This is a genomic window from Mesorhizobium sp. WSM4808, assembly GCF_055811675.1.
This window is the reverse complement of sequence record NZ_JBVVQX010000012.1, coordinates 123585-181255: the sequence shown is the minus strand read 5'-3', so window position 1 is coordinate 181255 and position 57671 is coordinate 123585. Positions and strand designations below refer to the sequence as shown.

Here is a 57671-nt window from a genome sequence, read left to right as displayed (position 1 = left end):
GACGAAGTTGGCAAGCGTCACCGGCGTGTGCGGACCCATCAGTATCTCGGCCGCCTCGGTGATGCGCCCGAGATGCGCGAACGGCTCCTTCGACAGGATCTCGAGATGTTCGGGCGCATAGTCGTTGATGAAGCGGTAGCTGTCTTCCAGCGACGCGGTCAGCACGATGCCGCCGCGCTTGCCGGTCAGCACGGCGCGCGAAAACTCGACACGCTGCTCGGTCATCCGCGACCAATGCTCGGGAAGTGCAGCGAGCGCTGCTTCTGCAACTTTGCGGCTGTGCGTCACCAGATAGGCCGAGGAATCCGGCCCGTGCTCGGCTTCGATCAACAGGTCGAGCGCGGCAAGGCCGCCGTCGACGCTGTCATCGGCAAAGATGATCGCTTCCGACGGGCCGGCCGGAAGGCCTGTGTTGATGACCGAGGACAGCACGCTCTTGGCCGCCACCACCCACGGGCTGCCGGGGCCGACGATCTTGAGCGCGGGCTTCACCGTCTCCGTGCCGTAGGCGACGGCGGCGACCGCTTGCGCGCCGCCGCATTTGTAGACGGTTCCCACGCCGGCGAGGCGCGCGGCGACCAGCGTTGCCGCGTCCACCGACCCATCCGGTGTCGGCGGCGTCACGATGGCGATCTGCGGCACACCGGCAATCACCGCCGGCACCGACGTCATCATCGTCACCGAAGGAAAGGCGCCCTTGCCGCGCGGAACGTAGAGCGCAACGGACGCGATCGGCGTGTACCGGTCGCCGGCATAGGCGCCCGGCCGGACTTCCTTGAGCCACATCGTCTCCGGCTTCTGCTCCTCATGGAAATGCCTGATGTTGTCGATGCCGAACTGGATGCTCTCGACCACATCCTTTTCCACCTTGTCGAACGCCGCTTCGAACTCGGCTTCCGACACCTGCAGTTCGCCCTCGGCGACATTGGCCTTGTCGAGTTCCCTGGCGAAGCGGATCAAGGCGGCGTCGCCTTCGTCCTTGACGGCCTGGATGATCGGCCGGACCTTCTCGACGAAGACCGTCAGATCGGCCTCGGCGCGCTTCAGCAGACTGGCGCGCTGGTCGGCATCGATGGATGACAAATCGTGGAAGCTGATGTCGGACATGGTTGCTCGTCTCCTGGAACTCTTGGAACGCAATGACGGTTGGCCCGTGGATGGCCATAGTTCTGCGGGTCGACAGGCCGACCGGGGCAAGGATCAAAGCCGTCGAGAGGCTTCACCCGGGCAAAAGTATATACATGTATGTATGACAGTCGCCAGCAGTTTTTCTATCGTCCTTCCCTTCGAAACTGCGGAGACAAACCTGCCTCCTCAGATCGAGGCGAGAAAGCCGCCATCGACCGGAATGGACTGGCCGGTTATGTAAGCCGCCGCATCCGAAGCGAGGAACACCGCGATGCCGTGCAAATCGGAGAGATCACCGAAACGCCGCTGCGGGATCTTGGCCAGCATGGAGTGCTGCCATGCCTCGTTGCTGTAGAAAACATCGGTCATCGCCGTCCTGAAATAGCCCGGCGCGATTGCATTGACCCTTATGCCGAGCTCCGCCCACTCCGCCGCAAGGGCGCGGGTCATGCCGAGCAGGCCCGACTTCGACGAGCCATACGGCACCGCGGTGGGGATTCCGACTTCGGATGTCAGCGAGCACAGATTGATGATGGCACCAGGACGGCCGGCATCGCGCATCTGCCGCGCGGCGGCCTGGGCGCAGAAGAACGCTCCCTTGAGATTCGTGTCGACGATCCTGTCCCACAGCGCCTCGTCGACGTCGAGCGAGGGCCGCACCTCCTCCATCCCGGCATTGTTTACGAGAATGTCGAGACCGCCAAGCAGGCCGGCAGCCTCGTTGGTGGCTGCGCGGCAGCGGCCGACATCGGTGACGTCGAGAGCGATGGCGTGCGCCACTCCGCCGGCGGCGCGGATGGCTGCCGTGGTGGCCTCCAGCGAGGCCAGGCTGCGCGCCGTGACCGCGACGTCGGCGCCGGCAGCACTCAGCGCCTCGGCGATGCTGCGCCCGATGCCCCGGCTTGCACCGGTGACAAGCGCCTTCCTGCCGGACAGATCGAAGAGAGAAGCGTTGCGCATGTGATCCTCCTGATCGGTGTTGGCCTCGGCGCCGGTATCAATGCTATCAGATCGCAGGTTACATATACAAGCATATACAAATCATTTCAGCTGCGGTACTGATGACGAAATCCGCTGCAAAGGAGCCCACCCGTGTCGAAAGCCTCGGATATGGTCCGCACCGAAGTCAACCGTTTGTCGCCCTACAATTCCGGGCTCACCATTGACGAGGTCATGGAGCGATACGCACCGGCCAGGATCGCCAAACTGGGCTCCAACGAAAACCCGCTCGGGCCCAGCCCGAAGCTAGCCACGACGATGCATGCCGGCTCCGAGATGTTCCGCCTCTATCCCGACCCCGCCGGGCGCAAGCTGCGCCAGGCGATCGGCGACAAATATGCCGTCGCCGAGGGCCAGATCATCCTCGGCAACGGTTCCGAAGACCTTCTCTCCGTCATCAGCCGTGCCGTGTTGCGGCCGGGCGACGCGGTCGTCACGCTCTATCCGTCGTTCCCGCTGCATGAGGACTACGCAACGCTGATGGGGGCGACCGTCAAACGCGTTGTCGTCAACGACGATCTCACCATCAATGTCGATGCGCTGGTCGAGGCGGTGCGCGAGCGGCCGCGCATGCTGCTGTTTTCGAACCCGATGAACCCGGTCGGCAGCTGGCTCTCCGGCGGCGATCTGTCGAGGGTTCTGGATGCGGTCGGCGACGAGACGCTGATCGTCATCGACGAAGCCTATGCCGAATATGCCAAGGGCGACGATTATGCATCGTCCCTGCCCTATCTCGAAAAGCTGGGCCGGCCCTGGATCGTGCTGCGGACCTTTTCCAAGGCGTTCGGTCTGGCCGGATTGCGGATCGGCTTCGGCATCGTCGGTGACCCGGAGCTGCGCGCGCTGCTCGATCGCGTCCGCACGCCTTTCAACGCCAACGCGATGGCCCAGGCGGCCGCACTCGCGGCACTGGCCGACGACGAACACCTTGCCAGGGTCGTCGCGCTGGCCAATGCAGAGAGAAAACGCGTCGAGACTTTCCTGGCGAGCAAGGGCCTCGATGTCGCTGCCTCCAGGGGCAACTTCCTGTTCTTCAACTGCCGGCAAGATGCTTCCGCCTTCGTCGAAGGCCTGCTGCGTCACGGCGTCATCGTCAAGCCGTGGAAGCAGCAGGGTTTTGACACCTATGTGCGAGTCAGCATCGGCTCGACAGCGGAGAACGACCATTTCATGGCCGTTCTGTCGGAGCTGTTGTGAATACACGCTTTGGTCGGGATTCGGACGGGCAAGTTGACCCGCGCCTTGCGGCTGCGATGTGCCAGTTCGGACACGATGTCACTCTGCGGTGCAGTTCGTTGAACGAAGGCAATAGATTTTTTGGGCTTCAAGCCGACAGCAGGCCTTAACTTTCGCGGCGTGGGTTTTTACATCTCGGGGGTCTGCAAACGATCGACGCTGAGGAGGCTCCCTTGCAGCAACCAGATGGCATCGCCGCCCGCCGATTGAGCATTCTCATCGAGCAATATGTGGAAGCGCGCAAAAAGCGCTACGACTATGTGTCGACCGAGCAGGCCTATCGGGCCATCCGGCAGGTCCTCAAACCCGCCATTCCCGATCGCGAACTCGACGACATGGTCGCCTCGCTTGCCGTGAAGAACGGCCTGGCGGTCGTTTTCGACCGCCAAACCAAATCGTCTGCCGATCATGTTCCTCGGGGCACAAGGCCCTAGATCAACGCAGGTCTGCAGGCGTCGAGCGCCACATCGATACGGGGCCAAACGGCCCCGTATCGATGTGCATCGCCGGAGCAACGAGCGATACACCCGCGCCGTAGGCCTGTGTGCCGCGAGCCGACGGGCGTGGCGGCTTCAGGCGGCAGTGCTGACCTTGCCCGGCTCAAGGATCGACTTGACCTTGTCGGCGACGGCGCGTCCCAGATCGGCGTTGTTTCCGGCAGTAAAATGGATGCCGTCAACACCATCCGTGGTGAGGTAATCGCCGGCATTGAGGAAATCGATCTTCATGAAATCCGCCATCGCCTTGTACTGCCTGGCCAGATCCCTGGATTTTTCGTGCCCGCCACCAAACATGCCCTCGAACCACGGATCGGGCATCGGGGTTAGCGGCGGCGGCGCAATGACCAGCGCCTTGGGAGCCGGATAAGGGGTGCCGATGCCGCCGGCACTGGTCAGGATCTGCCCGACCAGTTTCGCCATTCCATTGGCGATCTCATAAGGCGTCCGGCGGAAATAAGACTTGGTGTCGTTGGTGCCGAGCATGACGATGACCAGGTCGAGCGGCAGATGGCTGGCGATGGCCGAGGGCAGATAGTTCGCCCCGTTCAGGCGCGGATCGTTGGGGTCGTCGAGACAGGTCGTGCGCGCGCTCAGGCCTTCTTCGATGATGTGGTAGCCCGCCCCCAGCGCCGCCGCCATCACACCGGTCCAGCGCTGATCATAAGGGTAGCGGTAGGTCGGCGACCCTTCCTTGACCGGAACCCAGCCCCAGGTCAGCGAGTCGCCGTAGCACATGATGTTTTTTGGCGGTGACATCCATGTTTCTCCATCTGTTTGCAATTGTCTGAACGCCGGCGCACTTGCTCTTCGCCGTTTCAAATCAGGGGTTTCGCACGCGCACTCCGTAGAAGATCGCCGCGCCGAGGATGATGACGCCCTGCGCGATGAGCTTGCCGGGCTCGTCGATGCCGAGCACCGTCATCACCACGAACAGCAGCGCAAAACACAGCGCCCCGAAGAAAGGCCCCCAGACGCCGCCGTCGCCACGACCGAAGACGACGCCGCCGAGGATCGTTGCCGCGACCGCCAGGATCGGCAGGTCGAGGCCGATACGGACGCTGCCGACGGCGATGGAACCGGTCTGCACCAGGGCGGCGATCGCCGCTATCAGGCCGGCGAGCGTATGCGCCAGGATGACCGTGCGCTGGACCGGCACGCCGGAAAAATGCGCGGCTTCGGCATTCTCCCCGACCGAAGCGACGTAGCGGCCAAAGATGGTCCGCGACAGAAGCAGCCACACCGAAGCGGTCAGCAGGACCCAGAACAGCACCGGCGTCGGAACCGACAGGAATTTCGTGTTGTATAGGTCGTTGAACAGCTTCGGCACATCGCCGGGCGGATTGCCGCTCGACAGGAACTGCACCAGCCCGACCAGGATGATGCTGACCGCCAGCGTGACGATGACCGCCGACACCCGCCGGTTGCCGATCATGAAGCCGTTGAACAGGCCGATGACGAGGCCGGTGGCGAGCGCCAGCACGACGAAGAAAGGCATCGACGCGCCGGGGAAAGTGCCCGACGAGATGAAATAGTTGATGAGCAGGATGATGCCACCGCCAGAGAGGTCGATCGACTTCACCCGCATGACGACGAGCTGCCCCAGCACCAGGATGCCGAGCGGCACGATCTGCCTGACGAAGATGCCCATGATGTTGAGGTTGAGCATGTTCGGCCGCGCGATCCACAGCGTCGCCAGCAGCACGATGAAGACAAAATAGGACGGCGGGATGCGCAGCAGACGCCGGGCGATCGGATTTGCGAGAACGGCGGCCATCGCTCAGAGCCCCATTTTCTTGCGGGATTGCAACCCGACCACCGCCAGCAGGATGCCGCCCTTGATCGCTGTCTGAACAAAGGGCGAGACGTTGGCGAGGTTCATGCCGTTAGCCAGCAGCGCCATGACCAGCGCGCCGATCACTGTGCCGTGCAGGCTGCCGATGCCGCCGGAGAGCTGGGTGCCTCCGAGCGCCACGGCGGTGACGGTATCGAGTTCGAAAAGCAGACCGACATTCGGATCGCCCGACACGATGCGCCCGGCCAGGAAGACACCGGCAGCGGCCGCGAAACAGGAGCAGACCACATAGGCAAGGATAATGTTGCGGCGGTCGGAGACGCCGAAATTGCGGGCAGCGCTTTCGGCGCCGGACGCGATGCCGCCGCCGATCGCAAACAGATGCAGCCCGTACCGGGATCCGTAGAGCAGTTTCCACGCTGCCAGGATCACGATGATGCCCCAGAAAACCGGATAGGGAATGCCGAGGAAACTGCCCGAGACGGCATCGATGACGATCTCCGGCACGGTGCCGCCGGAGACGGGCCGCAGGATGCGCGTGATGCCGAGCACGATGTACTGCGTCGACAGCGTCGCGATGATCGGATGGACGTTGAAGCGGGTGATCGCCATGCCGTTGATCAGCCCGATGAGTGCCGCCAGCACGAAGACCGCCGGGATCAGCACGATCGCCGGCTGGTCGAGCGCCAGCACCGCGGTGGTGAAGCTGATGACCGAGCCGACCGACAGGTCGAGCCCGCCGATGAGCACGACGACGAGCTGTCCTATCGCCGCGATGATCAGCGGCATCGCCTGGGCAACCAGGTTGAAGAGGTTCTCGGCCGTGGCGAACTGCGTCGTCTCGACGGTCAGCCACAGCGAAATGAGCAAGGCGACCAGCAGTGGCAGGCCCCACAGGCCTTGCCGCGTGTTCCGGCCACTCAGGATGTTGAAAAGCGAACGATGCATGGAGGCCCCTAATGCTGGCGCGCGGAGCCGCCCGTCAGGGCCGCGTCGAGGATCTTGTGTTCTGTCGCCTGCGCTGCCGGCATTTCGGCAACGATGGTGTCGTCATGGACGACGTAGATGCGGTCGCAGAGCCCGATCAATTCGATCGTCTCGCGCGACAGCACCAGCACGGCGCCGCCCTTGGCGGTAAAGTCGCGCAGCAGGTGGTAGATCTCGGACTTGGCGCCGATGTCGACGCCGCGGGTCGGCTCCTCGACCAGCAGAAGATCGAGATCGGCGGCCAGGTAGCGGCCGAGCAGAACCTTTTGCTGGTTGCCGCCGGACAGGGAGCCGACCGGCGCGGACGGCCCTGCCGCCTTTATGTTCATGACCTCCATCATGCGAGCGATCACGTTTCGATACGGCCGCGCCGGCGCGAGCTCGGATCGCCTCGAATGCAATCCGATGGCGATGTTGTGGGCGATTGGCAAAGCGAGGAAGAGCCCCTCTTCCTTGCGGTCCTCGGGAACGAAGCCGACCCTCAGCTGCTGCAAATGGCGAACGCCTGATGATGGCGGGAGCGGCATTTTCAGCGCTTTGCCGTTGACGGAAATCGTCCCGGCGGAGGGATGATAGCGGCCGATCAGCGATCTCAGGAAGCGCTGCTGGCCCTGTCCCTCCAGGCCGGCCAGGGCGACGATCTCGCCCTTGTGCAATGTCAGCGACAGCGGCCGCGATGTCTCGGTGATCCTCAGGTTCTCGACGCGCAGGATCTCGTCGCCTTTGTTATCAGTACGATCGGGAAAAAGGTCCTGAAGCTCGCGTCCGACCATCATGGTGATGAGGTCGTCGGTGGTGATCTCGGACACCATTCTGGTGCCGACCAGTGCGCCGTCCTTCAGCACCGTCACCGTGTCGCACAGCTCGAAGATCTCCTCCATGCGATGCGAGATGTAGACGACAGCCTTCCCCTTATCGCGCAGCCGGCGGATGTTGCGGTTGAGCACATCGACATCGGTCGCGTTGAGCGCCGCCGTCGGTTCATCGAGGATGAGCACGCCGGCGTCGGCCTGGATGCAATGCGCGATCTCGACGAATTGCCGCTCGGCTATGGTCAGGTTTGAAACGAGTTGCGACGGGTCGAGCGTGAGGCCGAGTTCGCCAAGCGCCTTGGCGGTCTGGCTGCTCATCACCCGATAATCGATCGAGCCGAACCGGGTCGTCGGCTCCCGGCCCAGAAACATGTTTTCGGCGATCGACAGATTGGGCAGCAGCGAATGCTCCTGGAAAACGGTCGAAATGCCGGCATCGAGTGCGGCTCGCGGCGATTTCAGATCGAGCTTCTCGCCGTTCATGAAGATCTCGCCGGAATCGGGCTGATGCACGCCCGCCAGGATCTTCATCAACGTCGATTTGCCGGCGCCGTTCTCGCCCATCAGGGCGTGGACGCTGCCCGCCTTGAGATCGAGGGAAACGGAATGGAGCGCCTTGCTCCCTCCGAACGCCTTCGAAATGTGGGACATCTCGATAAGATTGGTCACGAAACCCTCGAACGAACCGGATTCGACAGATGGAATGGCCTGCGGGGAATGCTTGTCCACTCCCCGCCAGCCACGGCGCCGTCACTTCTTGCCGTAATATTCCTTGAGCTTGTCTTCTGGCAGTTCGCTCGGCCACCAGACATTGGCGGTGAGGTCGTCGCGATAGTATTTTTTGGCCTTGTCCTGGTCCCATCCGTCGGGATTATAGACATAGCGTTTGTAGAGCTGATTGCCTTCCAGAAGGGCAACGGCGGCGCGCACGCCGGCCGCACCTTGGGCGGGGCTGTATTCCGGCGAGATCGACTTGAACCCGTCCGTGATCCACTGGCCGAAATAGCCATTGTTGCCCTCGCCCGAAATCGGCGGAACGGGCGTGCCAAACTGCTTGAAGACATCGACGCAGGCGCGCGTCATGTCAGCGCCGGACGACCAGATGCCGTCAACCTGTGGGTTGTTCAGATAAAGCGTCTCGCACAGCTTCTTGGCCTTGTCGTACTGCCAGTCACCATGCTCCTCGGCGATGATCTGCACATGGGTGCCTTTAAGTGATTTCAGTAAGCCGTTGTAGCGGTTGGTGTCTTCCGGATGGCCGGCCAGGCCACGCAGGACCCAGATCTTGCCGTTGTCGCCGACGGTCTTGACCAGCCAGTCGCCCATCACCTTGCCGAAATGCTCGGCGCCGCCCTGGATTTCGGTGGTGTAGGCGTCGGAATCGATGCGGCCGGTGTGAAGGATGATCGGGATGCCGGCGGCGACCGCCTTGGCGATGCTGGCATTGGCCGATGTGCTGGTCACCGGCTGAACGATGATCGCGTCGACATGCTGCGCGATCAGGTCCTCGATGTCGGCCACCTGCTTTTTCTGGTCGAAGCCGGCATCGAGCAGGATGAATTTCGAGATGCGCTTGTCCTTGGCCGCGGCGTTCTCCGCCTCATGCGCCACCTGTACTGTCCAGGTGTTGGCGTTGACGCCGAAGTCGCTCATGCCGATGACCCAGGGCGGGTCCTTCTTGAACGCACCGGCCGCGGTCATGCGCGTGTCGTCGGGGCGCGGCGCCACGCCGTCCATCAGCTTGATGTCTTCCGCATGCGCCAGCGACGTCACGGCAAGCGTGGACGCAACGAGCATCCCCAAGCCGACGGTTTTCAGCAATCCTAACATTAAACTCTCCTCCTTGTGGTTGCCCCGGCCTACGAATTCGTATGGCCGGCCGTACGAATGCGTACGGCCATGAGACGCTCTCCCAATGCATGCTCGTTGTCGCAAACCGACCGATGCACGCAATTCTCCCGCCCCCGAACACATGCGTGCCGAAGCCCAATTCCTGCTGGACGATGATGACGGTCGAGAACTCCTCCGGGCACTTTAGAAGCACAGCGGATTCGCTCTGTCAATAGTTAGTCATGTTGAATGACTATTCCCTTGCTTGCCTTTCATCGCTCCTCTATCCATCATGATTGGCGCTCGCCGGCTTCGGCGCGCTGTCAGTCCCGGCGGGAAAAACATGCGATCAGTCTTGTGCTACGGCGACTCCAACACGCACGGCCAGATCCCCGGCAGGGGGCCGCTCGAGCGTTATGGGCCGGGTGAACGCTGGCCGGGCATATTGCGTTCTCAGCTAGGCCCCGACTGGTATGTCATCGAGGAAGGATTGAGCGGCCGCACCACCGTCCACGACGACCCGATCGAGGGCGCCCACAAAAACGGCAGAACCTATCTTCGCCCCTGCCTGCAGAGCCATGCGACGCTCGACCTCGTCATCATCATGCTCGGCACTAACGATTTGAAGATCCGCTTCAACAAGCCGCCGTCGGAAGTGGCGATGGGGATCGGCTGCCTCGTCTACGACATCAAGGAGCTGGCGCCTGGGCCAGGCGGCTCGACGCCCGAGATCATGATCGTGGCGCCGCCGCCGATGCAGGACGACGTCAAGGAAAGGAAGTCCATCTTCGCCGGTGCGCCGGAGAAATCGCGCCTGCTCGCGCTCGAGTTCGAGGTTCTAGCGGACTCGCTCGAACTCCACTTTTTCGATGCCGGCTCGGTGGTCTCGTGCAGCGAAGCGGACGGCTTTCACATCGATGCCCAGGCGCACAGATTGCTGGGCACCGCACTTGCCCGCGCGGTCGATGCCATCGGCTGGAGCCGCTCGACATGAGCAACACTACAGCCACCGGGCAACGAGCTCTAACCGACGGGGCGACCCTTGCCTGACATGAGGTTCGCACCACCCAATCCCTTGCGCATCGCCGATCGTGCGAGCGGGCTGAATGCATTGAGCGTGCGCAGCTACAATGAGCGGCTGGTGCTGTCGCTGCTGCTTCAGAACGAGGGCATTTCGCGGATGGAAATCGGCGAAAAGACCGGCCTGTCGGCGCAGACGGCCTCGGTCATCGTCCGCTCGCTCGAACAGGAAGGCCTGGTCTCGCAGGGCGAGGCGCAGCGCGGCCGCGTCGGTCCGCCCACCATCCCGCTTTCGCTCAACCCGGAGGGCGCCTATGCGGTTGGCGTCGGCTTCAGCCGCCGCAGGATCGACATCGCACTCATCGATTTCATCGGCACCGTGCGCTTCCACACGCAATTGCCGGCGGATGAAGCCAATCCCTTTCCCCAAAGCAGCGATCTGTTCGGCGCGATCAGGCAAGCCATGACCAGCCTGCCGGTCGAGGCGCGCAGCCGGGTTGCCGGCATCGGCCTGGCCGTTCCCGACGATGTCGACACGATGGCTGCAACCCGCAACGGATCGAGCACCTCGCTGAAAGCCTTGCAGGGGGAGATCGAGGAACAGATCAAGCTGCCGGTTTTCGTGCAGAACGACATCACCGCGGCGGCCGGCGGCGAGAGCATGTTCGGCGTCGCCAAGCCGCTCAACGACTATTTGTTCTTCTATCTGGGAGCACGGCTGCAGAGCAGGCTCATCCTCAACCACCAGATCTACAAGGGAAACTCCAGCGCCAGCTTCGATCATGGCCTTGTGCGCCTGGAGAGCGAACTGACCAAGCGCCGGCGCCCGTCCGAAATCATCTGGAGCAGCAGCCCCGAGTGGCCTGACCTTGGCGAGGCCTACAGCGAATGGCTAGGGGAATGCTCCAACCGCCTGAAAGCCTCTATTTCCGCACTGACCCAGTTTGTCGAATTCAGGACGGTCGTCCTGTCCAGCTACGCGCCGCAGAAGATCGCCAAGGCCTTGTGCGCCGACATCGGCCGGGAATTCCCCGGCATCGAAGCGCTGCCCGCGCGGGTCAGCATCAGCCCGAAGGCCGTCGGCGCGGCAAGCCTGCCATTCAGTTCGCGCTTCATGATCCAGTGATCGAGCCGAACCGGCGTTGCCGGTCGGCCGATTACGGGCTCTCTGCAGGTCCATCGATGATTTTCAAATGACAAGGCGATTCCGCTTGCCAGGACGCCTCACTTAATAGCATGTTAAGTGAACCCTGAGATCGCCATGAAAATCGCTGCGGATCACGCACTCAACGACAATGCCGCAACCAGCGCCGAAGCGCGCCGCTCGACGGTATTGGGCGATCGCATCAAGGCCTATCGCACCACGCGGCGCCTGACGCTGCGCCAGCTCGGCGACATGATCGGCACCACCGCCAGCTTCCTGAGCCAGCTCGAGCGCGGCCTTTCGGGTGCCAACACCAGCACGCTGATGCTGATCGCCAACGCGCTCGGCATCAGCCTCGCCGATCTTTTCGACGAACGCGAGGTGTCGCCGCACGCGGTGCTGACACGCGCCGAGCGGCCGGCGCTGCCGACCAGCGAGGGCTACCGCAAGACGCTGCTGTCGCGCCGGCCGATCCGCGAGATGGAAGTCTATTGCGGCGAGTTCGCCGTCGGCGGCTCCACCGGCGACGTGCCCTACACGCATGGCAACGCGAGCGAGATGTTCCTCGTGCTGCGCGGACGCGTGCAACTGACGCTCGGCGACGAGAGCTTCACCCTCGAAGAGGGGGACAGCATCGAATATTCGACCTCGACGCCGCACCGGACGATCAATGTCGGCGATGCGGTGGCCGAAGTGCTGTGGATCATCGCACCGCCGACAAGCGGCGCCGTCGACCTCGACCAATATGTATCCCGGAAAACGCTCGCGCCCGGTCTGCCAAAATCAAACAGCGAGCCATCGGAGGGTTAGAAAATGGGAAGCAGATCAAGATTGGCCGGGTTTTTCGGCGCCGCCGCACTGGCATTGCTTGCGGCCGCCGCTCACGCGCAGAACGCGCCGCCGGCCGGGACCGTGGTGGACGGGTCGCTGAAGGGCAAGACGCTGACCTTCGTCTCGTATGGCGGCATCTACCAGGACGGCCAGGTTGCCGCGCTTAAGGAATTCGTCGACAAGAGCGGCGTCAAGCTTTTGAACGACGGACCGACCGAAATCGCCAAGCTTCAGGCGCAGGTCGAATCAGGCAATGTGACCTGGGATGTCGTCGACACGGATGATTTTCCGCCCTTCGTGCATTGCGGAAAACTGTTCCAAAAACTCGATCTGACCAAGCTCGACATCTCGCACATCCCGCCCGGACAGGTCGGCGAGTGCAGCGTGCCGGCGATGAATTACGGCATGGTCCTGATGTACAAGAACGACACGTACAAGGACAATCCGCCAAAGGACTGGAAGGATTTCTTCGACACCGCGAAATTCCCCGGCACCCGCGCCATCGACGGCAGCGGCAGCCCGCTCGGCGGCCTGATCGAACAGGCCATCCTGGCCGACGGCGGCAAGGTCGACGCCATGACGCCTGCCGATATCGACAAGGGCATCGCCAAGATCAAGGCGATCGGCCCCGACACGATCTTCTGGAAGACCGGCGCAGAATCCCAGCAGCTTGCCGAATCCGGCGAGGCCGACATGATCATCATGTGGACCGGCCGCGCCATGACGGCGGTCAAGAATGGCGCTGCCTATACGCCGGTGTGGAAGGACTGGCTGGTCGTCATGGATCAGCTGACCATCCCGGTCGGCGCCAAGGACCCCGATGCCTCCTACGCGCTGATCAACGCCTATCTCGGCAAGAAGTCGCAGGAGATCCTGACCGAGCAGACCTCCTACTCGCCGATCAACAACGAGGCACAGCCAAAGGTCGACACGTCCGTCGCCGCCTTCCTGACCAACACGCCAGACCACGCCAAGCTCGGCTATCAGCAGAACATCAAGTTCTGGGTCGCCAACTTCGCCGCTGCGTCCGACAAGTGGACGGCGCTGATGGCCGGCAACTGAGCCGGCTACCACTGAGGTGACGGCGTGAGCCAGACATCGCATACGCCGACGGCCGGGGGTGATCATCCCCGGCCGTCAGGTGCCGTGCAGGGGCCGCAGCGGCGCCTGCGCCTTGCCGCCTATCCGTCGCTGCTGGCGATGCCGGCCCTGCTCCTGCTTATCGCGGCTATGGGCTATCCCTTGCTGACCGTCACGCTGCGCAGTTTTTCGGACCCGGCCTGGGGCCTGCAGAACTACGTCTGGTTCTTCTCCACGCCGGTGAACGTCACCGTCCTGTGGCGCACCTTTTCCATCGCCGCCTGGGTCACCATCGTCTGCGTCATCGCCGCCTATCCCTACGCCTATCTCATGACGGCGGTCGGGCCGCGCCTGCGGCTGGTCCTCATCCTGTGCGTGCTCGTACCGTTCTGGGTCAGCGGCGTGGTGCGTACCCTGGCCTGGGTCATCCTGCTGCAGGATTCCGGCATCATCAATTCGGTCATCAGGCTGCTCGGCTTTGACGGCGTGAAGCTGATCCGCACGCAGACCGGAGTCGTCATCGGCATGGCGCAGGTGTTGCTGCCGTTCATGATCCTGCCGCTCTATTCTGTCATGCGCGGCATCGATTTGCGCCTCGTGCAGGCGGCGCGCAGCCTCGGCGCGCGGCCCGCACGTGCCTTCCTGCAGATCTATCTGCCGCTGTCGCTGCCAGGCGTCTTCGCCGGCGCCATCATCGTCTTCATCCTGTCGCTCGGCTTCTACATCACCCCTGCCCTGCTCGGCGGCCCGCGCAGCACCATGCTGTCGACGCTGGTGCAGAGCCAGGTGCTCAGCCTGCTCAACTGGGGACGCGGCGGCGCCATGGGGGTCGTCCTGCTGGTCGCGACCTTCGTGCTTCTGGCACTCGCCGCCCCGCTGATACGCCAGCGCCACAAGCAGGCGTCCAGATCATGAGACAAACGCCGTTCCGCATTCTGCTCGGCCTGTTCTGCCTGCTGGTCGCCGTCTGGCTGGTGATGCCGACGCTGGTCATCATCCCGATGTCGTTCAACGAGAAGAAGTCGCTTGCCTTCCCGCCCTCCGGCTTCTCCTGGCAGTGGTACGCGAATTTCTTCACCAATCCCGATTGGCTGTCGAGCTTCTTCAATTCGCTGAGGGTCGCGGGCCTCGTCGCCGTTGCCGCCACGCTGATCGGCACGCTGGCGTCGCTTGGCCTCAGCCGCATGAAACATTCCGGCGCCGGCCTGCTGCGCGCTATCCTGATCACGCCGATGATCGTGCCCGGCGTGGTGCTGGCGATCGGCATCTATGCCGTTTACCTCGACTACCAGCTTGTCGGCACCACCACCGGCTTCGTCATCGCGCACACGATGCTGGCGATCCCCTTCGTCATCATCGCCGTATCGGCAAGCCTCGAAGTCTTCGACGTGCGGCTGGAAACGGCGGCGGCCAGCCTCGGCGCCAACCGCTTCACCACATTCCGCACCGTGACCTTGCCGCTGATCGCGCCCGGTATCCTGTCCGGGCTTTTGTTTGCCTTCGTCACCTCCTTCGATGAAATCATCGTCGCGCTGTTCATCACCAGTCCCTACCTCAAGACCTTGCCGGTGCAGATCTTCACCAGCATCACCCGCGACGCCGACCCGACGGTGACGGCCGTCGGAACCATCATCTTCATTGCCACGACGCTGATCATCAGCGCCGGGCTGATCATCAGCTCGAAATCGACGAGGAGTTGAGATGACTGCGAGGGAACGTGGCGCGGCCATCGACATCAAGGGCGCAACCAAGCGTTACGGCAATTTCACCGCGCTCGACGATGTCAGCCTGCATATCGAGCCGGGCGAGTTCATGACGCTGCTGGGGCCCAGCGGCTCCGGCAAGACGACCACGCTCAACGTCGTTGCGGGCTTCACCGACCTCACCGCAGGCGATCTTGCCGTCGGCGGCAAGAGCATCGTCGCCCTGCCGGCGCACAAGCGCAACATCGGCGTCGTCTTCCAGCACTACGCGCTGTTTCCGCACATGACGGTCGGCAAGAACGTCGCCTATCCCCTCACCTTGCGCGGCATGGACAAGCAGGCGCGCGACCGTCTCGTCGTACGAGCACTGGACATGGTCAAGATGGCCGATTTCGCGCATCGCTATCCCTCCGAACTTTCCGGCGGCCAGCAGCAGCGCGTGGCGCTGGCGCGTGCCATCGTCTTCGATCCGCCGCTGCTGTTGATGGACGAACCGCTCGGCGCGCTCGACAAGAAACTGCGCGAATGGCTGCAGCTGGAGATCAAGCGGATCCACCGCGAACTCGGCACCACCTTCGTCTATGTGACGCACGACCAGGAAGAAGCGCTGGTGCTCTCCGACCGCATCGCTGTGTTCAATCAGGGCCGCATCGAACAGGTCGGAACCGGCCGCCAGCTCTACGACGAGCCGACGACCTTGTTCGTGGCGAAGTTCATCGGCGAATCGACCAGTTTGCGCGGCGAGGCCCAGGCGTCCGGAGACCAGACCAGCCTGACGATCGCCGGCCAGAAGATCGTGGCCTACGGCAAGCTCGCCGGCGGCCGCAAACCGGTGGTCCTGCTGCGGCCGGAGAAGCTGTCGCTTGCCGGCACCAACACGCCTCCCGCCGCCGGGCAGAACAGCCTCACTGGTGAGGTCAGCGAAGCGATCTATCTGGGGTCGGGTTCGAAATACCAGGTGACGCTTCGCGACGGCTCGGTCGCCATCGTGCGCTCGTCGCTGGAAGCCACACCGTTCTCGATTGGTGACACGGTCGATCTGCGCTGGTCCGTCGTCGATGCAAAACTTCTTGCCGACGACGACCGCGCCGACATGACGATGACCTGACCGCTTTTCCCCGCAGGGTTTTTAGACATGGACGCCAAAGTCAACGGCAACGTCTCGTTCTGGTATGCCGACATCGGTCTGCCGGCCTACCGCGCGCCGCTTCCAGGTGATCTCGAAGCCGATGTCTGCATCGTCGGCGCCGGCTACACCGGCTTGTGGACGGCTTATTATCTGAAGAAGGCCGATCCTTCGATCCGCATCGCCATCGTCGAGAGGGAGTTCGCCGGCTTCGGCGCGTCGGGCCGAAATGGCGGCTGGCTGTCCGGCGGCTTCAGCTGGTCGCGCGAAAAATATCTGCAGACCTCGACGCGCGGCGCCGTCATCGACATGGAAACCGCCATGCATGGCACGGTCGACGAAGTGATCGCGGTGACCGAGACCGAAGGCATCGATGCCGACATCCGCCGGGTCGACAATCTGACGGTCGCCACCAACCCGCCGCAGCTCGAACGGATCAAGGCCGCCTATGCCGATGCGATCGGCTGGAGCGTGCCGAGCGAGCGTGTCAGCCTGATCGGTCAGGAAGAGGCCAGAGCCCGCATCAACATCAGAAATGTGCTTGGCGGCTATATCCACCACGGCACCGCGCGCGTGCAGCCGGCCAAGCTGGTGCGCGGCCTGTCCGAAGCCGTCGAACGCATTGGCGTGCCGATCTACGAGCAGACCACCGTGACCGGCATCGAGAAGGGCAAGGTCACGACGAGCCGCGGCACCGTGCGCGCGCCAATCATCATCCGTGCCACGGAAGGGTTCACGGCCGGCATACCAGGCAATGAGCGGCTCTGGCTGCCGCTCAACAGCGCGCAGATCATCACCGAGCCGCTGCCGCAATCGCTATGGGACGAGATCGGCTGGGAGGGCCATGAGCTTCTCGGCGACGCCGCGCACGCCTATTGCTATGCACAGCGCACCAGGGAAGGCCGCATCACCATGGGCGGACGCGGCGTGCCCTACCGCTACGGCTCGCAGACCGACGTGCGCGGCCAGACGCAGCAGGCGACGATCGAAAGCCTGCACGCGATCCTCATCCGCCTTCTGCCACAGACAGCCAAGCTTCGCATCGACCACGCCTGGTGCGGCGTGCTGGGCGTGCCTCGCGACTGGTGCACGACGGCCGGTCTCGACCCTGAGACCGGCATCGGCTGGGCCGGCGGCTATGTCGGGCTCGGCGTATCCAGTTCCAACCTGTCGGGCCGCACGCTGCGCGACCTCATCCTGCGGCGCGACACCGAACTGACCCGACTGCCCTGGGTCAACCGCCAGGTCAGCAAGTGGGAGCCCGAGCCGATGCGCTGGCTCGGAGTCCACTCAATGTATCAACTCTATCGCGTCGCCGACGAACGCGAGGAGGCCGGCCTCCAGCACACGTCGAAACTCGCCGCGATCGCCGACCGCATCACCGGGCATTGAGCCTCGGAGCGACTCCAAAACTTTCTGCTTTTTCAGTGCCTGCCCGGAGACTGCCATGACCGATTTCCAGACCTTCGCCCATCTCGCCTCGATCGATCTCGGCGAGCCCGAGCCCAAGCCGACCTCGATCAGCGGCAATCAGTTCGAAGCAGCGAAGACGCTGTGGACCTCGCCCGACGGCACGCTGGAAGTCGGCGTCTGGGAGTGCACGCCGGGCCGCTTCACCGCATCGCGCGACAGCAATTCCGAAACGTGCCACATCGTGTCAGGCCGGGCCTCGCTGCATGGTCCCGATGGCCGCAGCAAGGACGTCGGCGCCGGAGAGATGCTGGTGCTGCCGAAAGGCTGGAAAGGCGAATGGACGATCCACGAGAAGACGCGCAAGCTCTATATCCTGCACTTCGAGGCGTGAGCCGACGTCCGCTTTGGCCGAAGCCTCCCCAACTTCGTCATCCTAGGGCGAAGCAGGAGCGAAGCTCCGTCGCGGAGACCCTGGGATCCATTCCGTGACAGCCATCGAGGAATGCAGCGGAACAGAATTCTGCACCGCTGCAGCGCTTTGAGGTCGCGGCATGTATCCCTTGGGCTGCGGAGCAGCTCCAAGGGTCTGCGCCGCGTCGCTACGCTCCTTGCTCCGCCCGTGGATGACGAAGCGATGGGCGCTACTCGTCGTCCAAACCGCCGGCCGTCGGCTTGCCTTCTATCGCCTGCCGCAAGGCGTCGTTGATGCGGTCCTGCCAGCCCGGCCCATCCTCCTGGAAGTGGTCCAGCACGGCGCGGTCGATCCGGATCGAAACAAGCTCCCTGACGCCTGGAGCGGCCGGCGGCTCGCGCACCGGAGCGGCCGGCTTCTTCACCGGTTTGAAAGCCGCCTCGGCGGCCTCCATCGGATTTGTCGGTCGGCGCGGGGGATTTGCCATTGGGATGACCCTGACTGAGACGATTCGTGCGCAGCACGCTTGCGCCACCATAGCCCAACCAGCGCCGTCGCGCAGGCCCATTTGGTTGGGACAATCACTCGGCTGCTTGAAGACTCTGCGCCTCGATGATGACCCTGATCTCGGCGCGGCAGGAGCCGCAATTCGTGCCGGCATGCAGGGCAGCGCCGATTGCCGCGACGCTGCCGCAGCCGCGGCGCACCGCTTCGACGATCTGGTTGGCGCCGACGCCGAAACAGGAGCAGACAATGGCGCCGCGATCGACGTCGACCCCGCCCGGCCGTCCGGCCACGATCGCCAGCCTTCCGCGCCGGTCGACATGATCGGCACTTAACTGTTCCGCCGCCCAGCCGCGCGACACGGCGACCGGGCCGGGCGCGACGAACAAGGCGCCTGACAGTTGATCGCCGTCGAAGGCGGCGATGCGATGCTGGCCGGCGTCGCAGTCATGATAGGCGAGCATTTCCGCACCCGGTGACGCGCCGAACAGTGACCCGGCAAAGCCGGCCCAGTCGATGTCGTCTTCGGCAAAGGCAAGCTCGACCCGCCAGCCGCCCTTGCATTTGGCCACGGCCCAATAGGCCGCGGCATCGGGCGACGGCCTATGCCGCGTCACCGCAAAGCCGAAGGCTTTTGCGGCGAATTTCTCGATGCGGGCGGCGACATGTTTCAGCGCCGGCTGGCCGGAAATGGGATCGGTCAGCGGCGCGGTCAGCGTGTCGAGCCGGCCCTTTGCCGAGAACTGATCGGTCCAGTGCATCGGCGCAAACAGGCTGCCCTGGCGCTGGCGTATCGTCACCAGCGCGCGGACCAGCACGTCACCGCGCGGGCTGGAAACGCGCACGATGTCGGCGTCACCGATGCCGAAGCGCTGCGCATCCACCGGGTGGATCTCGACGAAGGGCTCGGCGATGTGCTGCGAAAGCCGCGGGCTTTTGCCGGTCCGCGTCATGGTGTGCCAATGGTCGCGGATACGGCCGGTGTTGAGGATCAGCGGATAGTCGGGACTGGTGCGGACTTCCGTGGTCGGGCGGATGGCGATGAAGCGCGCCTTGCGATCGGGTGTGTAGAAATTGCCGTCGGCGAAGAAGCGAACCTGGAGCCCAGTCGTGCCGACCCCTTCTGGCCTGCCGGCCATCTCCCCCTCGAGGGGGGAGACTAGCAGCTTTGTCACCGGCGCTTCTTCCGCAGCGTTGGCGATTGGCGAAAGCCGAGCGGCAGGCTGATCTCCCCCCTTGAGGGGGAGATGGCCGGCAGGCCAGAAGGGGTCGGCACGACCGGGCGCCGGCCACTGGAACGGCTCAAGCGTTGCGTAGGTCTCGCCATCAACTCCGCCGTAGACGCCAATATCGAAATCCCGCGCACCATCATTCTCGAACCCCGACAGCGCGGCATGCTCGGCAAAAACCTCCCCTGGCGACGCATACGAAAACGCCCCGCCAAACCCCATCCGCTTGCCCACCTCGGCGACAATCCACCAGTCGGGCCTTGCCTCGCCGGGCAGCTCCAAAAACGCGCGCTGGCGCGACACACGGCGTTCGGAATTGGTGACGGTGCCATCCTTCTCGCCCCAGGCGGCGGCGGGCAGCCGGACATGGGCATGGCGGACGGTGTCGGTCCGGGCCAGCACGTCCGACACCACGACGAAGGGGCACGCCTTGATCGCCGCTTCGACGGCATCGGCGTCCGGCATCGAATCGACCGGGTTGGTGGCCATGATCCACAGCGCCTTGATGCGCCCGTCAGCCAGCGCCTGGAACATCTCGACTGCCTTCAGGCCCGGCTTTTGCGCGATATCAGGCGCGCTCCAGAAGCGCTGCACGCGGTCGCGATGGTCGGGGTTTTCGATCTCCATATGGGCGGCGAGCATATTGGCCATGCCGCCGACCTCGCGGCCGCCCATGGCGTTGGGCTGGCCCGTCACCGAAAACGGCCCTGCTCCGGGTTTGCCGATGCGGCCGGTGGCGAGATGGCAGTTGATGATTGCGTTGACCTTGTCGGTGCCGGATGACGACTGGTTCACACCCTGGCTGTAAACCGTCACCGTTTTCGCCGTCGCCGCAAACAGGCTGTAGAAACGGCCAAGCTCGTCCTCGCTCAGGCCGGTGGCGGCGGCGACGCCGGCCAGGTCGAGCGCGGAGGCCGCGAAAAGCGCTTGCCCGAAGCCGGTCGTGTGCGTCGTGATGTAGGCGCGGTCGAGCGCATTGTGCTGGCCGAGATAAGCGAGCAGGCCCGTGAACAAAGCGACGTCGCCATCGGGCGCGATCGCCAGATGCATGTCGGCGATGTCAGCGGTCATGGTGCGACGCGGGTCGACCAGGACGATCTTCACCTCCGGCCGCTTTTCCCGGGCAGCCGCGATGCGCTGGTAGAGCACCGGATGGCACCAGGCGAGGTTGGAGCCGACCAGCACGATCAGGTCGGCCAGCTCCAGATCCTCATAGGTTCCCGGCACGGTGTCGGAGCCGAAAGCGCGGCGGTGGCCGGCGACCGAGGAGGCCATGCACAGGCGCGAATTGGTGTCGATGTTGGCCGAGCCGACAAAACCCTTCATCAGTTTGTTGGCGACATAATAGTCCTCGGTCAGCAACTGGCCGGAGACATAGAAGGCGACCGCATCGGGCCCATGCTCGGCGATGGTCTGCGAGAAGGTCGAAGCGACCAGGTCGAGCGCCTCGTCCCAGCCGGCGCGGCGGCCATGGATCTCCGGATGAAGCAGCCTGCCGTCGAGGTCGATGGTCTCGGCCAGTGCCGAGCCCTTGGAGCAGAGCCGGCCGAAATTGGCCGGGTGGTCGGGGTCGCCACGCACGGACACCTGCCCGTCCGCGGCGACCTTCGCCAGCACGCCGCAGCCCACCCCGCAATAGGGGCAGGTGGTCCTCACCTCGCGCGCTTCGTCGATCTCCATTGGTCAGGCCGCGCGGCTGGCCAGCGCTTCCAGCGCAATGAACAGATGCTCGCCTTCGACCCGCACCGGAATGGTGCGCACCGCGCCCTCGTCGGCGCCGAGCGCCTTGCCCGTCTCCAGCGAAATCACCCAATTGTGTAAGGGACAGGTCACCGACGTCCCGTGCACGATGCCCTGGCTGAGCGGCCCGCCTCTGTGCGGGCAATGGTCGTCGATGGCGTAGACCTGATCGTCGGCGGTGCGGAAGACGGCGATCTTGCCTTCCGGGGTGGCGACGCAGCGCGCGCCGCGGCGGGGGATGTCGGCGATGGAGCCGATGGCGATCCAGTTCATGATTGTCACTCCGCCGCCTGCGCAAACCCGACAGAGGCCATCGGCCGGAATTCGTGCTTGTCCTTGCCGGAAACGCGTTCCGACCACGGATCGACCTGGGCGAATTTCTGGCTGAAGACGAAGCGGTCGTAATAAGCCTTGCGCTTCTCGCCATCGTCCATGATCTGACGCTTGATCTCGGGGATGCCGATGCGTTTGGCCCATTTGTAGATGCGCTCGAGATAGCGACCCTGCTCGCGATACATCTGCGTCAGCGCCACGATATGCTCCAGCGCCTCATCCTCGGTCTTGACCAGGCCGAGCACCTCGGTGCCCTTGATGTCGAGCCCGGCCGCCCCGGCAAAATGGATTTCGTAGCCGGAGTCGACGCAGATGACGCCAACATCCTTGCAGGTCGCTTCGGCGCAGTTGCGCGGACAGCCCGACACGGCCATCTTGACCTTGGCCGGCGTCCACGAGCCCCACATGAATTTTTCGATGCGGACGCCGAAGCCCGTCGAATCCTGCGTGCCGAAGCGGCACCAGTCCGAGCCGACGCAGGTCTTCACCGTGCGCAACCCCTTGGCATAGGCGTGGCCGGAGACGAAGCCGGCCTGGCCGAGATCGGCCCATACCGCCGGCAGGTCTTCCTTGCGGATGCCGAGCATGTCGATGCGCTGGCCGCCGGTGACCTTGACCATCGGGATTTCGAACTTGTCGACGACGTCGGCGATGGCGCGCAGCTCTGCCGCGTTGGTGACGCCGCCCCACATGCGCGGCACCACCGAATAGGTGCCGTCCTTCTGGATGTTGGCGTGTACGCGCTCGTTGATGAAGCGCGACTGGTAGTCGTCGGCGTAGTCGTCCGGCCAGTCGCAGACGAGATAATAGTTGAGCGCCGGCCGGCATTTGGCGCAGCCGCAGGAGGTCGTCCACTCCAGTTCCTGCATGACGGCGGGAATGGTCTTCAGGCCCTTGGCGATGATCAGCCGGCGCACCTCGTCATGGCCGAGCGTCGTGCAGCCGCACATCGGCTGCACCGCCGCCGGATTGTATTTGTCGCCGATGGTCAGCACCATCAGCTTCTCGACCAGCCCGGTGCAGGAGCCGCAGGAGGCTGACGCCTTGGTGTGGGCGCGCACGTCGTCGAGCGAGGTCAGGCCCTTCCCCGTAATCGCGCCAGTGATCTTTCCCTTGCAAACGCCGTTGCAGCCGCAGATTTCCGCATCATCCGGCAAGGCTGCAACGGCCGCCATAGGGTCCAGCGGGGCACCCCCCTGGTAGGACTGGCCGAAGATGAGCGTGTCGCGCATTTCGGAAATATCGGTCTGCTTCTTCTTGAGGTCGTTGAACCAGGCTCCATCAGCCGTCTCGCCATAGAGCACAGTACCGATGATGCGGTCGTCCTTCAGGACAAGGCGCTTGTAGACGCCGGCGGCCGCATCGCGCAGCACGATCTCCTGGCGGTCCTCGCCCTCGGCGAAGTCGCCGAGCGAGAACAGGTCGATGCCGGTGACCTTGAGCTTGGTCGGCGTGTCCATATGGACGAAGGCCGCCGCTTCGTTGCCGGCAAGCTGGCTGGCTGTAACGCGCGCCATCTCGTAGAGCGGCGCGACGAGGCCATAGACCTGGCCGTTGACCTCGGCACATTCGCCGAGCGCGTAAATGTCGGGATCGTTGCTGCGCATTCCGGCGTCGACGACGATGCCCCTGTTGACTGCGATGCCGGCCTGTTTCGCTAGCGCCGAATTCGGCCTGATGCCGACGGCCATCACCACAAGCGTTGCTGGGATAATGGTGCCGTCAGCAAGCTCCACCTGCCCGACCTTGCCGTTGCCTGTGATCGCCTGTGTGTTAGCCTTGGTGATCACCTTGATGCCGCGCTGCTCCACGGCACGCTGCAGCAGATAGCCGGCCGCGGGATCGAGCTGGCGCTCCATCAGCGTCGGCATGACATGCAGCACGGTGACGTCCATGCCTTGCGCGTTCAGCCCTGCTGCCGCCTCCAGCCCGAGCAGGCCGCCGCCGATGACCACCGCCTTGGCCCGCGACTGGGCGGCGAGCATCATCGCCTGCACATCGTCGAGGTCGCGATAGGTCAGCACGCCCGGCAGATCATGGCCCGGCACCGGAATGATGAACGGCACCGAGCCGGTGGCGATGACGAGCTTGTCGTAGGGTTCGGTGACGCCATGATCTGACGTGACGGTCTTCGCTGACCGGTCGATGGTGACGATCTTGTGGCCCTTGTAGAGGGTGATGTTGTTGGCGATGTACCAGCCGTCGCCGTGGATGATGATCTCCTCATAGGCTTTCTCGCCCGACAGAACCGGCGACAGCATGATGCGGTCGTAATTGACGCGGGGCTCGGCGTTGAAGATGGTGACGGTGTAGCGGCCCGGCGCCTGTTCCAGCAGGTGCTCGAGCATGCGCCCGGGGGCCATGCCATTGCCGATGATGACAAGTCTTTCGCTCATGGTGCTACTCCGCGGCTTCGACGAAGCGGTGGCGTTCGTAGAGGAACTTCAGCACCGCCTCGCGGCAGCGCAGGAAGGTCCGGTCGGAAGAGAGTTCGACGCGCCGGCGCGGCCGCGCCAGCGGCACGGGAAGCACTTCGCCGATGGTTGCCGCCGGGCCATTGGTCATCATGACGATGCGGTCGGAAAGCAGCACCGCCTCGTCGACATCGTGGGTGATCATGATCGTCGTCGAGCCGAGCCTGGAGTGGATGTCCATCACCGCGTCCTGCAGATGGGCGCGCGTCAGCGCATCGAGCGCGCCGAACGGCTCGTCGAGCAGCAGGATCTTCGGCTCCATGGCCAGCGCCCGGGCGATGCCGACGCGCTGCTTCATGCCGCCCGATATTTCTGCCGGGCGTTTATCCTTGGCATGCGCCATCTGCACGAGGTCAAGATTGCGCATGATCCAGTCATGCCGCTCGGCCTTGCTCTTCGAACGACCGAAGACCTTCGACACCGCCAGATTGATGTTTTCGTAGACGGTCAGCCACGGCAAAAGGCTGTGGTTCTGGAACACCACGGCGCGTTCCGGTCCTGGGCTGTCGACCTCCTTGTCCTCGAGCAGCACGGCGCCGGCGGACACCTTGGTCAGCCCGGCGATCAGATTGAGCAAGGTCGACTTGCCACAGCCGGAATGGCCGATGATGGAGACGAATTCGCCGTTGTCGATGGTCAGCCTGATGTCCTTCAACACCTCGCTGACCTGGGCACCACGCGTGAAGGATTTGTCGATATGGTCGAGCTTCAGATAGGCCGTCATCGCCCCTCTCCTCACTTTGCCGTTGTGCCGCGGGTGACGAAGGCGCCGACCGCCGCGACCAGACGGTCGAGGCAGAAGCCGGTGACGCCGATATAGGCGAGCGCGACGATGATGTCGGGCAGCCGCGACGAGTTCCACGCGTCCCAGATGAAGAAGCCGATGCCGACGCCGCCGGTCAGCATTTCGGCGGCGACGATGGCAAGCCAGGACAGGCCGATGCCGATCCTCAGGCCGGTAAAGATGTAAGGCGCGGCGGCCGGCACCATGATCTTCACGAAGAACTCGAACTGGTTGAGCCGCAGGATGCGCGAGACGTTGCGATAATCCTCTGGGATGTTACGCACGCCAACCGCAGTGTTGATGATGATTGGCCAGATCGACGTGATGAAGATGACGAAGATCGCCGACGGGCTGGAATCGCGGAACGCCGCCAGCGACAGCGGCAGCCAGGCCAGCGGCGGCACCGTGCGCAGGATCTGGAACACTGGGTCGAGGCCGCGCATCGCCCAGATCGACTGGCCGACCAGCGCGCCGAGCGCGACGCCGACCACCGCCGCCAGGCCGAAGCCGATGGCAACACGCTGCAGCGAGATCAGCACGCGCCATGCCAGACCGATATCCTGCGGGCCATTGTCGAAGAACGGATGCGCGATCAAATCGTAGGCCTCGTTCCACACCTGGGTCGGCGGCGGCAGGCTTGATGTCGGCGACGAACAGGCGATCTGCCAGACGACCAGCATCAGCGCGATCACGATGTTGGGCGGCACCAGCGCGCTTGCCAGTTTGCCGGCGATGGCTAGCGGCTCGAAGCGACGCCGTGCCTTGGCAGTGAAGGCGATGACCTCCGCCGGCTTGGCAGGAAAGGCCTTCACCTTGGTGTCCTCGATAGTCTGGATCGACATGTCTGGGGAAAACTCCGTGGGGCAGATAATTCGAGCGACAAACGGCGCAATGCGCCGTTTGCGCAGGGGTTCAGGCCGATGCCTTGATCTTCAGGCTATCGAGATAGGCGGACGGGTTGGCCGGATCGAAGATCTTGCCGTCGAAGAAGGTCTCGACGCCGCGCGACGACGACGCCGGAACGTCGGCAGCCGCAACGCCGAGATCCTTGGCCGCCTCGCGCCACAGATCCTCGCGGTTGACCTGATCGACCAGCGCCTTGATGTCGGTGGTCGGCGCGAACTTGCCCCAACGGATGTTCTCGGCGAGGAACCACGTATCGTGGCTCTTGAACGGATAGGAGACGCCGCCCTTCCAGAACTTCATGGAAAGATCGGTGCCGTTGGCGACGCGGCCATTGCCGTAGTTGATGTCGCCCTTGAGGCGGCCGATGATGTCGGCGACGGGCACGTTCATCCATTGCCGCTTGCCGATGATGGCGGCCATCTCGTCCTTGTTGTCGCTGGCCTCGCACCATTGCTGGGCTTCCATGACGGCCATCAGGATCGCCTTGGTGGCGTTCGGGTTTTTCTCGATGAATTCGGCACGCAGGCCGAGCGCCTTTTCCGGATGGCCCTTCCACAATTCGCCCGTCGTGGCGGCGGTGAAGCCGACGCCCTGATGGACGAGCTGCTCGTTCCACGGCTCGCCGACGCAGAACACGTCCATGTTGCCGACCTTCATGTTGGCCACCATCTGCGGCGGCGGCACGACGATGGTCGAGACGTCTTTGTCGGGATCGATGCCACCGGCCGCCAGCCAGTAGCGCAGCCACAAATCATGCGTGCCGCCCGGGAAGGTCATGGCGGCCTTGATTTCCTTGCCAGCCGCTTTCTTGGCGGCAAAAGCGTCTTTCAGCTTCGAGGCGTCGAGACTGACACCGGTGCCGGCATATTCCTGGGCGACCGAAATGCCTTGGCAGTCGTAGTTGAGCCGCGCCACGATCGCCATCGGCATCGGCTGGTTGTTCTGCGTCACCTTGCCCGTGTGCATGAGGTAAGGCAGCGGCGTCAGGATATGGGCGCCGTCGATGCCGTTGGCCGCGCCGCCGAGCATCAGATTGTCGCGTGTCGCACCCCAGGAGGCCTGCTTGAGCACCTCGACATCGGGCATGCCGAACTTGGCGAACAGCCCCTTCTCCTTGGCGATCATCAGCGGTGCCGCATCGGTGAGGGCAATGAAGCCGAGCTTGGCCCCGGTGACCTCCGGAGTGGCGGTCGCAGCATAGGCGCCGGAAGGGAAGAGCTTGCGGGCCGCCACGAACAGGCCGGCCGTCATCGCGCTGCTGACGAGAAAATCGCGGCGCGTCATGTCCTTGAGGGTCGTTCCAGTCCTGATCCGTTTCGTCATCGTCGTCTCCGGTTGGGCGCGGCTTGGGATCCGCGTCGTCGATTGCGTGTTGATCAAAACAAAAAAGCCGCCAGCCAGGTCTTCGCGTCCGGGTGACCGGGAGCGCGCATTAACCTGAGCGGCAGCTTTGCCTGTGGCGCCCGTCGTTGGACGCCTGTTCCGTGACCCGCGAAGGGCCTGTCTATTTCAAAGCAGGAACCGTGCCAGTTTTGAGAGAGGTGAAAAAGATCAATTAAATCAGCAACCCGCGCCGATCGCGGACGCACCGGGTCGTATAGCCGGAAGGCCAAAGATTGTTCATTCGGGCAATCGCGCGCACAATTTTTGTGCAATGCACAAGAATGACGCGGAAATGATCAGGCTTCCGCGCGAGCCGATTTCTGGCCGGTAATGTACGCGTCGACCTCGTCCGGATCGAAGATCTGGCCGTCGAAGAAACCGTCCGGACCGAGCACAAGGCCGGCGCCTGTCGCGCCGACTGCGGTGGCAACTTGGAGCGCACCCTCGACTTTCGAATTGGCGCCGGGAAGCGCCACACCAAGCGGCTTCAGAGCCGAACGGTAGAGGTCGGGCCGGTAGCAGTTGCGGGCGATGGCAAGGTTTTCCGGCGTGTGCGCCACGTGCCCCCAGCGCACCATCTGCGTGTAGAACCACAGCGCATGGCTCTTCCATGGAAAGTTCGCTGCCTTGTCGAACGGGAGGAAGAAGTCGTCGATGGTCCGCTCCGCGCCGCCGCCCAGTCGGAGATGACCGGTCAGGATCGGCATCTGCACGGCCGGCGGCAGGCCGAGAAAGCCGGCCTGCGCCATCACAGCTGCCAATTCGCCACGGTTGGCCGGATCCTGGCACCAGCGCGCCGAGTGATGCAGCGCACGCAGCAGCGCCGCCAGTGCCTCGGGGTTTTCGTCTGCCCACGCCTTGCGCACGCCGATCACCTTCTCCGGGCTGTTACGCCATATCCGCGCCTTGACGGTGACGATATGCCCGGTGCCGGCGGCAACCGCAGCACTGTTCCAAGGTTCGCCTGCGCAGTACCCGTCGATGCGGCCGGTGGCCAGCGCATCCGCCATGAAGGGCGGCGGCACGATGACGATCTCGATTTCGCGCCCCGGATCGATGCCGCAGGCGGCGAGCCAGTAGCGGAGTTCGTAATTGTGCCCGGAATGCGGATGCACCACGGCGAAGCGCAGCGGGTCGCCACCGGCCGCAGCGCGCTCGCGAATGAGCGCGCGCAACGCCGCACCGGCGCGCGCCGGATCAAGATCGGCTTCGGCGCCGTGCGCCACCATTCCGGCCCAGACGGTGTTGGAGACGGTGACGCAATTGCCGCCGAGCCCGAGCGAGAACGGCACGATGGTTTCCGAAGCGAGTGGCGTCAGCCCGAGATTGCAGGCGAGCGGCATCGGTCCCAGCATATGCGCGAGATGAAAGTGACCGATGGCGATGCGGTCGCGGATGTTGGCCCAGGACGTCTCGCGGTGTAGGGTGAGGTCGATGCCTTCTCGTGCGGCAAAGCCAAGCTCCCCGGCCGCGACCAGCACGGCGCTGTCGAAAAGCGGCATGAAACCGGCGGTGATCTGGTGCGCGGCGCCCATGCTCATTCATCCTCCGCCGGTCCGAGCAGCCCGGCGGCAGTCACCAGGCTCTGGGCGATGTCGCCGATCTTGCGGTTCTGGTTCATCGCCGTCTTGCGCAGCAGCGTGTAGGCGGCCTCTTCGGAGAGGCCGCGCGACTTCATCAGGATGCCCTTGGCGCGGTCGATCACCTTGCGGCTCTCGAGTTCGCCGCGAACCTCTTCCAGTTCGCGCGCCATGCGCGAAAAAGCGTTGAAACGGCTGACCGCCATGTCGAGGATCGGCTTGACGCGCTCTTGCCGCAGACCGTCGACGACATAGGCCGAAACGCCGGCATCGACCGCCGCCTCGATCGAGGCCTGGTCGGAGCGGTCGACGAACATGGCGATCGGCCGTTTCACGGCGCGCGACAGCTGGAACATGTTTTCCAGCATGTCCCGGTTCGGATTCTCGAGATCGATGACGATGACGTCGGGCTCGACCTCGGCGATCCGCCGCGCAATGCCGGTCACGTCATGAATGACGGTGACTCGCTCATGGCCGGCCTCGCGCAACCCCGCCTCGATGATCGCGGCGCGGATGCGGTTTTCATCGATCACCAGGACGGCGAGTGCGGTTCGAACCATGCCTGCATTGTGACCAAGCGAAGGAATTGTGCAATGCAGTATGGTTGAACAACCCAATATTCGCTGACCGCGCCGCAGGCGCCTAATCCACCGCCAGCGCCGTGACCTCGCGGCGGAAGGGCAGTGCGTCGCCGATATCGGCTTCATCCAGCTCGCGCGCAAAGCGGTGGCCGGCATAGGTTGCCCAGGCGATCGGACCCGGCGCTTCGGCGTCGCCGATGACCTTGATCGAGCGGATGCCGCTATCGGCCCATTCGTCCCGCCGCGCCTTCAACTCGCGCCAGACGCCGTCGTCCTGTTGGCGCGACGTCACCAGCACCACGGCGTCCGCGGCAATGTCGCTTCGGGCGCCCGTATAGGCGCACGCAGTGACAACCCCACCCGCCACGATGCGGGTCACGGTCCGGTTCAGCACGATATCGACGCCGAGTTCGGCCAGCCGGCGGTGGATGGCGCCCTGCTCCAGCGTGTTGCGGGTCCAGTCGGACACATAGGCCGACGGTGTCACCAGCGTCACCCTCGCGCCCTGGCGCGCCATCAGCTCGGCCAGAACGCCGCCCATGTAATAGTGATCGTCGTCGAACAGCACGACAGTTCCGGTCGGCACATTGCCGCCCATCAAATCGTCCGGCGTGTAGACCGGCATGGCTCGGTCCGCCGGCATCGGCACGACATGCGCGCGCGCCACGCCATCGCGGCGCCATGTCGAGCCGGTGGCGATGGCAATGTTCTGGAAGCCGAAGGCGAGGATTTCCTCGGCCGACAGCCGGCTTTCGAAATAGACGTCGACATTGGACATCTGGCTGATCTGGTACTGGCGGTAGTCGCGCACACGCCCCCATGCCGAGAGACCAGGCAAGCGGCACTCGCGCGCCACGCGGCCGCCGAGTTCGGTTCCGGCTTCGGCGATGGCCACCTGGTAGCCGCGCAGGCCGAGTGCCCTGGCGGCTTCCAGCCCGGCGGGGCCGGCTCCGACGATCAGCACGCTGTCGCTGTCGCCCTTGGCCTGCATGCGTTCGGGATGCCAACCCTTGCGCCACTCCTCCATGAAGGTCGGGTTCTGCGTGCAGCGCGAGATCGACATGGTCATGTCGCCGGTGATGCAGATGTTGCAGCCGATGCATTCGCGAATGTCCTCGATCCGCCCCTCTTCCACCTTCTTCGGCAGGAAGGGATCAGCGATCGACGGCCGCGCGCAGCCAATGAAGTCCAGCGTGCCGGACTTGATCATCTTCACCATCACATCCGGCGAGGTGAAGCGGCCGACACCGACGACCGGCTTGGAGGTCAGCGTCTTGATTCCGGACACCAGGCTCTCCTGCGCGCCCTCCTCCTTGAACCGCGACGGCCCCGAGCAGTCCTCCCAGGCGCCATGCGCCAGGTCCCAGAGGTCGGGCAGATCGGCATGCATCTCGATCATGTCGCGCACTTCGGAATTGGCAAAGCCGAGCTCGCCGATCATCTCGTCCAGCGACAGCCGCAGCGTCAGGCCGCACGTGTCGCCGATGGCGTCCCTGCCCTCTTCGATCAGCTCACGCATCAACCGCGAGCGGTTCTCCAGCGAGCCCCCATATTCGTCGCTGCGCTGGTTGGTGGCGGTGGACAGGAAGTGCTGGATGATGCCGAAGCCATGCGCGCCGTAGAGGCAGACCAGATCGAAGCCCGCCAGCCTGGCCCGTTTGAAGGCATTGCGGTGCCAGCGGCGCAGGTCGCGTATATCCTGCTTGTCCATGGCGCGCGCTTGGACCGGATCGTTGGTGAAGGTTCGGATCGGCAGGGCCGAGGGTCCGCGCGGTACCTCCTTGGTGTAGAGGTTGGGACCGTTGATGCCCGAATAGGCCAGCTGGATGCCGGCCAGCGCGCCATGCTGGTGCATGGCCTCTGCCATCTTCGCCAGCGCCGGGATATCGGCGTCGTCCCACAGCCTGAGCTCGATGAAGGGCGTGATCTCCGATGTGTGGTGCATCTCGGTCTGCTCGGTGAAGATGACGCCCCAGCCGCCTTCCGACTTGATGCGGCGCATCTCGGCCGCGGCCGAAGGATCGCGATAGCCCCCGCCATTGCAATGCGGCACCTGATAGAAGCGGTTCTTGGCGGTCACCGGACCGATCTTCACGGGCTCGAACAGAATGTCGTAGCGCGGATCGCGCATGGAACGTGCCTTCCTGCCAGCTCAGCCTTGCAACTTGCCCGATCATGGTTCGAGCCAAGGCGCAAGCCGGCCAGCCCAGTGGGTTGATGCCGTGAGACCATTCATAAGTTGCGGCAAGCGCCGGAAAACAACAGATTTCTTCTGTGCCGGTTAGGCCGCGCCTAATCGCGTTCACCCGGATTAGCATCCGCTGAATTTCGGCTGAGCCAAATGCGACTTCAAGGCCGCCGCTGCGCGATGTTAGATAGCGCCCACGGCCAACGAGACATAAACGCATGGACAGCATCCAGATCCTAGAAAAGCTGATCGCCTTCCCGACGGTGAGCCGCGACTCGAACCTCGTCCTCATCGGTTATGTGGCGGAGCTGCTGGAGGCGCATGGCATTGCTTGCCAGATCATCCGCAGCGAGGACGGCCATAAAGCCAATTTGTTTGCCACCATCGGACCGACTGATGCTTCCGGCATCATGCTGTCCGGCCACACCGACGTCGTTCCGGTCGACGGCCAGGCCTGGACGCTGCCGCCCTTCGAGATGACCAACCGCGACGGCAAGCTTTACGGACGCGGCGCGGCCGACATGAAGGGCTTCGTCGCCTGCGCGCTCGCCACTTGCCTCAAGGCCGCGAAAATGACGCTGAAGACGCCGTTGCATTTGGCACTCTCCTACGACGAGGAGATCGGCTGCATTGGTGTGCGCAGTCTGATCGACATGCTGCAAGCGGCCCCGCAGCGGCCCTTGCTGTGCATCGTGGGCGAGCCCACCGACATGCAGGTGGCGACGGGCCACAAGGGCAAGCTTGCCGCACGCGCGCTTTGCAAGGGACGCGAGGGCCATTCGGCGCTAGCCCCGTTGGCGCTCAACGCCATCCATCTCGGCTGCGACTTCGTCGCCGCCTTGCGCCGCGAGCAGGACCGGCTGGTGCGCGATGGCGCCCGCGACGGCGACTACGACATTGCCTACACAACCGTCCATGTCGGCAAGATCAACGCCGGCGTGGCGCTGAACATCGTGCCGAACCTCTGCCAGGTCGACTTCGAGATCCGCAATGTCGCGGCCGACGACCCGCATGAGATTCTCGAGCGCCTGCGCGTGGAGGCCGCGCGCATTTCCACCGAAGCCTCGGCTATCGCGCCTGAGGCGGCAATCGACATCGACATCACCAACACCTATCCCGGCCTGGACACGCCGGCCAGTTCGCAAGCCGTCGCTTTCATCAAATCGCTGACCGGCGCCAACAACACCATCAAGGTTGCCTACGGCACGGAGGGCGGCCTGTTCAGCCGCGATCTCGGCACGCCGACGGTCGTGTGCGGACCGGGATCGATGGCGCAGGGACACAAGCCGGATGAGTTCGTCAGCGTCGAGCAGATGCGCCGTTGCGATGGCATGCTGGAAAAATTGCTGCAGCGGCTTGCCGACCAGCAGTTGGCTTAACCGGGGCTACTTCTGTGGAAGTGCTGCCTGGCCGACAGCCCGCTCGGCGCCGAACACGCCTTGCTCGACGACGAAATGCCGGCAGTGGTCGATGAACGCCTGGACGGTTTGCGTGCGGTGTTCGGAACTGGGCAAGGCGACGCCCATGGTCAGCGGCCGCAGATCGCCGTCCAGCGGCACGAAGACCAGCGGCTTGCCGTCCGGCGCCAGCGTGTTGAGCGGCCGCATATTGGCGATGCCGTAGCCGAAGCCGTTGGCCACCATGGAACGCATGACGGCGATGTCGCCGGTACGCTCGGCAATGTTGGGGCGGATTCCCCGCTGGTGGAATGCCGACAGAAAATATTCGCGGCTGAACGGCAGGTCGAGCAGCACCATCGGCTCGTCGGCCAGCTCCTCCGTCGTGATCGACGCCTTTGCCGCGAAGCGATGCCCCGCCGGCAGCATGACGTACGCCGGCACCAGCATCAGCGGCTCGAAGGTCATGTCCTGCGACAGTTCGAGATCGTAGGTCAAGGCAAGGTCGATTTCACCGCGCTGCAGCATCTCGAGCAATTGCCCCTGATTGCGCTCGAACTGGCGCACCCGCACATCGGGATAGGCACGCTCGAACCGCATGCGCAGCGCCGGCAGCACGATCTGCGCGAACGTCAGCAGACATCCCACCGCCAGCGGGCCGCGCACCTTTTCGGCAAAATCGCCGGCGACGTCATGCAAGGCGTCGGCATCGTTGAGCAGCCTTGCGGCTTCCTTGAGGAAGATGCGGCCGCCGGCTGTCAGCGACAGGCCGTGCGAATGCTTGCGGACAAAAAGCTGGACGCCGAACTCGGTTTCCAGTTGTGCGATGGAGGCCGAAATCGACGGCGGCGACACATTGACCTGTTCGGCCGCCTTGGCGATGGAGCCGGCTTCGCCCACGGCGACGAAATATTCCAGCTGTCTGAGCGTGAAGCGTAGCGGCATGGCTGGCTATGTTGCTGGTTTGAGGGCTTCGATCAAGCCTAATGCATGTCGCGCAAAAGTGGCCCCGGTTTTGCGCAAATGACATGCATAGAGCAAAAGCCTAAAGCGCATCGCTTGAATCCGTTCAATCGCGATGCGCTTTAGGCGCCCATCAGTATTTGATCCATGTCGTTTTGAGCGCGGTGTATTTGTCGAGCGCATGCAGCGACAGGTCGCGGCCGAAGCCGGATTGCTTGAAACCGCCGAACGGCGTCATCGGGCTCAGCGCGTCGACCGTGTTGACGGAAACCGTGCCGGCATGCAGCCGGCCGGCGATACGATGCGCGCGCGACAGGCTGTCGGTCCAGAGCGATGCGGCCAGCCCATAAGGGCTGTCATTGGCGATGCGGATCGCGTCGGCCTCGTCGTCGAAGGCGATGACCGAAAGCACCGGCCCGAAGATCTCGTCGCGAGCAATCGGATCGGCAGGTGCGACATCGTCGAAGATGGTCGGCTGGACAAAGCTGCCGCGCCCATTGACCGTGACCAGGTCGCCGCCCGCGACCAGGCGCGCGGTTTTCTTGCCGGCCTCGACGAACCGCATGACATTGGCCGCGTGGCGGGCATCGACCATCGCGCCCATTTTCGAAGCCGGATCGAGCGGATCGCCGGGCTGCGTGGCCGCCGCACGCTGCACCAGTTTCTCCACCAGGGCATCCTTGATGCCGCGCTGGACGAGCACGCGTGAATTGGCCGAACAGACCTCGCCCTGGTTGAAGAAGATGCCGAAGGCCGCCATATCGGCTGCCGCGCCGAGATCGCCGCAATCGGCAAAGATGAGGTTCGGGCTCTTGCCGCCGGTTTCCAACCAGACCTGCTTCATGTTCGACTGACCGGAATATTGCAGGAACAGCTTACCGACGGCGGTCGAACCGGTGAAGGCAAGGCAGTCCACATCCATGTGACGGCCAAGCGCCTGGCCGGCGGTTTCGCCAAGGCCGGGCACGACATTGAGCACGCCTGCAGGCAGGCCCGCTTCCATTGCCAGTTCCGCCAGAAGCAGGGCCGACAAGGGCGACTGCTCGGCGGGTTTCAGCACCACCGAATTGCCTGCCGCCAGTGCCGGCGCGCATTTCCAGGTCGCCATGTCGAGCGGGAAATTCCACGGTACCACCGCGCCGACCACGCCAAGCGGTTCGCGCCGCACCAGCACCAGATCGCCTTCGCCGGTCGGCGCCACTTCGCCATAGATCTTGTCGATGGCCTCGCCATACCATTGGAAGATCGCTGCCGAGCCGGGAACGTCGACCGCGGCCGCATCCCTGACCAGTTTGCCCATGTCGAGCGATTCCAGCAGAGCCAGGTCATGCAGGTTTTCGCGCAGCAATTGCGCCAGCCGCAGCAGCACCTCCTTACGGTGCGCCGGGCTGGTCCGCGACCAGACGCCGGCGTTGAAACTGCGCCGCGCTGCGGCAACCGCCAGATCGATGTCTTCCTCACCGCAGGACGCCACTTCGGCCAGCACCTCGCCTGTTGCCGGATTGACGCTGGCAAAAGTCCGGCCCGAACGCGCTGCGACCGTCTTGCCGTCGATGAACGCCTTGTCGCGAAAACGGATCGCGGACGCCTTGCCGATCCAGTCCTTGTGACTGAGTTCGCTCATCGCAGGTGACCCCTGTCTTGACTATTCGTCGCCCGGCACGCCGTAGCTCGGCGCATCGGATGGGTTTATCGCGCGGGTCACATAGGCATCGAGCTGCGGTTTGTAGAGTTCCCACAGCGTCGCCAGTTGCTCGATCGGGCAATCGTCGGTCCAGTCGCAGCGCAAATCGGCGACCGGCCACGCCACCTCGCGCACCAGCTTCATACCGGCGGAATGGACAGGACCCGCCTCGCCGCCCGCTTTCAGCGCGGCGCGCATGGTCGCGATGAGGCGGTCGCCGAGATGCCCTTCCGACGCCAGGAACGCCTCGACCATGGCTTGCGGAACGCCGTCATGGGCCAGCATGTTGCCGCCGCAGGCGACATTGTCCGCACGCGCCTCCGCCCAGATGCCAAGCGCCTTGGGCCCTGAGTGGATAGCGGTCGTCCCAGCGGCATCGACAGCCAGCACTTGCCGGTATTCGGGATAGGCACCGGTGCGCTTCAATATGGCAATCGCCTCTGCCGCCGACGCACCGCGCGCCAGCAATTCGAGACCGCGCAGTCCCAGCGTAGGATCGGTGACGTTCTGGCTGGCAATGGCGCCGGCGCCCGCCTGCGCATAGGCGCAGCGCGCCGCCACAGCAGGCGACGAGGAGGACACCGCGACCCCGAACATGCCGGTGCGGCTGCACCGCGCGACGATGGAGAATGTCATGACTTTTAATCCGGGATAACTGCGGTGCCGTCGATCTCGACCAGCCAGTCCGGCCGCGCCAGGGCCTGCACGACAAGGCCGGTCGAGACGGGATGCACGCCTTTGATATACTCGCCCATGGTGCGGTAGACCGCCTCGCGATGGCGGACATCGGTAATGTAGACCACCACCTTGACCAAATGCTCCATGGTGCCGCCGCACTCCTCGATCAGCTGGCGGATGTTCTGCATGACCTTGTGCGTCTGTTCGACCGGATCATGGCTTTCGATATTCTTGGCCGTGTCGAGGTCCTGCGGGCATTGGCCGCGCAGATAGACGGTCCTGCCGCCCCGCGTAACGACCGCCTGGCACAGATCATTGTCGAGCTTCTGCTCGGGATAGGTGTCCTTGGTGTTGAACTTGCGAATTCTTGTATGGGCCATCTTGGTCTCCGTCAGTCGGCTCGAGGTCGGGACGTCCGTTTCTATGCCACTTTGGTCTCGCGCTTTGCGGACGCATGGTAGGCCAGGTACTTGCGCTGCGTGGAGATATGGTCTGCCACATGCTGTGCGTCGTGCCAGACGCCCCAGATGAAGCTCGACCCCCGCCGCGATTGCCACGGCAGTCCCAGGAAATAGATCCCTGGCTCGGTCGACACGCCGCGCTGGTGCTTCGGCTTGCCCTTTTCGTCAAACACATCGACCTTCAGCCAGTTGTAATCGACGGTGAATCCCGTTGCCCAGATGATCGAACCTATCCCGGCTTCCGCCAGGTTCAGCTCGAGAATGGGATCAGTCATGCATTGCGGGTCCGGTCCGATCTCGCGGGCCGCGGGCTCCTCGGGAAGGTCGAGGCCGTTGCGAGCGACATAGGCGTCGGCCTCGTCCAGCACCGACATGTAGTTCGCATCGCCGCGCGCGATATTTTTAGCCAGATCCGGAGCGAAGGTCATGACCCCTTCCTTGTAGGATTCCGTCCGGCCAACCAGCGTCATCCCTTGCGCGGCAAGACGCCGGAAGTCGATCGTCTGGCCGCCCCGCGCGCCGCTCACCGCGATGGTGACGTGTTCGGTGCCAGGCGCCGGCGCTTGAGCGTCCCATTTGCCCAAAACCCCCAGCCACCAGCAGAAGTCACGCTCGCGATAGGCCCGCGGCGGCCGATCATGCGGCCCGACCGAGAGATAGACGCGCCGTCCCGCGCGCTGGAGTTCGTCGGCGATCTGCACCCCCGAGGACCCGGAGCCGACCACCAGCACCGCACCTTCGGGCAACTGGCCCGGATTGCGATAGGCGCTGGAATGGATCTGCATCGCTCCGGCATCCCCGGGGACAACCGCCGGAATGACCGGATGCTGGAAAGCCCCGGTAGCGGCAACCACGCTCCTGGCCTCGATCACGCCATCCGAGGTTTCGACCCGGAAGCCGGGACGGCCGACAAGCCTTTCCACGCTCCTGACCTCCACGCCGCAGCGGATGGGGGCAGCGATCATGCCGGCGTAAGCGACAAAATAATCGGCGACCTTCTCCTTGCCGACAAAGGCGTCGGGACCGGCGTCCGGAAATTCCATGCCGGGAAAACGATCATGCCAGGCGGGACCATTGGCAACCAGCGAGTCCCATCTTTCGGTACGCCAGCGTTCGGCGATGCGGCTCCGCTCGAGCACGAGATGCGGCACCCCGCACTTGCTCAGATGCTCGCTCATGGCCAGCCCCGCCTGGCCGCCGCCAACAACAAGCGTGTCTACCGTTTCGACTGGCATTTCAGCGGCCCTTTCTGGCTCTCCCCGGGAGTGTCTGCGGATGCGGCGGAGATCTGATCGTTGGTTTACTGGAGGCACCGGGCAGCGAAAATTATGATTTCATGTGGCAGTGGTTAGCTTGTCCCTAAATGCCGGGAAGCATGGCCGAAGATGTGGAGCGCGGGCGTGGATCATCACTGTTGAGTCAGAAGAAACGGACGGCTCAGAGATAGAGGCTTCTGGCCGCCTTGGACGAGAGCAACTCCTTTGCCGGCCCCTCCTGGGCGACCTTACCCTTGACCAGCACATAGCCGCGATCGGCGATGCCCAGCCCCATTTCGGCATTCTGTTCGATCAACAGGATGGTCGTGCCTTGGCGATGGATCTCCCTTGTGATCTCGAAATACTCGCCGATGAGTTTTGGCGAGAGACCGAGCGACGGCTCGTCCATGATCACCAGTCTGGGTTCGCCGATCAGCGCGCGCGCCAGCGCCACCATCGCCTGTTCGCCGCCGGACAGCGTGCCGGCGACTTGGCGCAAACGCTCATGGATGCGCGGAAACAGCTTGCACATCTTGTCCAGTTGCACCCTGAAATTGGGTCCCCTGCCCGACACCGCATCATAGCCCAGACGCAAATTCTCCATCACGGTCAGGCCGGGGAACAGCCGGCGCCCTTCGGGAACGAGCCCGACGCCGAGCGACGCCAGGTTTTCCGTGCCGAGCGTCGCCATGTCCCTGCCCATCACCTCGACCTTGCCGCGCTGCGCCCGCACGACGCCGCAGACTGTCATGAAGGTTGTCGTCTTGCCGGCGCCGTTCGGCCCCAGCAGGCAGACCAGTTCGCCGGGGCGCACGCTCATCGCCACGCCGCGCAGCATCGGCACCGCGCCATAGGAAGTATCGACATCCCTGAGTTCAAGCATGGGCGACCGCCTTCCCGAGATAGGCTTCCTGGACGCGCGGGTCGGCGCGCACCGCCGCGAAGTCGCCCTCGGCGATCTTGCTGCCATAGTCGATGCAGGTGACATGCTGCGGGAACGCTTCGACCACCCGCATGTCATGCTCGATCAAGACCACCGACAGAGCAGGGTTTTGTACGCGCAGCCGCGTGATGTCGGCCACCAGTGCGTCGGTTTCCGTGTCGTCCATGCCGACCGAAGGTTCGTCGAGCAGCAAGAGCTTGGGCTGCGATGCGAGCGCGCGGGCAATTTCCAGCCGTCGCCTGTCGGCCTGCGCCAGCGTGCCCGCTGGCCGGTAGCGTTGTTCGAACAGGTCGCCGGAGCCGAGCTTGAGCAGGGTTTCGGCCTTTTCCACGCAGGCCGCCATCTCACGGCGCGACGCGCCGGGCCTAAACAGCGCGGTCAGCACGCCGGTCCTGGTGCGGGTGTGCATGCCGATGATGACGTTGTCGAGGACACTGAGGTCGGAGAACAGACGCGACGACTGGAATGTGCGGGCGATGCCGCGGTCGACAACTTCGTAGGACGGGCGGCCGGTGATCTCGGCGCCGTCGAAGGTCACGCGACCGGAGGTTGGCCGGTAGACGCCGGTCACGACATTGAACAGCGTCGACTTGCCGGCGCCGTTCGGGCCGATGACGGCGAGCACCGCGCCCTTGTCGATCGACAGGCTGACATCGTTGAGCGCGACCAGGCCGCCGAAACGCATCGTCAAATTCTCGACCTTGAGAAGCGCGCTCACAGTCCGCCTCCGTAGCGCCGCATGCGTTGCGGGAACAGACCTTGCGGCCGGATCATCAGGAAGCCGATGATGACGACGCCGAAGAACAGCAGGCGGTAGTCGGCGAACGCGCGCAATTTCTCCGGCAGGATGGTCAGCAGGAACGCACCGACGATGACACCGAAAATATTGTCCATGCCGCCGACGATGACCATGGTCATGATGGTGACGGAGACCAGGAAGGTGAAATTGTCGGGAGAAATGTAGGAGACGTAGAAGGCGTAGATCGTGCCGGCGAAGGCGGCGAGAAAGGCGTCGACGGCGAAGGCCAGAACCTTGAACCACGCCACATTGATGCCTTGCGCCTTGGCGGCGATCTCGTCGGCGCGCAGCGCATTCCAGGCCAGACCGATGCGCGAACCGTGCAGCCGATGCGCGGTGACGATGGCGACGACGACCAGTGCGGCCGACAAATAATAGAAATTCGCCTGGCTCGGCAGCTTCCAGCCGAAGATCACCAGCGGATCGGCAAAGGAATGGCCGAACAGGCTGGGCGCCGGAATGCCGACCAGTCCGTTGGGTCCGCCGGTCCAGCTGAAATTGTTCAGCAATTGCTGGACCACGACACCGAAGGCGATGGTGACAAGCGCCAGATAAGTGTCGCGCGTGCGCATCGACGGGATGCCGATGATGAAACCGAACAGGGTCGCCGCCAGCGCCGCGACCGGCAGCGTCAGCCAGAAGCTGACGCCGAAATTGATCGCCAGCAGCGCCGACACGTAGGCGCCGATGCCGTAGGAAGCGCCGGTGGCGAAGTTCGGGATGTTGGCGCTGCCGAGCTGGAAATTGAGCGCCAGCGCCAGCACCGCATAAAGCTCGGCGACGATCAGCAGATGGAGGATATAGGTGTTGGATCCGACGAAGAACGGAAAGGCCAGCACGATGACCGCCGCAGTGATCATCGCCACGAGCGGAACCCGGGCAAAGCTCGCCAACGCATAGTCGGCGATCCACGGCAGCCTCTCCAGCAGATAGAAACCGAGGCCGAGCAAGGCCAGCAGGCCGACCACCTGCCAGCCGCCGTCGACTCTGAGGATGAGGTACAGGAACGCTGCCCCGATGATTTGCGAGGCGATGGCGAAGACCGTGGCCGCGGCTATGCCCGGCACGTCGGGTGAAGCACGACCGTGCATGCTAGACTTTCTCCATGACGGTGCGCCCAAGCAGGCCGGCGGGGCGGAAGATGAGCACGGCGATGACCAGCAGGAAGACGAAGACCAGCCGGTAGGAAGCGCCGTCCGGCACGAATGTCTGCGCCAGCACTTCGATGCCGGCAATGATCAGTCCGCCCAGTATGGCGCCCGGCATCGAGCCGAGGCCGCCGATGACCGCGGCGGAAAAGCCGAGCAGGCCGGCCATGACGCCGAAGTCGAACCGTGTCACGCCGGCATAGCTTGCGAACAGAAGTCCAGCGATGGCGCCGATAGCCGAGGCAATGAAGAACGTCGCACGGAAGACGCGTGCATCGCGGATGCCCATCATGCGCGCCACGACCCGGTCCTCCGAGGCCGCCCGGATGCGCAGCCCGAGCGGGGTCATGCGCAGGAAGACAAACAGCATGGCAACCAGCGCGACGGTCAGCACCACCACCAGCAGCGCGAACCAGCTGATGGCAACGCCGGAGATTTCGAAAGCCATGCCCGACACCAGGCGCGGGAAGGCATGCGGGTTCGATCCCTGCGGATAGAGATGGCGGATCAGCTCGCGGATGACGATGCCGAGCGCCACGGTCGCCACCAGCGCCATCATGGCGGGCGCATCGCGGAAGCGCCTGATGACCACCTTGTCCAGCAGGACGCCGATCAAACCGACGGCGAGCACGGCGACCGGAACCGCAAGCACCAGCCAGGCGGGCCCCGAGGCGCCAAGAGCGGTCGCCAACGCCTGGGCAAGCGCCAGCGTGATGAACGGCGCCGTCATCGCGACATCGCCGTGCGAGAAATGAATGACGTTCAAGACACCGAAGATCAGGCTGAATCCGATCGCCAGCAAGGCATAGATGCAGCCAAGGGTTATCCAGTTCACCAGTTGCTGGACAAGCAGTTCCGCCATGCGGTCGGTCTCTCGATTGAAGCCGACAGGTATCAATCGCCATCCCGGGCGGACAGAACGAATCTCCGAACTCACGAGTCACAATTTCCGAATTTCGTCACTGAATACGCGCCCGTACACTGATGATCAGCCGACGATCACGATCGGCCGGGTCGCTACGACGGCGGCAGATAATTCTGTTTGAGGTGGAACCATGCAAAACAGGCGCAGTGCGCTTATCCGCGTATCGTCAATTCTGGCCGGCTCTCTGTTTGCCATCGCCCTGGGCGCCGCCCAGGCGCAGGCCGACCAGATCAAGCTCGGCTTCATCGGGCCGCTCTCCGGCGGCAACGCCCAGCAGGGCCTCGGCGCCCGCAACGGCTTCCTGCTCGCCATCGAGCAGGCCAATGCCAGCGGCTATCCGCACCAGGTGGAAGGCGTCGTGCTCGATGACGCCTCCGATCCGGCCGTCGGCGTTTCGGCGGCGCAGAAGCTGGTCAACGATCCCGCGGTGGTCGCGGCAACGGGGCATTGGAACAGCTCGGTCGCGTTGGCGACGATCCCGGTCTTCAACCGCTCGCAGATGCCGTTCATCGTCTGGGGCGCGGTCAGCCCGAAGATTACCGAACAGAACTTCCCGAACGTGACCCGCGTCACGCCGACGCTGGTCAACGAGAACAAGCCGCTGGCCGAAGCCATCGCCAAGCAAGGCAAGATCAAGAAGATCGCCATCATCTCCGACACCACCGACTACGGTGCGGCCAACACCAAATGGTTCGGCGATTTCTTCAAGGCGGCCGGCGGCGAGGTCGTTTCTTCGGATGCCGCGGCTGTCGGCACGACCGATTTCCGCGCCATGCTGACTACCGCGAAGGCAGCGTCGCCCGACGCGGTCTATTTCGGCGGCGTCGTCACCGAAGCAGCGCTGGTGCGCAGCCAGATGGCCGACCTCGGCATGGGCAATCTGCCGATGTACGGAATTTCAGGCATCTACGACCCGAAATTCATCGAGATCGCGGGAGCTGCCGCCGAGGGCACCATCGCCGGAACTCCGGCCGTCCAGTCGAACCCCAAGCTCGAGGAGTTCAACAAGGCCTATGAAACCAAGGCTTATCCCGATCCCGCCGGCTCCTATGCGAAATATGCCTACGAGGCGACGCAGATCCTGCTTCAGGTCATCAAGGAAAAAGGCCTCGACGACAAGGAGGCGCTGAGCAAGGCTATTCGTGATATCCACCACGACGGCATTCTGGGAGACGTCTCGTTCGATGCCAACGGACAGACCAACATGGCCATCGACATCGACATGTTCGTCGTCCGCAGCGGCAAATGGGAGAAGATGTAACCACCTGATCGACGCCGCGCCCGTTCTCAGTGGCGCGGCGTCGATCACCTTCATCGCCGAGCTCGCAAAAGTCCTGACCGGAGCGCCTGACCATGAATGACGAGGCTGGCCACGGCGCACCTCGAAAGGCCGTCGAGATCAAGGGCGTCTCCAAGGTGTTCGGCACCTATCAGGCGCTGAAGCCTGTTTCCTTCGACATCTACGACAACGAGTTCTTCACGCTGCTCGGCCCGAGCGGCTGCGGCAAGACCACCCTGCTGCGCATGATCGCCGGTTTCGAGCAGCCGACGGCGGGGCAGATTTTCCTGCACGGCTCGGACATACAGGGACTCCCCCCGCATAAGCGGCGGGTCAACACCGTCTTCCAGAGCTACGCCCTGTTTCCGCATATGAGCGTCGAACAGAACATCGGCTTCGGGCTCGAAAACCTCGGCTGGTCAAAGGGCCGCCGCGATGCGCGCGTCGCCGATATGCTTCGTCTCGTCCATATGGAGGCCTTTGCCGGGCGCAAGCCGCAGCAATTGTCGGGCGGCCAGCGCCAGCGCGTCGCGCTCGCCCGCGCCCTGGCGCCGGAACCGGAAGTGCTGCTGCTCGACGAACCGCTCTCGGCACTCGACCTGAAGCTGCGCCAGGCCATGCGCGACGAGCTGCGCATCCTGCAGCGCAAGACCGGCATCACCTTCGTCTTCGTCACCCACGACCAGGAAGAAGCGCTCGACATGTCGGATCGCATCTGCGTTCTCGGCGATGGCGAGATCCAGCAGCTTGGCACACCCGCGGCGATCTACGAGGAGCCGTCGAACCGCTTCGTCGCCGATTTCATCGGCGAGACCAACTTCCTCGATGCTGACGTGATTGCCGTGGACGGCGAGCAGGCAACCGTGAAAACGCAGCTCGGCATGACCTTGACGGCCTCTCACAAGAAAGCGGTCGCCGGCCAGAAGGCCTTCATCTCGATACGTCCGGAAAAAATCAGCCTGCCCGCGCAGGACAACCCGATCGCTGTCGACGGCACGATCATGAGCACCAACTATCTCGGCGGCTACACATACTATCTGATTGAAGCGGGCGGCACCAAGCTGCGCATCTCCAAGCGCAACAGCGTCAGCCGCGGCCAGATGTTCGAAATCGGGCAATCGGTAAAAGTCGGCTTTGCCGCCGAATCCGTGCGGATCCTCGGCGCATGAAGCCATCCAACAAGAATCCGGACTGGCCCAAAGTTCCTAGCGGGAATGTCCTCGGCCTGCTGCCGGCCCATCTCATCATGCTGCTGACGCTGATCATCCCGATCGGTATCATCATCGTGGTGTCGTTCTCGACGCGCGGACCTTACGGCGGGTTCGAATACGTGTTCACCACCGCGCCGTACAAGCAGCTTTTGTTCAACGAAGGCTGGACCGGCGAGATGGAGTTCAATCCGCAATATCTCATCGTTGTTGCCAGAACGCTGGTCCTGTCGGCCGTGACAACATCGATCTGCCTGCTTCTGAGCTTCCCGGTCGCCTATTTCATCGCGCTGCAGCGGCCGGCGATCAAAGTGCTGCTGATCTATCTCGTCACGCTGCCATTCTGGGTTTCGATGATCGTGCGCGTCTATTCCTGGATCATCATCCTGGGCAAGGACGGTGTCGTCGAAAAGACCCTTCGCGGTCTCGGCCTCGTCGACAACATGGACTCGCTGCTGTTCGGCAACACCGCCATGCTGCTCGGTCTCGTCTACAGCTACATTCCGCTGATGATCCTGCCGATCTTCGCCTCGATCGAGAAGCTCGACCCTGCGCTCATCGAGGCGTCGCATGATCTCTATGGCAACCGCCTCACCACATTGCGCCGCGTTATCCTGCCCCTCACCCGGCCCGGCATGATCGCCGGCGCGATCCTGGTGTTCGTTCCAAGCCTCGGCGCGGTCCTGGAGCCGACCCTGCTCGGCGGCGGCAAGACCATGATGATGGGCAATCTCATCCAGCTACAGTTCGGTGGCGCCCGCAACTGGCCGCTCGGCGCCGCCATCGCCATCGTGCTGATGGCCGCGGTCATGGTCTTCCTGATTTTCCAGGGTCTGCGCTCGATGCGCACCGAAGGCCTGGAGCGTGCGGCATGAACGCGGACGATGATGTCAGGCGCTATCCGGGCTTCGGTCTCTTCAGCGCGATCTTCTTCGCCTATCTCTATTTGCCCATCGCCGTCGTGGTGTTCTACTCTTTCAACGCGAACCGGATCGTCTCCAATTGGGGCGGCTTCTCATTGCACTGGTACGCCACCGCTTTGTCCAACGCGAACCTGATGACAGCGGTGAAGACCTCCCTGCTCGTCGCCACGGTCGCCACAGTCGCCTCGACCCTTGTCGCGTTGATGGCGGCATTGGTGCTGGTGCGCGGCCGCGATGTCCGGTTCCGCCGCATCTCCGAAGCGGTGGTGAACCTGCCGCTGCTCCTGCCCGAAATCGTCGTTGCTGTCGCCGTCCTGATCCTCTTCTCCGAGATCGGGCTCGCCAACGGAATGGTGAAGCTGATGATCGCCCACACCACCTTCTGCATCCCGTTCGCCTTCCTGCCGATACGCGCCCGCCTGCAGGGAATGGACTTCGATCTGGAGGAAGCCGCCCGCGATCTCTATGCAACCGGTTGGGTCGCCTTTCGTCGCGTCACGCTGCCGCTCATCCTGCCGGGTGTTTTCGCCGGCGCCATGCTCGCCTTCGTCATCTCGATGGATGATTTCATCACCAGCAACCTGTTGAATTCCGGCGGCGCCACCACGCTGCCGGTCTACATTTTCTCGCTGATCAAGCAGGGCGTGTCGCCGCAGCTCAACGCAATCTCGACCTTGATCATGATTGTTTCGGTGGTGCTGGCGACCGTGGCCTTCCTGCTTCAGCGGCGGCAGTAGCAGCGGCGTAGTTTTTCCTAATCAAGGCGTCGGGCAAATCGAATTTATCGAACCCGACGGTTTGTTATCGTCGCCCCTGGGAGAACAACAAACAGGGGAATGACATGACGACCAAAATTGCAGCGCTCGCCATGGCCGGTGCCATGAGCCTCGCCTTTAGCGTGCCCGCTGTCGCCGAGGGCAGCCTGGCCATCTACGCATGGGCGGATTCCATCTCGCCCGAGATGGTCACGAAATTCGAGAAGGAAACCGGCATAAAGGTCACGGTCGACGCCTTCTCATCCAACGAGGACCTGCTGACCAAGCTGCAGGCCGGCTCGTCGGGCTACGACATCGTCACGCCTTCGCAGCACTTCGTGAAGATCATGATCGACAGCGGGCTGCTTGAGGATTTCGGCGCCAGCTCGATGGCGGCCTACAGCCAAGTCCTGCCGGACTGGCAGAAACCGTGGTGGGATGCGACAGGCAATCATTCGATCCCGCTCGCCTTCGGCAATGCCGGCTACACCGTCAACCGCGACCTCTACAAAGGCCCGGTCGACAGCTGGAAGACCTACTTCGAGCCACCGGCGGAGCTGCGCGGCAAGATCGCCAGCCTGGCGCAGCCCGACGAAGTCATTCCGGCAGCGGAAAACTATCTCGGCATCAAATATTGCAGCGAAGACCCGCAGGAGATGAAGCGCGTGCTCGACCTCTTGCTGGCGCAGAAGCCATTCGTGGCGGCCTATTCCAGCGACAACATCGAAAACCGCATCGGCAGCGGCGAGGTTACCGCCCATTTCTGGTGGGACGGCAACACCATGAGGCTTCGCCGCAACGACAAGGCCAATGTCGAATACGCGATGCCGAAAGAAGGTCTGGTCGGCTGGCTGGATTCCTATGTCGTGCCGAAGGGCGCGGCCAATATCGAGAACGCCAAGAAGTTCATCGATTTCATGACCCAGATCGACAACGCGACGGCGCAGTACAATTATTACGGCCACTCTTCGCCGGTGAAGATCGACGAGAGCAAGGCGCTCTACAACAAGGAGAACGCTCCGGAGCTGTTCCCGACCGTTCCCGTCAAGATGGGCCAGGCCTGCTCGCCGGCGGCGCAGGAACTCGTCACCAAGGTCTGGACGCAGCTTCTGCAATGAGCCGCTCAGCCGGGGCGCGCGCCGCCCCGGCATCTCCATTCTCAAAGGGGCTGGCCATGCAGACCGAAAATCTTGACTACGATTACATCGTCATCGGCGCAGGCTCGGCCGGTTGTGTCCTTGCCAATCGCCTGAGCGCCAACCCGTCCCACAAAGTGTGCCTGATCGAAGCCGGCGGCAGCGATAGCGGGCTGCGGGTCAAGGTGCCTGCCGGCATCCTCTCGCTCTACGGCAATCCGAACTATGACTACTGCTATGTCGGCGTGCCTCAGCCCAACCTCAACGGCCGCAGGATTCCGGTCAATCGCGGCAAGGCGCTGGGCGGCTCCAGTTCCATCAACTCGATGGTCTACATCAGGGGCGCCGCGCAGGACTATGACGAGTGGTCGCGACTCGGCTGCGCAGGCTGGGCATTCAGCGACGTGCTTCCCGTCTTCAAGAAGCTCGAGCGCAACCTGCTTGGCCAGGACCCGCACTACCACGGTACAGGCGGGGAACTGCTGGTCGACAAGCCGCGCGATCCGAATGTGCTGTCGTCGATGTTCGTCAAGGCCGGCAACAATGCCGGTCTTCCGGCCAACAGCGACTTCAATGCCGAAAGCCAGTTCGGCCTCGGCATCTACAATGTCACCCAGGATCGCGGCCAGCGCTTCAGCAGTTTCACCGCCTTCATGCGCCCGGTGCTCGATCGCAAGAATCTCACAATCCTCAGCGAATGCGAAGTGATCGACCTCGATATAGCCGAGGGGCGCGCGACAGGGGTACGGGTGCGGTACAAGGGCGAGCAGAAGACGCTGTCGGCCCGCCGCGAAATCGTGCTTTCGGCCGGGGCGATCAATTCACCGAAGATCTTGCTGGCGTCCGGCATCGGCGCAGCCGCCGAGCTGCAGGCGATCGGTATAAAGCCGGTTGTCGATCTGCCGGGCGTGGGCAAGAACCTTCAGGACCATATCGACGGCATGATCACGGTCCGCTCCTCGAGCACGAAGACGCTCGGCCTGTCGCTGCCCAACTTGCCCCGCGTGCTGGCTGCGCCCTTCCGGTATTTTGCCGGCCGCAAGGGCATGCTCACCACCAACTACGTCGAAGCCGGCGGCTTTGCCCGGACGAAGTATGCGAACGGCATTCCCGACATCCAGTTCCACTTCGTGCCCGGCTATCGCAGCCATCGCGGCAGGCTGGTGGAGTACGGCCATGGCTACGCAATCCACACCTGCGTGCTCAGGCCCAAAAGCGTCGGCGAACTCAAACTGTCAGGCCAGGCATCGAACCGGGATGTGCTGATCGATCATCGCTTCTTCTCGAACGACGAGGACGCCAGGGTGTTGGTCGAAGGCATCAAGATCGCGCGTCAAATCTTTGCCGCATCCGAGTTCGACCCGATCAGGGGGACGGAGATGCTGCCGGGCAAGGATGTTCGCAGCGATGACGAGATCCTCGCCTATCTGCGTGCCGAAGCGCTCACCGTCTATCATCCGGTGGGGACGTGCAAGATGGGGACCGATGCGATGGCCGTCGTCGACCCGGCAACGCTCAAGGTGCGCGGCATCAGTGGCTTGCGGGTCGCGGATGCGTCCGTGATGCCGAAGCTGATCGGCGGCAACACCAATGCCCCCAGCATGATGATCGGGCACCGGGCAGCGGAGATGATCCTGGGCCGGGGATAATTTCTGTAGCGCAACTCCAGGAAAGGCGTGCAGCGGCCTTCCTTCAGTAGCCGCGCAAAAACAATGAGTTGGAGCGGTTCAGTGAATCAAACATTGAACCGGCGCTTTTGCAACTGGGCTGCGGCGGGCACGCGCCGTCGAATTCAAGCGGCTTGATCGTCCCGCTCATCCGCCTCGCCGTTGATCTCGCGCAGCAGCCTTTCGATGTCGGCCTTCGGGAGACGGTTCGGCGAGTTGGTCGCGCATCAGCCGGCGCAACGTCGAGGTCAGCGAGCCCGGCGTCGCATTGTAGCGCGCCAGCAGTGCCCGCTCGCGGATGATCCCATCCAGGACCACCGAGTGCCATGTCGCGCATCACTTTCTCGTCGAGAGAAAGCGATCCCACCTTGGCGAGCGCCCGGCTGGGTCGCTTCGAGCAATCGAAAGCCGCGGTTGGGCTCGTAACTTACGACCCCTTCGCGCCTGCAATTGCACCAGAGCGTGAGGAACAGGTGTACGCGAGACGCCAAGGGTCGCCGCGACCTCCGCCTCGTTGATCCGCTCACCGACTTGAATTCGCTCGAAGAACTGAGCCCGAAGCTGATTGCGAATGCGTTCCTGGAGCGGCGAGGCTGCGGTCATACTGACCCTGCATGCGGGCCAAGCAGGATCGAAGCCGAACCGCATCCGAAGACATGGACACGACAAACATGGCGCGCCACTACATCGCAACTTGGCTATCGTGGCCTTGGGAGACGCGGTTTACCACCGAAATGAAATCCGCGACCAGCTTGTCCGGCGTGCCTCGATAATCGATGGCGATGACGCATTCCTGCATGGTCGGGCTTATTTGGCAGCCTGATCGTAGCCTTCGTGCTGTCGCTCAATGGCCCGAATATCTCGTTCTACCCGGCGCCACGCCTACCATGCCATCGGTCGCCTGGAGCGCACTGCGCTATGGCGTCAAGCCGGAGCTCTATGCGCTTCGTCGATCACCAACATTATGGTATTTGCCGCAATCGCGGTGCTTATTTCGTTGCACGCTCGGACAGAAACGGCCGATGGAGTGACATGTCATGCTTGTGGTGCTTTCGGCGGGCCGGAATTCTGGTGAGGCCTGCTTGCACGTCCTGCATTGTGCCCCAGGGGCTGGCGAATGACGATGGGGGTCCCCGACGAGAAAGTCGATTGCATCGTCATCGGCGCCGGCGTCGTCGGCCTGGCGATTGCGCGGCGGCTGGCGCTCGAGGGACGCGAAGTTCTTGTCGTGGAGGCCGAGGACAGCCCAGGGCTGGGCACGTCGAGCCGCAACAGCGAGGTCATTCATGCCGGCATCTACTATCCGAAGGGCAGCCTGAAAGCGCAGCTATGCGTCGAAGGAAAGAACGCGCTTTACCGCTATTGCAAAGCGCGCGGGATTCCGCACAAACGCATCGGCAAGCTGATCGTCGCCGCCAGCGACGCGGAGTTGCCGATTCTGGAGGGGATCCGGACCAAGGCTGCGGACAATGGTGTTGCGGACCTGGAGATGCTCAGCCGCGCGGATGTGGAACGGCTTGAACCTGAACTGGACGTTGCCGGCGCGCTTTTGTCCCCAAGCACGGGGATCGTCGACAGCCGCGCGCTGATGCTGGGGCTACAGGGCGATGCCGAGAATGCCGGTGCCACCTTTGCGTTTCGCGCGCCGGTTCTCGGCGGCAGCGTCGCCGAAACGGGCTGCGAGCTCCAGTTTGGCGGCGATATGGAAGGCTATAGGATCGCCGCAAATCTGGTCATCAATGCGGCCGGATTGTTAGCCCATCTGGTTGCCCGGAGCCTTGCGGGCGGGCATGGCGGCAAAATCCCAGATGTCACCTACGTCAAAGGCAATTACTTTGCGCTTGGACGCCGCCCGTCCTTCAACCATCTTGTTTATCCGGTTCCGGAACCAGGCGGCCTCGGAGTTCACCTGACGCTGGATATGGCCGGATCGGTTCGTTTCGGGCCGGACGTCGAGCCCGTCGATGAGGTCGGCTACGCGGTCGACGCAACTCGGGCCACACCATTTTACGCGGCCATCCGACGCTATTGGCCGGGGCTGAGGGACGGGGAACTGGAGCCGAGCTATTGCGGGCTGCGGCCTAAAACGAACGGGTTGCAGTTCGGCGATTTCGACATTCTGGCAGATCAGTCCGGACGGCTGATCAGTCTTTTCGGAATCGAGTCACCTGGCCTGACAAGTGCGCTCGCCCTGTCGGATAGGGTTGCCCAACTAGTCAGAACGACGAACTTCGTCTTGCTTTAGCCTTTGACCGCTCCAGCGGTCATGGATCCTGATATCTGCCGATACATCACAAGACCCAGCAAGGCCGGCGGCAAGGCGCCCAGCATCATGACCGCGGAAGCGGTTCCCCATTTTACGCCGCCGCCGCTTGCGGCGAAAAAAAACGATGCGCCGACCGTCATCGGGACGGCACGGCTGGTTGTCAGCATGAGGCCGAAGAGGAATTCGTTCCAGGCGGTGATGAAGCCGAAGATGAAGGTCGTGACCAGCGCCGGTCGGATGACGGGCCGGACGATCATCATCATCACCTGCAAGGAACTTGCGCCATCGACTTTCGCCGCCTCGTCGAGTTCGACCGGTACATCTGAAATCGCGTTCACCAGGATGACGAGCGCAAGCGGCGCGTTGACGATGGTCAGGATGAGCCCGAGCCCGATCCGCGTATCGAGCAGGCCCAGCCACTGGTACATCATGTAAAGCGGGATCGCGAAGATGATCAGCGGCACGGCGCGAAGATTGATGACGATCGGCAGGACCAAGCGCTTTCCCGCCTCGCTACGCGCGATCGCATAGGCAGCCGGGAACGCGAGCACGATCGCAAGGCCGGTTCCGATCAGCGCCGCCACGGTGCTGTTCAGCAGGTAGGCATAGATGTTGAAGCGGCTGGTCTGCGTCAGAACCTCCAGATAGTTGTCGAGCGTCGGTTGGCTGATCCACAAACCGGGGTTCGTCGAAAGCTCGCGCTGGCTTTTGAGCGATGTGATCAGCGTCACGATAATGGGGAAATTCATCGCCAGCACGGCGATGGCAAAAACGATCCAGCGCAGTGCCCTGACCATCGTCAACGCTTCCTGCGGCCGGCAAGCCGGTTAAGGCCGTGGAGAACGATGAACGACGCCAGGAACAGGATAACCGAAGCGGCGACCGCCTTGCCGATAGCCCCTTCCTTGAAGAAGGCCTGATAGATGTAGATCGACAAGGACGTCGTTGAACCGCCAGCGCCACTGCCGGTCAGCGCATAGACATTGTCGAACACCCGGAAACCGTCGATGAAACGGATGAAAAACGCGATGACCAGCGTCGGCTTCATCAAGGGCAGATCGATCCAGCGGACGATCTCAAACGGTGATGCGCCATCGAGCGAGGAGGCTTCGCGCACGTCGAGCGGTATGGCCGAATAGGCCATGTAGAAGAGCAGGAAGGCGAAAGGCGTCCATTGTAGCGTCTCCACGACGACAAGGGTGCGGAAGGCATTGTCGATGTCGAGGAAGGCCGGGCTGTCGCCAAACCATTCGAAGAGATAGTAGGGGACGGGGCCCGCGAATTCATGCAGCACCAGCCGGTACATGAGACCGACCATGGCCGGTGCGACCATCAGCGGCAGCATCAACGGCGCCATCAGGACTGGACGCTTGCTCAGAAGCGGCGCCAGGAAGATGGCAAGGAAAAGGCCGATCAGACATTCCGCCGATGCGGTAAGAATACCGAAGCGCAGCGAGAACCAGGCCGAGCTCCAGAATTCGCGGTCGTTCAACACCGCGACATAGTTACCGAAACCGCTCAACACCGGACTGCGCAAGGTCTCGAATGTGACGGTCGAAACGGAATAGATCAGATTGACGATCGCCGGAAAGCCGAGGAACAGAAGCAGGAAGCCGACCAGCGGCGTCAGATACATCCTGCCTTCGGCACGTGTCACAAGGGCCATGTCGATCCGCCAAACGCGCCGGACACCGGGCCTCGACCCGGCGTCCGGCAAATGGTTCATTTCTTGAGAAGGTCCTGCATGCCCGCCTTGGTGTGGGCGAGCGCATCCTCGAGGCTCTGCTGGCCGGACCAGTAGCCGGTGAACTCCTTTGCCTGCAGTTCATAGACCGGGAGCGCACTCGCGGACGTCGCTCCGGTCATGACATAGCCGTACTTGCTGGCGAATTCGCCGAGCTTGACGAGGTCGGGACGTTCCTTCGCAACCTTGGCGACGACATCGGGAGACAATGCCGGCGAACCGCCGCTGCGCGCATAGAGCAAGGCCGCATCCTCGGTGGCGAGCCACTTCAGGAACTTGACGGCGCCTTCCTTGTTCTTGGCGTTCTTGTTAAGGCCCAAACCAAGGCCGTGGATGTGATCGGCGCGTCCGTCGGGACCTGCCGGTGGCGCGACGATCCCGGTCACCTCGGCGACGGCCGGGGATTTTTCGGTGCTGGTCAGATCCGCCGCCGCGGCATTCCACTGCAGCGCCGTCGCGGCCTGGCCGGATGCGAAGGCCGCGTTGGTTTCCGCATATTCGTAGCTCAGCGAATCCTTGGGCGAAGAACCGGCATCATAGAGCTTCTTGTAGAGTTCGAGGCCGGTCTTGTAGGCATCGGAATCCACCGTGACATTGCCGTCCTTGTCCATCCAGTCGCCGCCGTAGGAACGCGGCAGGGACTGGAAGACCATCATGTTGAACAGCAGGTTCTTCATCTGCAGGACCGTGCCATAACGCACCGGGCTGTCGGGGTTCACCTGCTTGGTGAAATAGAGGGCGGTGGCCGCCCAGTCGTCCCAGGTCCAGCTATCCGGGTCTTTCGGCTGCAGGGGCTTGCCGAGATATTTCCGGGCGATTTCACCATAGGTCTTCCTGGCGGCGTCATCCCTGATCAAGGCGTCGATGAGATCCTTGCGGTAGTACATGAAGTGCAACGAAAGGTCTGTCGGGACGCCGTATTGCTTGCCGTCGAACTGCATCGTCTTGAGAACGGATTCGCCGAAAATCTTGGCCGCGTCCGCGCCAAGATCGACCGGCTCCATATAGGGCGCGTAGCGACCGAGCGAGTAGGTGGCGACGAGGTTCACGTCGAAGGCACTGGATCCGGCCGCCATGTCAGCCTGCAGCTTGTCGTAAAAGCCTTCCCGGTTGAAGAACAGCAGTTCCACCTTGTCGGCATCGCTGGCCTGCTTGTTGTAGGTTTCCACGGTTGCCCGCAGTGCGGTTTCCTCGGAGCCGCCAGGCCAGCCGAGCACGGTCACGGTTGCGTTGGCAAAGGTCGGCAAAGCCGTCCCCGCAAGGAGGGTGGCCATAAGCGCAAAAGATGTCCTGCTCAATTTCATGATCGTTCCCTTCTTTTTTGATGATTTTTGCATGACACGACCGGGGCGCCGTTACCTTGCCCATTCGGCAAGATCGGCAACACCGATGACGCCGGCGTGGCCTCCGAGCTTCGCCGCCACGAGATGGGGGGAAAGGCGCGGCGGGACCTCGCTCAGATGTGCGCGCACCCGGTCGAGATAGCCTTCTGCAAGACCGATGCTGCCACCGATGACGATCAATTTCGGATCGAACATCATCTGAATGTCCCGGCACAGCGCCGCGACCCGCGAGGCGCTTCGCGAGACGATGGCGCCGGCCCAGTCCTCGCCCTTCAGCGCGTGTCCGAACACATCGGCGGCGTCCGCCTTGGAACCGGCCTTGAGGGCCTCCGAAGCGATCCAGCGGCCGGACGTGCTGTCTTCGAGCGGAGCCCGGTCTTCAGACAGACCACGGATCAGACCGAAGTGACCGGCTAGACCGGACAGCAATCGGCCGTTGCAAACGATGCCGCCGCCAATTCCGGTAGAGATGGTCAGAAAGACGATGTCGCGACCTTGCCCGGCGCCGAATTTGTATTCGCCCCAGGCAGCCGCCTGGGCATCGTTGAACGCACAGACCGGCTTGCCGAAAACAGCGGATGCTCTTTCGACCAGCGGGTAGCCGTCGGGAATGCCAAGGGTTGCCGGATTCAATGCCGACCAGCGTCCATCCTGCACCAGTCCGGTCACCGCAATGCCGATGCGGCTGAAGCGGCTCGACCAGGCCGACGTACTTTGCGCCAAGGACGCAAGCCAGGCCTCGGGTCCAGCCTCTCGCGCAGTCGGCACGATCATGTCCTCGACCACCGTGCCATCGTTGACCAGCGCGGCCATCGTCTTGGTTCCCCCGATGTCGATGCCCAGGACGGATGGGCCCAGAACGGTTGGGCCCAGGACACTTGTGCCAAGGGCGGTTTGCGCGCCCCTCGCCGCATAGGCGTCGGAAAGCGCCTGGTGGAACCATGAGGTGACGTGCTCGGTACGGGTGATCGCCGAGCCGACAACCACGGCACAGGCGCCGGCGCGCGCGGCGGCAGCCGCCTGCTCAGGCGACCGGATACGCCCTTCGGCAATGACGTAGGGGGTCAGGGTTCGCATTTCAGCGATGAGGGCGATATCCGGATCCTGCGGCTCCGGCCCGCCGACATAGCCGGAAAGCGTCGTGCCGACGAAATCGACACCCGCGGCAAGGGCCCGGCGCGCATCGTCAAGGCAAGAGCAATCGGCCATGGTCAGCTTGTTCCTGGCCTTGACGGCTTTCACAAGCGCTTCGACAGGAACGGGACGGACACGCTCCGTCGCATCGAAAGCGATGATATCGGCGCCCGCCTCGGCCAGGGCCTCGACATCGGCCGGATAGGGTGTGATGCGCACGGGGCTGTCGGTGAGATCGCGCTTGACGATACCGATGATCGGCACGCGGACGGCCAGGCGGGCGGCCGCGACATAGGGCACGGATTCGATGCGGAGGGCCTTGGCTCCGGCTTCAACAGCGGCCCTGGCAAAGCCCGTCACGAATTGCGCACTGTCCATCGGGCCGCCGGGAACCGGCTGGCAGGACACGATGAGACTGTTGGCGATGTCTTCCCGCTGCACGTCGGCACTCCCTTGTCGCCATCACGATAAATGGAAAATACCAGATTACAACCAGTTCATAACTGGTATTATCTTTGCAGCTCGAAGACGAAATCGTAGACGTCGCCTTTGTAGCGTGTCTCGCAGTATTCCACGATCTGTCCGTCGGGGAGAAAGCAGCGGCGCTCGGTCATCAGCAGCGGTGCGCCCGCGTCACAATGAAGGTGCTTTGCATCCTCCAGCGACGCGCCGCGCGAGCGCATGCGCTGGATTGCCCTCTGAGGCAGGAAGCCGCGTGCATCAAGCGCTTCATAAAGGGAATCCTGAACCATCTCGGGCGAAGGAAGGAAGCGAACCGGCACGGCCGAGACCTCGACGGCGATCGGCGCGCCATCGGCCGTCCTCACACGACGCATGCGAACCACATTGGTATTGCCCGCAATACCCAGGGCCATCATTTCGGCCGGGGATGGACGGCTTATCTGCTTGGAAAGCCATAGACATCCAGGCTTCAGGCCGCGCGCCAGAATGTCCTCCGAAAAGCTCGTCAGCGTCGAAAGCGATTTCTCGACCCGCGACCCGATCTCGGTTTTGGAACCGTGCCGGCGATTGAGCTGCCCTTCCTCTTCGAGCAGCGCCAGGGCCTTTCTCACAGTGACTCGCGAGATCGACAGGGCTTCCGCCAGAACCCGCTCGCCTGGCAGAACCGCGCCGGCTTTCAACGCGTTGGAGCGGATCGCCGCCTCGATCGCCGATTTCAACCGTCTGTAAAGCGGCACATCGGACGCTGTCGCTTCCATTTCCCGACTGACAAGCCCGATCAGGTTCACGGTTGTCATTGCCCTTCCTCCCGCGCGAGAAGCACCCAGGATCAAAACATTCCTGACTGGACCTATACTGGTATTATCAATCCGGTGCAAACGGCCAGCGGACGGTGCTTCGCCGCGCCCTCAGCGCATCACGATCCCTTAGCGAACCCTCGGTGACAGCTTCATGGAGATGCGATCGCAGGCAGCCCGCAGGACCTCCAGAGTATAGGCATGGCGGCTTTCACGCGTATGGCGATTGATATAGGCGACGATGATGGAGGCGACGGCACTGCCGTCCGGCCCGATGACCGGACAGCAGATATCGGTGATGCCGACGAAGTCACGGCTCTCGCGCATCCAGTAGCCGTCCGCGCGGATGGTACGAAGCTGCTTTTCCAGCGCGTCACGATCCAGCGGCGCCGGTGAATGCGCCGCACATTCATCGATCATCCGCGCTGCGACCTTTGGTGACTGGAAGGCAAGTATCACATGGCCGGAGGTCGCGTCGGTGGCCAGGCGGCCGTAGCCGAGGCGCAGCGTGAACGCCATGTCCTCGCCGCCGGGAGCGGCCGCGGTCACGACGGTCAAGCCATGATTGAAGACGACCAGGTGCGGCGACTGATTTGAGTCCCCGGCAATCTGCGTCAGCTCGGGCATGGCGGCGGACATGAGATCCTGAGCGCTCGGCGTGTGCAGCCCCAGCTTGAAAAGCTTGTCGGTCAACGAATAGGCGTCGGTCTCGGCGTTGCGCTCGATATATTGACGCTCCTGCAGCGCGATCAGCATCCGGAAAATCTCATTCTTCGAACGGCCGAGGCCTTCCGCGATCTCCTTCATCGTCAAGGGCGCCCGCGCCTCCGCCAGCAGTTCCAGGACATCCAGACCCTTGGTCAGCGCCGGGGCCGAATAGGTCGGTTTGCCACTCTCTTTTGCATCATCTGCCATTCGAAGAATCCCCGGTGGTCCCGCACGATAGAGACAAGAAATCGGAATTGCCATTGGTTTTATATCCAAACTT

General features: G+C 63.4%; 53 protein-coding genes (1 of these 53 only partly in view). 19 read left to right on the top strand and 34 right to left on the bottom strand.

Translation table 11 applies throughout. The features are described from left to right. Together hisD and AC0L2U_RS22015 are read right to left on the bottom strand one after the other, a co-directional pair. A protein-coding gene (hisD, locus tag AC0L2U_RS22020; protein WP_128288771.1) for a histidinol dehydrogenase crosses the window boundary here: on the bottom strand, window positions 1-1107 show its 5' portion. Its footprint begins 216 nt before the window's first position; the window shows 1107 of its 1323 coding nt (coding positions 1-1107); the start codon lies at window positions 1105-1107; the stop codon falls past the left edge of the window. Between the two features lie 207 nt (window positions 1108-1314). Continuing rightward, the gene (locus AC0L2U_RS22015; RefSeq protein WP_127809700.1) at window positions 1315-2088 is read right to left on the bottom strand and encodes an SDR family NAD(P)-dependent oxidoreductase; all 774 of its coding nucleotides are present in this window, start codon (window positions 2086-2088) and stop codon (window positions 1315-1317) included. Between the two features lie 132 nt (window positions 2089-2220). On the opposite strand from AC0L2U_RS22015, the gene AC0L2U_RS22010 reads away from it, so the two are divergent. Then, entirely contained in the window at window positions 2221-3324 is a 1104-nt protein-coding gene (locus AC0L2U_RS22010; RefSeq protein ID WP_127809699.1) for a histidinol-phosphate transaminase, read from the top strand. Between the two features lie 212 nt (window positions 3325-3536). After that, window positions 3537-3797 (top strand): hypothetical protein, encoded by a 261-nt coding sequence (locus AC0L2U_RS22005; protein ID WP_127809698.1) that lies wholly within the window; start codon window positions 3537-3539, stop codon window positions 3795-3797. 138 nt (window positions 3798-3935) lie between these two features. Here the strand turns inward: AC0L2U_RS22005 and AC0L2U_RS22000 are convergent, their stop codons facing one another. The 5 genes from AC0L2U_RS22000 to AC0L2U_RS21980 form a co-directional block, all read right to left on the bottom strand. Next, on the bottom strand, window positions 3936-4619 hold the full coding sequence (locus tag AC0L2U_RS22000; protein WP_127271777.1) for an SGNH/GDSL hydrolase family protein: 684 nt from the start codon (window positions 4617-4619) through the stop codon (window positions 3936-3938). 64 nt (window positions 4620-4683) lie between these two features. Further along, window positions 4684-5637: an ABC transporter permease gene (locus AC0L2U_RS21995; RefSeq protein ID WP_127272456.1), complete on the bottom strand. Its 954-nt coding sequence runs from the start codon at window positions 5635-5637 to the stop codon at window positions 4684-4686. 3 nt (window positions 5638-5640) lie between these two features. Continuing rightward, window positions 5641-6603 (bottom strand): ABC transporter permease, encoded by a 963-nt coding sequence (locus tag AC0L2U_RS21990; protein ID WP_127382428.1) that lies wholly within the window; start codon window positions 6601-6603, stop codon window positions 5641-5643. 8 nt (window positions 6604-6611) lie between these two features. Continuing rightward, window positions 6612-8123, bottom strand: coding sequence for a sugar ABC transporter ATP-binding protein (locus AC0L2U_RS21985; protein ID WP_128288773.1), 1512 nt, complete (start codon window positions 8121-8123; stop codon window positions 6612-6614). An 81-nt stretch (window positions 8124-8204) separates the two neighbouring features. Then, entirely contained in the window at window positions 8205-9284 is a 1080-nt protein-coding gene (locus AC0L2U_RS21980; RefSeq protein WP_128288769.1) for a substrate-binding domain-containing protein, read from the bottom strand. 343 nt (window positions 9285-9627) lie between these two features. Between AC0L2U_RS21980 and AC0L2U_RS21975 the strand changes: the two genes are divergently transcribed. The 9 genes from AC0L2U_RS21975 (at window position 9628) to AC0L2U_RS21935 (ending at window position 17992) form a co-directional block, all read left to right on the top strand. Further along, entirely contained in the window at window positions 9628-10278 is a 651-nt protein-coding gene (locus AC0L2U_RS21975; RefSeq protein WP_473602655.1) for an SGNH/GDSL hydrolase family protein, read from the top strand. Between the two features lie 57 nt (window positions 10279-10335). Continuing rightward, window positions 10336-11430 carry an ROK family transcriptional regulator gene (locus tag AC0L2U_RS21970; protein ID WP_127326628.1) on the top strand — a complete coding sequence of 365 codons (1095 nt, stop codon included), beginning with the start codon at window positions 10336-10338 and terminating at the stop codon, window positions 11428-11430. Window positions 11431-11565: 135 nt separating this feature from the next. Beyond that, complete coding sequence (locus AC0L2U_RS21965; RefSeq protein ID WP_127396173.1) at window positions 11566-12258, top strand: helix-turn-helix domain-containing protein; 693 nt, start codon at window positions 11566-11568, stop codon at window positions 12256-12258. A gap of 3 nt (window positions 12259-12261) precedes the next feature. Beyond that, window positions 12262-13341, top strand: a complete 1080-nt coding sequence (locus tag AC0L2U_RS21960; RefSeq protein ID WP_127396174.1) for an extracellular solute-binding protein — start codon at window positions 12262-12264, stop codon at window positions 13339-13341. A 24-nt stretch (window positions 13342-13365) separates the two neighbouring features. Continuing rightward, window positions 13366-14274: an ABC transporter permease gene (locus AC0L2U_RS21955; RefSeq protein ID WP_473602654.1), complete on the top strand. Its 909-nt coding sequence runs from the start codon at window positions 13366-13368 to the stop codon at window positions 14272-14274. Beyond that, complete coding sequence (locus AC0L2U_RS21950; protein WP_023809409.1) at window positions 14271-15059, top strand: ABC transporter permease; 789 nt, start codon at window positions 14271-14273, stop codon at window positions 15057-15059. Before AC0L2U_RS21955 ends, AC0L2U_RS21950 begins: the two co-directional genes overlap by 4 nt. 1 nt (window position 15060) lies before the next feature. Beyond that, window positions 15061-16170, top strand: a complete 1110-nt coding sequence (locus AC0L2U_RS21945; RefSeq protein ID WP_127267128.1) for an ABC transporter ATP-binding protein — start codon at window positions 15061-15063, stop codon at window positions 16168-16170. A 27-nt stretch (window positions 16171-16197) separates the two neighbouring features. Next, window positions 16198-17580, top strand: coding sequence for an NAD(P)/FAD-dependent oxidoreductase (locus tag AC0L2U_RS21940; protein ID WP_127326488.1), 1383 nt, complete (start codon window positions 16198-16200; stop codon window positions 17578-17580). Between the two features lie 55 nt (window positions 17581-17635). Next, window positions 17636-17992, top strand: a complete 357-nt coding sequence (locus AC0L2U_RS21935; protein WP_127397290.1) for a cupin domain-containing protein — start codon at window positions 17636-17638, stop codon at window positions 17990-17992. A gap of 250 nt (window positions 17993-18242) precedes the next feature. Here the strand turns inward: AC0L2U_RS21935 and AC0L2U_RS21930 are convergent, their stop codons facing one another. The 10 genes from AC0L2U_RS21930 to AC0L2U_RS21885 all read right to left on the bottom strand — a co-directional run bounded on the left by AC0L2U_RS21930 (window position 18243) and on the right by AC0L2U_RS21885 (window position 31658). Next, the gene (locus AC0L2U_RS21930) at window positions 18243-18500 is read right to left on the bottom strand and encodes a BrnA antitoxin family protein (RefSeq protein ID WP_127397291.1); all 258 of its coding nucleotides are present in this window, start codon (window positions 18498-18500) and stop codon (window positions 18243-18245) included. A gap of 94 nt (window positions 18501-18594) precedes the next feature. Beyond that, on the bottom strand, window positions 18595-21426 hold the full coding sequence (locus AC0L2U_RS21925; RefSeq protein WP_292134651.1) for a nitrate reductase: 2832 nt from the start codon (window positions 21424-21426) through the stop codon (window positions 18595-18597). 3 nt (window positions 21427-21429) lie between these two features. Continuing rightward, on the bottom strand, window positions 21430-21759 hold the full coding sequence (gene nirD / locus AC0L2U_RS21920) for a nitrite reductase small subunit NirD (protein ID WP_127398695.1): 330 nt from the start codon (window positions 21757-21759) through the stop codon (window positions 21430-21432). Between the two features lie 5 nt (window positions 21760-21764). Beyond that, window positions 21765-24215 (bottom strand): nitrite reductase large subunit NirB, encoded by a 2451-nt coding sequence (nirB, locus tag AC0L2U_RS21915; RefSeq protein ID WP_128362721.1) that lies wholly within the window; start codon window positions 24213-24215, stop codon window positions 21765-21767. 4 nt (window positions 24216-24219) lie between these two features. Further along, window positions 24220-25017, bottom strand: a complete 798-nt coding sequence (locus tag AC0L2U_RS21910) for an ABC transporter ATP-binding protein (RefSeq protein WP_127396612.1) — start codon at window positions 25015-25017, stop codon at window positions 24220-24222. A gap of 11 nt (window positions 25018-25028) precedes the next feature. After that, on the bottom strand, window positions 25029-25919 hold the full coding sequence (gene ntrB / locus AC0L2U_RS21905) for a nitrate ABC transporter permease (protein ID WP_473602653.1): 891 nt from the start codon (window positions 25917-25919) through the stop codon (window positions 25029-25031). A gap of 70 nt (window positions 25920-25989) precedes the next feature. Then, window positions 25990-27306 (bottom strand): CmpA/NrtA family ABC transporter substrate-binding protein, encoded by a 1317-nt coding sequence (locus AC0L2U_RS21900; RefSeq protein WP_473602652.1) that lies wholly within the window; start codon window positions 27304-27306, stop codon window positions 25990-25992. 356 nt (window positions 27307-27662) lie between these two features. Further along, on the bottom strand, window positions 27663-28901 hold the full coding sequence (locus AC0L2U_RS21895) for a CmpA/NrtA family ABC transporter substrate-binding protein (RefSeq protein WP_164873963.1): 1239 nt from the start codon (window positions 28899-28901) through the stop codon (window positions 27663-27665). Window positions 28902-28903: 2 nt separating this feature from the next. Then, the gene (locus tag AC0L2U_RS21890; RefSeq protein ID WP_127809688.1) at window positions 28904-29506 is read right to left on the bottom strand and encodes an ANTAR domain-containing response regulator; all 603 of its coding nucleotides are present in this window, start codon (window positions 29504-29506) and stop codon (window positions 28904-28906) included. An 82-nt stretch (window positions 29507-29588) separates the two neighbouring features. Beyond that, the gene (locus AC0L2U_RS21885; RefSeq protein WP_127809687.1) at window positions 29589-31658 is read right to left on the bottom strand and encodes an oxidoreductase; all 2070 of its coding nucleotides are present in this window, start codon (window positions 31656-31658) and stop codon (window positions 29589-29591) included. 275 nt (window positions 31659-31933) lie between these two features. Here AC0L2U_RS21885 and argE point away from each other — a divergent pair, with 275 nt between their 5' ends. Then, complete coding sequence (gene argE / locus AC0L2U_RS21880; RefSeq protein WP_127809686.1) at window positions 31934-33094, top strand: acetylornithine deacetylase; 1161 nt, start codon at window positions 31934-31936, stop codon at window positions 33092-33094. 6 nt (window positions 33095-33100) lie between these two features. Here argE and AC0L2U_RS21875 read toward each other — a convergent pair whose 3' ends face one another. From AC0L2U_RS21875 to AC0L2U_RS21835, 9 genes are all read right to left on the bottom strand, one after another. Further along, window positions 33101-34057: a LysR family transcriptional regulator gene (locus AC0L2U_RS21875; protein ID WP_127267113.1), complete on the bottom strand. Its 957-nt coding sequence runs from the start codon at window positions 34055-34057 to the stop codon at window positions 33101-33103. A 151-nt stretch (window positions 34058-34208) separates the two neighbouring features. Beyond that, window positions 34209-35699 (bottom strand): aldehyde dehydrogenase, encoded by a 1491-nt coding sequence (locus AC0L2U_RS21870; protein WP_127809685.1) that lies wholly within the window; start codon window positions 35697-35699, stop codon window positions 34209-34211. Window positions 35700-35720: 21 nt separating this feature from the next. Further along, on the bottom strand, window positions 35721-36395 hold the full coding sequence (locus AC0L2U_RS21865; protein ID WP_127320625.1) for a DUF1028 domain-containing protein: 675 nt from the start codon (window positions 36393-36395) through the stop codon (window positions 35721-35723). A gap of 5 nt (window positions 36396-36400) precedes the next feature. Further along, complete coding sequence (locus AC0L2U_RS21860; protein WP_128288760.1) at window positions 36401-36817, bottom strand: RidA family protein; 417 nt, start codon at window positions 36815-36817, stop codon at window positions 36401-36403. 41 nt (window positions 36818-36858) lie between these two features. After that, window positions 36859-38133 (bottom strand): flavin-containing monooxygenase, encoded by a 1275-nt coding sequence (locus AC0L2U_RS21855; RefSeq protein WP_127380985.1) that lies wholly within the window; start codon window positions 38131-38133, stop codon window positions 36859-36861. A gap of 202 nt (window positions 38134-38335) precedes the next feature. Further along, window positions 38336-39037, bottom strand: coding sequence for an ABC transporter ATP-binding protein (locus AC0L2U_RS21850; RefSeq protein WP_127399097.1), 702 nt, complete (start codon window positions 39035-39037; stop codon window positions 38336-38338). Then, window positions 39030-39815, bottom strand: a complete 786-nt coding sequence (locus AC0L2U_RS21845) for an ABC transporter ATP-binding protein (protein WP_236382713.1) — start codon at window positions 39813-39815, stop codon at window positions 39030-39032. Before AC0L2U_RS21845 ends, AC0L2U_RS21850 begins: the two co-directional genes overlap by 8 nt. Next, window positions 39812-40987 (bottom strand): branched-chain amino acid ABC transporter permease, encoded by a 1176-nt coding sequence (locus tag AC0L2U_RS21840; protein ID WP_473602651.1) that lies wholly within the window; start codon window positions 40985-40987, stop codon window positions 39812-39814. The genes AC0L2U_RS21845 and AC0L2U_RS21840 overlap by 4 nt, the downstream gene beginning before the upstream one ends. A gap of 1 nt (window position 40988) precedes the next feature. Next, complete coding sequence (locus AC0L2U_RS21835) at window positions 40989-41906, bottom strand: branched-chain amino acid ABC transporter permease (RefSeq protein ID WP_023809431.1); 918 nt, start codon at window positions 41904-41906, stop codon at window positions 40989-40991. 193 nt (window positions 41907-42099) lie between these two features. Here AC0L2U_RS21835 and AC0L2U_RS21830 point away from each other — a divergent pair, with 193 nt between their 5' ends. From AC0L2U_RS21830 to AC0L2U_RS21805, 6 genes are all read left to right on the top strand, one after another. Then, window positions 42100-43230 carry a branched-chain amino acid ABC transporter substrate-binding protein gene (locus AC0L2U_RS21830; RefSeq protein ID WP_127271535.1) on the top strand — a complete coding sequence of 377 codons (1131 nt, stop codon included), beginning with the start codon at window positions 42100-42102 and terminating at the stop codon, window positions 43228-43230. Window positions 43231-43322: 92 nt separating this feature from the next. Next, entirely contained in the window at window positions 43323-44417 is a 1095-nt protein-coding gene (locus AC0L2U_RS21825) for an ABC transporter ATP-binding protein (RefSeq protein WP_127809682.1), read from the top strand. Further along, entirely contained in the window at window positions 44414-45331 is a 918-nt protein-coding gene (locus tag AC0L2U_RS21820) for an ABC transporter permease (RefSeq protein ID WP_352581154.1), read from the top strand. Before AC0L2U_RS21825 ends, AC0L2U_RS21820 begins: the two co-directional genes overlap by 4 nt. Continuing rightward, a complete protein-coding gene (locus AC0L2U_RS21815; protein ID WP_127271529.1) occupies window positions 45328-46116 on the top strand; it encodes an ABC transporter permease in 789 nt (262 codons plus the stop codon). Before AC0L2U_RS21820 ends, AC0L2U_RS21815 begins: the two co-directional genes overlap by 4 nt. A gap of 104 nt (window positions 46117-46220) precedes the next feature. Beyond that, window positions 46221-47252: an extracellular solute-binding protein gene (locus tag AC0L2U_RS21810; RefSeq protein WP_473602650.1), complete on the top strand. Its 1032-nt coding sequence runs from the start codon at window positions 46221-46223 to the stop codon at window positions 47250-47252. Between the two features lie 56 nt (window positions 47253-47308). Beyond that, window positions 47309-48919, top strand: a complete 1611-nt coding sequence (locus AC0L2U_RS21805) for a GMC family oxidoreductase (protein ID WP_128288827.1) — start codon at window positions 47309-47311, stop codon at window positions 48917-48919. A gap of 43 nt (window positions 48920-48962) precedes the next feature. Here the strand turns inward: AC0L2U_RS21805 and AC0L2U_RS21800 are convergent, their stop codons facing one another. Beyond that, a complete protein-coding gene (locus tag AC0L2U_RS21800; RefSeq protein WP_292335286.1) occupies window positions 48963-49088 on the bottom strand; it encodes a hypothetical protein in 126 nt (41 codons plus the stop codon). A gap of 185 nt (window positions 49089-49273) precedes the next feature. Next, window positions 49274-49540, bottom strand: coding sequence for a GntR family transcriptional regulator (locus AC0L2U_RS21795; RefSeq protein ID WP_164895671.1), 267 nt, complete (start codon window positions 49538-49540; stop codon window positions 49274-49276). 514 nt (window positions 49541-50054) lie between these two features. Between AC0L2U_RS21795 and AC0L2U_RS21790 the strand changes: the two genes are divergently transcribed. Next, window positions 50055-51182 carry an NAD(P)/FAD-dependent oxidoreductase gene (locus tag AC0L2U_RS21790; protein ID WP_245486663.1) on the top strand — a complete coding sequence of 376 codons (1128 nt, stop codon included), beginning with the start codon at window positions 50055-50057 and terminating at the stop codon, window positions 51180-51182. On the opposite strand, the gene AC0L2U_RS21785 is transcribed toward AC0L2U_RS21790, so the two are convergent. The 6 genes from AC0L2U_RS21785 to AC0L2U_RS21760 form a co-directional block, all read right to left on the bottom strand. Then, on the bottom strand, window positions 51179-52000 hold the full coding sequence (locus AC0L2U_RS21785) for a carbohydrate ABC transporter permease (RefSeq protein ID WP_127321544.1): 822 nt from the start codon (window positions 51998-52000) through the stop codon (window positions 51179-51181). The two genes, AC0L2U_RS21790 and AC0L2U_RS21785, sit on opposite strands and share 4 nt — an antisense overlap. A 2-nt stretch (window positions 52001-52002) precedes the next feature. Further along, window positions 52003-52869 carry a carbohydrate ABC transporter permease gene (locus AC0L2U_RS21780; protein ID WP_127399326.1) on the bottom strand — a complete coding sequence of 289 codons (867 nt, stop codon included), beginning with the start codon at window positions 52867-52869 and terminating at the stop codon, window positions 52003-52005. 56 nt (window positions 52870-52925) lie between these two features. Further along, window positions 52926-54221: an ABC transporter substrate-binding protein gene (locus tag AC0L2U_RS21775; RefSeq protein WP_245486662.1), complete on the bottom strand. Its 1296-nt coding sequence runs from the start codon at window positions 54219-54221 to the stop codon at window positions 52926-52928. An 81-nt stretch (window positions 54222-54302) separates the two neighbouring features. Further along, entirely contained in the window at window positions 54303-55865 is a 1563-nt protein-coding gene (locus tag AC0L2U_RS21770) for a putative N-acetylmannosamine-6-phosphate 2-epimerase (RefSeq protein ID WP_127396150.1), read from the bottom strand. Between the two features lie 68 nt (window positions 55866-55933). Further along, complete coding sequence (locus AC0L2U_RS21765) at window positions 55934-56683, bottom strand: GntR family transcriptional regulator (RefSeq protein ID WP_128288824.1); 750 nt, start codon at window positions 56681-56683, stop codon at window positions 55934-55936. A gap of 129 nt (window positions 56684-56812) precedes the next feature. Next, on the bottom strand, window positions 56813-57652 hold the full coding sequence (locus AC0L2U_RS21760; RefSeq protein WP_164749416.1) for an IclR family transcriptional regulator: 840 nt from the start codon (window positions 57650-57652) through the stop codon (window positions 56813-56815). Window positions 57653-57671 lie beyond the last annotated feature (19 nt).

Coding starts and splice junctions, on each gene's coding strand:
- AC0L2U_RS21980 (WP_128288769.1), bottom strand. CDS start 9,284: ATGTTAGGATTGCTGAAAACCGTCGGCTTGGGGATGCTCGTTGCGTCC.
- AC0L2U_RS21850 (WP_127399097.1), bottom strand. CDS start 39,037: ATGCTTGAACTCAGGGATGTCGATACTTCCTATGGCGCGGTGCCGATG.
- argE (WP_127809686.1), top strand. CDS start 31,934: ATGGACAGCATCCAGATCCTAGAAAAGCTGATCGCCTTCCCGACGGTG.
- AC0L2U_RS21935 (WP_127397290.1), top strand. CDS start 17,636: ATGACCGATTTCCAGACCTTCGCCCATCTCGCCTCGATCGATCTCGGC.
- AC0L2U_RS21860 (WP_128288760.1), bottom strand. CDS start 36,817: ATGGCCCATACAAGAATTCGCAAGTTCAACACCAAGGACACCTATCCC.
- AC0L2U_RS21890 (WP_127809688.1), bottom strand. CDS start 29,506: ATGGTTCGAACCGCACTCGCCGTCCTGGTGATCGATGAAAACCGCATC.
- AC0L2U_RS21940 (WP_127326488.1), top strand. CDS start 16,198: ATGGACGCCAAAGTCAACGGCAACGTCTCGTTCTGGTATGCCGACATC.
- AC0L2U_RS21785 (WP_127321544.1), bottom strand. CDS start 52,000: ATGGTCAGGGCACTGCGCTGGATCGTTTTTGCCATCGCCGTGCTGGCG.
- AC0L2U_RS21780 (WP_127399326.1), bottom strand. CDS start 52,869: ATGGCCCTTGTGACACGTGCCGAAGGCAGGATGTATCTGACGCCGCTG.
- AC0L2U_RS21995 (WP_127272456.1), bottom strand. CDS start 5,637: ATGGCCGCCGTTCTCGCAAATCCGATCGCCCGGCGTCTGCTGCGCATC.
- AC0L2U_RS21895 (WP_164873963.1), bottom strand. CDS start 28,901: ATGGGCGCCGCGCACCAGATCACCGCCGGTTTCATGCCGCTTTTCGAC.
- AC0L2U_RS21945 (WP_127267128.1), top strand. CDS start 15,061: ATGACTGCGAGGGAACGTGGCGCGGCCATCGACATCAAGGGCGCAACC.
- AC0L2U_RS21885 (WP_127809687.1), bottom strand. CDS start 31,658: ATGCGCGATCCGCGCTACGACATTCTGTTCGAGCCCGTGAAGATCGGT.
- AC0L2U_RS21865 (WP_127320625.1), bottom strand. CDS start 36,395: ATGACATTCTCCATCGTCGCGCGGTGCAGCCGCACCGGCATGTTCGGG.
- AC0L2U_RS21760 (WP_164749416.1), bottom strand. CDS start 57,652: ATGGCAATTCCGATTTCTTGTCTCTATCGTGCGGGACCACCGGGGATT.
- AC0L2U_RS21825 (WP_127809682.1), top strand. CDS start 43,323: ATGAATGACGAGGCTGGCCACGGCGCACCTCGAAAGGCCGTCGAGATC.
- AC0L2U_RS21765 (WP_128288824.1), bottom strand. CDS start 56,683: ATGACAACCGTGAACCTGATCGGGCTTGTCAGTCGGGAAATGGAAGCG.
- AC0L2U_RS21910 (WP_127396612.1), bottom strand. CDS start 25,017: ATGACGGCCTATCTGAAGCTCGACCATATCGACAAATCCTTCACGCGT.
- AC0L2U_RS21790 (WP_245486663.1), top strand. CDS start 50,055: ATGACGATGGGGGTCCCCGACGAGAAAGTCGATTGCATCGTCATCGGC.
- AC0L2U_RS21975 (WP_473602655.1), top strand. CDS start 9,628: ATGCGATCAGTCTTGTGCTACGGCGACTCCAACACGCACGGCCAGATC.
- AC0L2U_RS21925 (WP_292134651.1), bottom strand. CDS start 21,426: ATGGAGATCGACGAAGCGCGCGAGGTGAGGACCACCTGCCCCTATTGC.
- AC0L2U_RS21840 (WP_473602651.1), bottom strand. CDS start 40,987: ATGCACGGTCGTGCTTCACCCGACGTGCCGGGCATAGCCGCGGCCACG.
- AC0L2U_RS21805 (WP_128288827.1), top strand. CDS start 47,309: ATGCAGACCGAAAATCTTGACTACGATTACATCGTCATCGGCGCAGGC.
- AC0L2U_RS21775 (WP_245486662.1), bottom strand. CDS start 54,221: ATGGCCACCCTCCTTGCGGGGACGGCTTTGCCGACCTTTGCCAACGCA.
- AC0L2U_RS21800 (WP_292335286.1), bottom strand. CDS start 49,088: ATGAGCGGGACGATCAAGCCGCTTGAATTCGACGGCGCGTGCCCGCCG.
- AC0L2U_RS21820 (WP_352581154.1), top strand. CDS start 44,414: ATGAAGCCATCCAACAAGAATCCGGACTGGCCCAAAGTTCCTAGCGGG.
- AC0L2U_RS22000 (WP_127271777.1), bottom strand. CDS start 4,619: ATGTCACCGCCAAAAAACATCATGTGCTACGGCGACTCGCTGACCTGG.
- AC0L2U_RS21830 (WP_127271535.1), top strand. CDS start 42,100: ATGCAAAACAGGCGCAGTGCGCTTATCCGCGTATCGTCAATTCTGGCC.
- AC0L2U_RS21855 (WP_127380985.1), bottom strand. CDS start 38,133: ATGCCAGTCGAAACGGTAGACACGCTTGTTGTTGGCGGCGGCCAGGCG.
- nirD (WP_127398695.1), bottom strand. CDS start 21,759: ATGAACTGGATCGCCATCGGCTCCATCGCCGACATCCCCCGCCGCGGC.
- AC0L2U_RS22015 (WP_127809700.1), bottom strand. CDS start 2,088: ATGCGCAACGCTTCTCTCTTCGATCTGTCCGGCAGGAAGGCGCTTGTC.
- AC0L2U_RS21930 (WP_127397291.1), bottom strand. CDS start 18,500: ATGGCAAATCCCCCGCGCCGACCGACAAATCCGATGGAGGCCGCCGAG.
- AC0L2U_RS21835 (WP_023809431.1), bottom strand. CDS start 41,906: ATGGCGGAACTGCTTGTCCAGCAACTGGTGAACTGGATAACCCTTGGC.
- ntrB (WP_473602653.1), bottom strand. CDS start 25,919: ATGTCGATCCAGACTATCGAGGACACCAAGGTGAAGGCCTTTCCTGCC.
- AC0L2U_RS21795 (WP_164895671.1), bottom strand. CDS start 49,540: ATGACCGCAGCCTCGCCGCTCCAGGAACGCATTCGCAATCAGCTTCGG.
- AC0L2U_RS21965 (WP_127396173.1), top strand. CDS start 11,566: ATGAAAATCGCTGCGGATCACGCACTCAACGACAATGCCGCAACCAGC.
- AC0L2U_RS21815 (WP_127271529.1), top strand. CDS start 45,328: ATGAACGCGGACGATGATGTCAGGCGCTATCCGGGCTTCGGTCTCTTC.
- nirB (WP_128362721.1), bottom strand. CDS start 24,215: ATGAGCGAAAGACTTGTCATCATCGGCAATGGCATGGCCCCCGGGCGC.
- AC0L2U_RS21900 (WP_473602652.1), bottom strand. CDS start 27,306: ATGACGAAACGGATCAGGACTGGAACGACCCTCAAGGACATGACGCGC.
- AC0L2U_RS21950 (WP_023809409.1), top strand. CDS start 14,271: ATGAGACAAACGCCGTTCCGCATTCTGCTCGGCCTGTTCTGCCTGCTG.
- AC0L2U_RS21810 (WP_473602650.1), top strand. CDS start 46,221: ATGACGACCAAAATTGCAGCGCTCGCCATGGCCGGTGCCATGAGCCTC.
- AC0L2U_RS21970 (WP_127326628.1), top strand. CDS start 10,336: ATGAGGTTCGCACCACCCAATCCCTTGCGCATCGCCGATCGTGCGAGC.
- AC0L2U_RS21960 (WP_127396174.1), top strand. CDS start 12,262: ATGGGAAGCAGATCAAGATTGGCCGGGTTTTTCGGCGCCGCCGCACTG.
- AC0L2U_RS21990 (WP_127382428.1), bottom strand. CDS start 6,603: ATGCATCGTTCGCTTTTCAACATCCTGAGTGGCCGGAACACGCGGCAA.
- AC0L2U_RS21870 (WP_127809685.1), bottom strand. CDS start 35,699: ATGAGCGAACTCAGTCACAAGGACTGGATCGGCAAGGCGTCCGCGATC.
- AC0L2U_RS21875 (WP_127267113.1), bottom strand. CDS start 34,057: ATGCCGCTACGCTTCACGCTCAGACAGCTGGAATATTTCGTCGCCGTG.